Source organism: Streptomyces anulatus, assembly GCF_000721175.1.
Classification (GTDB): Bacteria; Actinomycetota; Actinomycetes; order Streptomycetales; family Streptomycetaceae; genus Streptomyces; species Streptomyces anulatus_C.
This window is the reverse complement of record NZ_JOEZ01000046.1, coordinates 1-56,929: the sequence shown is the minus strand read 5'-3', so window position 1 is coordinate 56,929 and position 56,929 is coordinate 1. Positions and strand designations below refer to the sequence as shown.

General features: G+C 71.9%; 47 protein-coding genes, 8 tRNA genes and 1 riboswitch (1 of these 56 cut by a window edge). Of the genes, 30 read left to right on the top strand and 25 right to left on the bottom strand.

Annotated elements, in window-relative coordinates; translation table 11 throughout:
- From IG90_RS0135415 to IG90_RS0135395, 5 genes are all read right to left on the bottom strand, one after another.
- On the bottom strand, positions 1-260 hold the 5' portion of the coding sequence (locus IG90_RS0135415) for an ABC transporter permease (protein ID WP_030594175.1). Its footprint begins 562 nt before the window's first position; the window shows 260 of its 822 coding nt (coding positions 1-260); it begins with the start codon at positions 258-260; its stop codon lies beyond the left edge, outside the window.
- Entirely contained in the window at positions 257-1,264 is a 1,008-nt protein-coding gene (locus IG90_RS0135410) for an ABC transporter ATP-binding protein (RefSeq protein ID WP_030594173.1), read from the bottom strand. Before IG90_RS0135410 ends, IG90_RS0135415 begins: the two co-directional genes overlap by 4 nt.
- A 142-nt stretch (positions 1,265-1,406) precedes the next feature.
- Positions 1,407-1,479 (bottom strand) — tRNA-Gly (locus IG90_RS0135405).
- A 79-nt stretch (positions 1,480-1,558) separates the two neighbouring features.
- Positions 1,559-1,630 (bottom strand) — tRNA-Gly (locus IG90_RS0135400).
- A 230-nt stretch (positions 1,631-1,860) separates the two neighbouring features.
- Complete coding sequence (locus tag IG90_RS0135395) at positions 1,861-2,196, bottom strand: histone-like nucleoid-structuring protein Lsr2 (protein ID WP_030594170.1); 336 nt, start codon at positions 2,194-2,196, stop codon at positions 1,861-1,863.
- A gap of 420 nt (positions 2,197-2,616) precedes the next feature.
- Here IG90_RS0135395 and purS point away from each other — a divergent pair, with 420 nt between their 5' ends.
- The 9 genes from purS to purM all read left to right on the top strand — a co-directional run bounded on the left by purS (position 2,617) and on the right by purM (position 12,094).
- Entirely contained in the window at positions 2,617-2,868 is a 252-nt protein-coding gene (purS, locus tag IG90_RS0135390) for a phosphoribosylformylglycinamidine synthase subunit PurS (protein ID WP_003968034.1), read from the top strand.
- Positions 2,865-3,545, top strand: coding sequence for a phosphoribosylformylglycinamidine synthase subunit PurQ (gene purQ / locus IG90_RS0135385; protein ID WP_030594169.1), 681 nt, complete (start codon positions 2,865-2,867; stop codon positions 3,543-3,545). Before purS ends, purQ begins: the two co-directional genes overlap by 4 nt.
- Positions 3,542-5,791 carry a phosphoribosylformylglycinamidine synthase subunit PurL gene (gene purL, locus IG90_RS0135380; RefSeq protein WP_030594167.1) on the top strand — a complete coding sequence of 750 codons (2,250 nt, stop codon included), beginning with the start codon at positions 3,542-3,544 and terminating at the stop codon, positions 5,789-5,791. Before purQ ends, purL begins: the two co-directional genes overlap by 4 nt.
- Before the next feature lie 118 nt (positions 5,792-5,909).
- Positions 5,910-6,416: an ArsR/SmtB family transcription factor gene (locus tag IG90_RS0135375; protein ID WP_030594165.1), complete on the top strand. Its 507-nt coding sequence runs from the start codon at positions 5,910-5,912 to the stop codon at positions 6,414-6,416.
- A 64-nt stretch (positions 6,417-6,480) separates the two neighbouring features.
- On the top strand, positions 6,481-7,368 hold the full coding sequence (locus tag IG90_RS0135370) for a M23 family metallopeptidase (protein ID WP_030594163.1): 888 nt from the start codon (positions 6,481-6,483) through the stop codon (positions 7,366-7,368).
- A 9-nt stretch (positions 7,369-7,377) separates the two neighbouring features.
- A complete protein-coding gene (locus IG90_RS0135365; protein WP_030594161.1) occupies positions 7,378-8,181 on the top strand; it encodes a maleylpyruvate isomerase family mycothiol-dependent enzyme in 804 nt (267 codons plus the stop codon).
- A 61-nt stretch (positions 8,182-8,242) separates the two neighbouring features.
- On the top strand, positions 8,243-9,103 hold the full coding sequence (locus tag IG90_RS0135360) for an META domain-containing protein (protein ID WP_030594159.1): 861 nt from the start codon (positions 8,243-8,245) through the stop codon (positions 9,101-9,103).
- A 330-nt stretch (positions 9,104-9,433) separates the two neighbouring features.
- Positions 9,434-10,960 (top strand): amidophosphoribosyltransferase, encoded by a 1,527-nt coding sequence (purF, locus tag IG90_RS0135355; protein WP_030594157.1) that lies wholly within the window; start codon positions 9,434-9,436, stop codon positions 10,958-10,960.
- A 60-nt stretch (positions 10,961-11,020) separates the two neighbouring features.
- Positions 11,021-12,094: a phosphoribosylformylglycinamidine cyclo-ligase gene (gene purM, locus IG90_RS0135350; RefSeq protein WP_030594156.1), complete on the top strand. Its 1,074-nt coding sequence runs from the start codon at positions 11,021-11,023 to the stop codon at positions 12,092-12,094.
- A gap of 124 nt (positions 12,095-12,218) precedes the next feature.
- On the opposite strand, the gene IG90_RS0135345 is transcribed toward purM, so the two are convergent.
- Together IG90_RS0135345 and IG90_RS0135340 are read right to left on the bottom strand one after the other, a co-directional pair.
- Positions 12,219-12,476 carry a DUF3073 domain-containing protein gene (locus IG90_RS0135345; RefSeq protein WP_007447468.1) on the bottom strand — a complete coding sequence of 86 codons (258 nt, stop codon included), beginning with the start codon at positions 12,474-12,476 and terminating at the stop codon, positions 12,219-12,221.
- Positions 12,477-12,776: 300 nt separating this feature from the next.
- Positions 12,777-13,859: a Leu/Phe/Val dehydrogenase gene (locus IG90_RS0135340; RefSeq protein ID WP_030594154.1), complete on the bottom strand. Its 1,083-nt coding sequence runs from the start codon at positions 13,857-13,859 to the stop codon at positions 12,777-12,779.
- A gap of 176 nt (positions 13,860-14,035) precedes the next feature.
- Between IG90_RS0135340 and IG90_RS0135335 the strand changes: the two genes are divergently transcribed.
- Both IG90_RS0135335 and bldC read left to right on the top strand, forming a co-directional pair.
- On the top strand, positions 14,036-14,881 hold the full coding sequence (locus IG90_RS0135335; protein ID WP_030594152.1) for a DUF8083 family protein: 846 nt from the start codon (positions 14,036-14,038) through the stop codon (positions 14,879-14,881).
- A gap of 676 nt (positions 14,882-15,557) precedes the next feature.
- On the top strand, positions 15,558-15,764 hold the full coding sequence (bldC, locus tag IG90_RS0135330; RefSeq protein ID WP_003949541.1) for a developmental transcriptional regulator BldC: 207 nt from the start codon (positions 15,558-15,560) through the stop codon (positions 15,762-15,764).
- Between the two features lie 557 nt (positions 15,765-16,321).
- Here bldC and IG90_RS0135325 read toward each other — a convergent pair.
- From IG90_RS0135325 to hrpA, 3 genes are all read right to left on the bottom strand, one after another.
- Entirely contained in the window at positions 16,322-16,594 is a 273-nt protein-coding gene (locus IG90_RS0135325; RefSeq protein WP_030594150.1) for a DUF6274 family protein, read from the bottom strand.
- A gap of 167 nt (positions 16,595-16,761) precedes the next feature.
- Positions 16,762-16,836: transfer RNA gene (locus tag IG90_RS0135320), tRNA-Asp, on the bottom strand.
- Positions 16,837-16,986: 150 nt separating this feature from the next.
- Positions 16,987-20,928, bottom strand: coding sequence for an ATP-dependent RNA helicase HrpA (hrpA, locus tag IG90_RS0135315; RefSeq protein ID WP_030594148.1), 3,942 nt, complete (start codon positions 20,926-20,928; stop codon positions 16,987-16,989).
- A 131-nt stretch (positions 20,929-21,059) separates the two neighbouring features.
- Here hrpA and IG90_RS0135310 point away from each other — a divergent pair, with 131 nt between their 5' ends.
- From IG90_RS0135310 to IG90_RS0135300, 3 genes are all read left to right on the top strand, one after another.
- Positions 21,060-21,479, top strand: coding sequence for a hypothetical protein (locus IG90_RS0135310; RefSeq protein WP_030594146.1), 420 nt, complete (start codon positions 21,060-21,062; stop codon positions 21,477-21,479).
- Positions 21,480-21,545: 66 nt separating this feature from the next.
- Positions 21,546-22,340 carry a DsbA family protein gene (locus IG90_RS0135305; protein WP_030594144.1) on the top strand — a complete coding sequence of 265 codons (795 nt, stop codon included), beginning with the start codon at positions 21,546-21,548 and terminating at the stop codon, positions 22,338-22,340.
- A complete protein-coding gene (locus IG90_RS0135300; protein WP_030594141.1) occupies positions 22,337-23,200 on the top strand; it encodes a cytochrome c biogenesis CcdA family protein in 864 nt (287 codons plus the stop codon). The genes IG90_RS0135305 and IG90_RS0135300 overlap by 4 nt, the downstream gene beginning before the upstream one ends.
- Before the next feature lie 38 nt (positions 23,201-23,238).
- Here the strand turns inward: IG90_RS0135300 and IG90_RS0135295 are convergent.
- From IG90_RS0135295 to IG90_RS0135280, 4 genes are all read right to left on the bottom strand, one after another.
- Positions 23,239-23,315: transfer RNA gene (locus IG90_RS0135295), tRNA-Phe, on the bottom strand.
- A 21-nt stretch (positions 23,316-23,336) separates the two neighbouring features.
- Positions 23,337-23,411: transfer RNA gene (locus IG90_RS0135290), tRNA-Asp, on the bottom strand.
- A gap of 38 nt (positions 23,412-23,449) precedes the next feature.
- Positions 23,450-23,522, bottom strand: a tRNA-Glu gene (locus IG90_RS0135285).
- An 80-nt stretch (positions 23,523-23,602) separates the two neighbouring features.
- The gene (locus IG90_RS0135280; protein WP_030594139.1) at positions 23,603-25,228 is read right to left on the bottom strand and encodes a metallophosphoesterase family protein; all 1,626 of its coding nucleotides are present in this window, start codon (positions 25,226-25,228) and stop codon (positions 23,603-23,605) included.
- Between the two features lie 112 nt (positions 25,229-25,340).
- Between IG90_RS0135280 and IG90_RS0135275 the strand changes: the two genes are divergently transcribed.
- The 6 genes from IG90_RS0135275 to IG90_RS0135250 all read left to right on the top strand — a co-directional run bounded on the left by IG90_RS0135275 (position 25,341) and on the right by IG90_RS0135250 (position 30,013).
- Positions 25,341-25,691, top strand: a complete 351-nt coding sequence (locus tag IG90_RS0135275; protein WP_032790371.1) for a metallopeptidase family protein — start codon at positions 25,341-25,343, stop codon at positions 25,689-25,691.
- Positions 25,688-26,152, top strand: coding sequence for a fluoride efflux transporter FluC (locus tag IG90_RS0135270; RefSeq protein ID WP_030594135.1), 465 nt, complete (start codon positions 25,688-25,690; stop codon positions 26,150-26,152). Before IG90_RS0135275 ends, IG90_RS0135270 begins: the two co-directional genes overlap by 4 nt.
- The gene (locus tag IG90_RS0135265) at positions 26,149-26,523 is read left to right on the top strand and encodes a fluoride efflux transporter FluC (RefSeq protein WP_030594133.1); all 375 of its coding nucleotides are present in this window, start codon (positions 26,149-26,151) and stop codon (positions 26,521-26,523) included. Before IG90_RS0135270 ends, IG90_RS0135265 begins: the two co-directional genes overlap by 4 nt.
- Before the next feature lie 251 nt (positions 26,524-26,774).
- Positions 26,775-27,347: a hypothetical protein gene (locus tag IG90_RS0135260; protein WP_030594132.1), complete on the top strand. Its 573-nt coding sequence runs from the start codon at positions 26,775-26,777 to the stop codon at positions 27,345-27,347.
- 239 nt (positions 27,348-27,586) lie between these two features.
- On the top strand, positions 27,587-29,722 hold the full coding sequence (locus tag IG90_RS0135255) for a DEAD/DEAH box helicase (protein WP_030594131.1): 2,136 nt from the start codon (positions 27,587-27,589) through the stop codon (positions 29,720-29,722).
- A 217-nt stretch (positions 29,723-29,939) separates the two neighbouring features.
- Positions 29,940-30,013: transfer RNA gene (locus IG90_RS0135250), tRNA-Lys, on the top strand.
- A gap of 215 nt (positions 30,014-30,228) precedes the next feature.
- Here the strand turns inward: IG90_RS0135250 and IG90_RS0135245 are convergent.
- Positions 30,229-30,804: a rhodanese-like domain-containing protein gene (locus IG90_RS0135245; RefSeq protein ID WP_030594129.1), complete on the bottom strand. Its 576-nt coding sequence runs from the start codon at positions 30,802-30,804 to the stop codon at positions 30,229-30,231.
- A gap of 82 nt (positions 30,805-30,886) precedes the next feature.
- Between IG90_RS0135245 and IG90_RS0135240 the strand changes: the two genes are divergently transcribed.
- The gene (locus tag IG90_RS0135240; RefSeq protein WP_030594127.1) at positions 30,887-31,174 is read left to right on the top strand and encodes a metal-sensitive transcriptional regulator; all 288 of its coding nucleotides are present in this window, start codon (positions 30,887-30,889) and stop codon (positions 31,172-31,174) included.
- A 27-nt stretch (positions 31,175-31,201) separates the two neighbouring features.
- Here the strand turns inward: IG90_RS0135240 and IG90_RS0135235 are convergent, their stop codons facing one another.
- Genes IG90_RS0135235 through IG90_RS0135225 form a run of 3 tightly spaced genes read right to left on the bottom strand, consistent with a single transcriptional unit; the run spans position 31,202 to position 33,714 of the window.
- The gene (locus IG90_RS0135235) at positions 31,202-31,945 is read right to left on the bottom strand and encodes a sulfite exporter TauE/SafE family protein (RefSeq protein ID WP_030594125.1); all 744 of its coding nucleotides are present in this window, start codon (positions 31,943-31,945) and stop codon (positions 31,202-31,204) included.
- Positions 31,942-32,307, bottom strand: coding sequence for a rhodanese-like domain-containing protein (locus tag IG90_RS0135230; RefSeq protein WP_030594123.1), 366 nt, complete (start codon positions 32,305-32,307; stop codon positions 31,942-31,944). Before IG90_RS0135230 ends, IG90_RS0135235 begins: the two co-directional genes overlap by 4 nt.
- Positions 32,308-32,349: 42 nt before the next feature.
- Complete coding sequence (locus tag IG90_RS0135225) at positions 32,350-33,714, bottom strand: MBL fold metallo-hydrolase (protein ID WP_030594121.1); 1,365 nt, start codon at positions 33,712-33,714, stop codon at positions 32,350-32,352.
- Between the two features lie 161 nt (positions 33,715-33,875).
- Here IG90_RS0135225 and IG90_RS0135220 point away from each other — a divergent pair, with 161 nt between their 5' ends.
- The 5 genes from IG90_RS0135220 to IG90_RS0135200 all read left to right on the top strand — a co-directional run bounded on the left by IG90_RS0135220 (position 33,876) and on the right by IG90_RS0135200 (position 38,695).
- Positions 33,876-34,295, top strand: a complete 420-nt coding sequence (locus IG90_RS0135220) for a DUF302 domain-containing protein (RefSeq protein ID WP_030594119.1) — start codon at positions 33,876-33,878, stop codon at positions 34,293-34,295.
- 629 nt (positions 34,296-34,924) lie between these two features.
- Positions 34,925-34,998, top strand: a tRNA-Met gene (locus IG90_RS0135215).
- Between the two features lie 115 nt (positions 34,999-35,113).
- Complete coding sequence (locus IG90_RS0135210; RefSeq protein ID WP_030594117.1) at positions 35,114-35,860, top strand: MerR family transcriptional regulator; 747 nt, start codon at positions 35,114-35,116, stop codon at positions 35,858-35,860.
- A 140-nt stretch (positions 35,861-36,000) separates the two neighbouring features.
- Positions 36,001-37,221, top strand: coding sequence for a PP2C family protein-serine/threonine phosphatase (locus IG90_RS0135205; protein WP_030594115.1), 1,221 nt, complete (start codon positions 36,001-36,003; stop codon positions 37,219-37,221).
- 278 nt (positions 37,222-37,499) lie between these two features.
- A riboswitch (cyclic di-AMP (ydaO/yuaA leader) is annotated at positions 37,500-37,652 on the top strand.
- 11 nt (positions 37,653-37,663) lie between these two features.
- Positions 37,664-38,695, top strand: a complete 1,032-nt coding sequence (locus IG90_RS0135200) for a M23 family metallopeptidase (RefSeq protein WP_030594113.1) — start codon at positions 37,664-37,666, stop codon at positions 38,693-38,695.
- Positions 38,696-38,864: 169 nt separating this feature from the next.
- Here the strand turns inward: IG90_RS0135200 and IG90_RS0135195 are convergent, their stop codons facing one another.
- The 4 genes from IG90_RS0135195 to IG90_RS0135180 all read right to left on the bottom strand — a co-directional run bounded on the left by IG90_RS0135195 (position 38,865) and on the right by IG90_RS0135180 (position 44,355).
- Positions 38,865-40,379 (bottom strand): PrsW family intramembrane metalloprotease, encoded by a 1,515-nt coding sequence (locus IG90_RS0135195; protein ID WP_030594112.1) that lies wholly within the window; start codon positions 40,377-40,379, stop codon positions 38,865-38,867.
- Between the two features lie 74 nt (positions 40,380-40,453).
- Positions 40,454-41,416, bottom strand: a complete 963-nt coding sequence (gene trmB, locus IG90_RS0135190; RefSeq protein ID WP_030594111.1) for a tRNA (guanosine(46)-N7)-methyltransferase TrmB — start codon at positions 41,414-41,416, stop codon at positions 40,454-40,456.
- Positions 41,409-42,665 carry an L-2-hydroxyglutarate oxidase gene (gene lhgO / locus IG90_RS0135185; protein WP_030594110.1) on the bottom strand — a complete coding sequence of 419 codons (1,257 nt, stop codon included), beginning with the start codon at positions 42,663-42,665 and terminating at the stop codon, positions 41,409-41,411. The genes trmB and lhgO overlap by 8 nt, the downstream gene beginning before the upstream one ends.
- A 115-nt stretch (positions 42,666-42,780) precedes the next feature.
- Positions 42,781-44,355 carry an NsdA family TPR-like regulatory protein gene (locus IG90_RS0135180; protein ID WP_030594109.1) on the bottom strand — a complete coding sequence of 525 codons (1,575 nt, stop codon included), beginning with the start codon at positions 44,353-44,355 and terminating at the stop codon, positions 42,781-42,783.
- Between the two features lie 885 nt (positions 44,356-45,240).
- On the opposite strand from IG90_RS0135180, the gene IG90_RS0135175 reads away from it, so the two are divergent.
- Entirely contained in the window at positions 45,241-47,352 is a 2,112-nt protein-coding gene (locus IG90_RS0135175) for an asparagine synthase-related protein (RefSeq protein WP_030594108.1), read from the top strand.
- Positions 47,353-47,455: 103 nt separating this feature from the next.
- Here the strand turns inward: IG90_RS0135175 and IG90_RS0135170 are convergent, their stop codons facing one another.
- Positions 47,456-49,462, bottom strand: a complete 2,007-nt coding sequence (locus IG90_RS0135170) for a sigma-70 family RNA polymerase sigma factor (protein WP_030594107.1) — start codon at positions 49,460-49,462, stop codon at positions 47,456-47,458.
- A gap of 374 nt (positions 49,463-49,836) precedes the next feature.
- Complete coding sequence (locus IG90_RS0135165; RefSeq protein WP_030594106.1) at positions 49,837-50,769, bottom strand: TetR/AcrR family transcriptional regulator; 933 nt, start codon at positions 50,767-50,769, stop codon at positions 49,837-49,839.
- 343 nt (positions 50,770-51,112) lie between these two features.
- On the opposite strand from IG90_RS0135165, the gene IG90_RS0135160 reads away from it, so the two are divergent.
- Together IG90_RS0135160 and IG90_RS0135155 are read left to right on the top strand one after the other, a co-directional pair.
- The gene (locus tag IG90_RS0135160; protein WP_078585483.1) at positions 51,113-52,558 is read left to right on the top strand and encodes an NAD(P)/FAD-dependent oxidoreductase; all 1,446 of its coding nucleotides are present in this window, start codon (positions 51,113-51,115) and stop codon (positions 52,556-52,558) included.
- A gap of 288 nt (positions 52,559-52,846) precedes the next feature.
- Complete coding sequence (locus tag IG90_RS0135155) at positions 52,847-54,574, top strand: ATP-binding SpoIIE family protein phosphatase (RefSeq protein ID WP_030594103.1); 1,728 nt, start codon at positions 52,847-52,849, stop codon at positions 54,572-54,574.
- Positions 54,575-54,591: 17 nt separating this feature from the next.
- Here IG90_RS0135155 and IG90_RS0135150 read toward each other — a convergent pair whose 3' ends face one another.
- The gene (locus IG90_RS0135150; protein ID WP_030594101.1) at positions 54,592-55,920 is read right to left on the bottom strand and encodes an MFS transporter; all 1,329 of its coding nucleotides are present in this window, start codon (positions 55,918-55,920) and stop codon (positions 54,592-54,594) included.
- A gap of 131 nt (positions 55,921-56,051) precedes the next feature.
- Here IG90_RS0135150 and IG90_RS0135145 point away from each other — a divergent pair, with 131 nt between their 5' ends.
- Positions 56,052-56,609 carry a MarR family winged helix-turn-helix transcriptional regulator gene (locus tag IG90_RS0135145; protein ID WP_030594099.1) on the top strand — a complete coding sequence of 186 codons (558 nt, stop codon included), beginning with the start codon at positions 56,052-56,054 and terminating at the stop codon, positions 56,607-56,609.
- Positions 56,610-56,929: the final 320 nt, after the last annotated feature.

The window sequence follows — 56,929 nt, the reverse complement described above, 5'->3', positions numbered from 1 at the left end:
ACCATGCCGATGCCGCCGGTCAGAGTGGCGCCCGCGACGGTGAGCCCGGTGCCGCCGAGGTCGATCTGTTCGAGCGAGGACCGCATCGCGAAGATCATCGCGAGCGGCAGCAGCAGGGCCACGACGATCGCGGTCCGGTTGCGTACCAGGAGGATCAGCTCGGCGCGGCCGAGGGCGGTCAGCCGCCGGGCCACGGCCGCCGCGCCCGTGGGGGAGCCGGCGGAAGTCCGGCCGGGGACGGGGGTCGTGGTGGTCGTCATGCCGTCACCTTCTTCGTGCCGCCGGAGCGGGTGGAGCGGTCCGGGACCTGGCGCGGGTCCTGGTCCAGGAGCGCGTGCCGGGTCTTCGCGATGTCGAGGAACGCCTCCTCCAGGGAGGCGGATCGGGCGTCGAGGCCGTGCAGCCGTACGCCGGACTCCCGGGCCCACTCCAGGAGTTCGTGCAGCGACTCCTGGAGGGCGGGGGTGCGGATCTCGACCCGGGACCCCTCGGCCGCGGCCCGCAGCGAGAGCGGCAGACGCGCCGCCGGCACGGCCTCGGGCAGCACGAAACGGATCCTGGCCGGCTGCTGCGCGGTCACCTCGGCGATCGTCCCGGTCGTCACGATCCTCCCCTGATGCATGATCGCCAGGCGGTCCGCGAGCGCCTCGGCCTCCTCCAGGTAGTGCGTGGTCAGCAGCACGGTGGTGCCGTTGCCCCGCAGCGCCCGGACGAGCTCCCAGGTCTCCTGCCGGCCCTGGGCGTCCAGCCCGGTCGTCGGCTCGTCGAGGAAGAGCACCTCGGGCCGGGACGTCAGGGCGAGGGCCAGGTCGAGGCGGCGCTTCTCGCCGCCGGACAGCTGCTTGACCCGCACGTCGGCCCGGCCGGTCAGGCCGACCATCTCCAGGGCCTCGCCGGCGGGGCGTGCGCCGGTGGTGCAGGCCGACCACATGCGTACGGTCTCCATGACCGTGAGGTCACAGGGGAAGCCGCCTTCCTGGAGCATCACCCCGGTACGGGGGCGGACGGCGGCGCGTTCGCGGTACGGGTCGTGGCCGAGGACCCGGACCGTGCCGTCGGTCGGCGGCGCCAGGCCCTCCAGGAGTTCCACGGTGGAGGTCTTGCCCGCGCCGTTCGTCCCGAGCAGGGCGAACAGTTCGCCGCGGGCCACGGAGAAGGAGATCCCGGACACGGCCTCGAAGCCGCCGGCGTATCGGCGTCGGACCCCGTTCGCCTCGATCACGGGACCGTCCACGCGGTCGCTGAGAATGTCGTCGCTGGTCATGCTTCAAGGTTTCCGCCGGAGCCGGCCCGCGAGCAGTGCGCGCTGTCACCACTGCTCATGACAAACGTCATGGCGTGGTTCGGGAAGGAGACCGGGAACACGGCAAAGGCCCTGACCGAGAAGGTCAGGGCCTTTGCTGCTGAGCGGACGACCAGGTTCGAACTGGCGACCTCAACCTTGGCAAGGTTGCGCTCTACCAACTGAGCTACGTCCGCAGTGCAGCCACTCGGCTTTCACCGGTGGAGCGAGCACTACTCTACCTGATCCAATGAAGTGGTCCGAAGAGTCGTGCAGAGCGGGTGACAGGAATTGCACACTGCGCCTTCCCCCTGGAAGGGGGATGTTCTACTACTGAACTACACCCGCACGCTGCGTGGGATTTGGCTTTGCGGCCTCGCCCCTCGGCGTGCTCCAGACTCTAGCCGACCTGCAGGGGTGTCGCGCAAGTCGGCTCCCCGCGGAACCTGCGGACCGGGTCCGGACCGGCACCGGACCGGGCCCGGACCGGAGCCCCGAGGCCCGGTCGACGGTGCGCCCGGGGCCGCCTGACGGAGCGTCCGGCGGGCCGGCCCGGACGCCCACCCGGCCCTGCCGGCTCACTCGGCCGCGTCGAACGCCTCGTAGACCTTCTTCGGGATGCGGCCCCGGGCCGGCACCTCCATCCGGTGCGAGCGGGCCCAGGCGCGGACGGCCGCCGGGTCCGGGGCGAGGGAGGTGTGGTGGTAGGCCGCGGGCGTCCTGCCGTGCTTGCCGGCATTTGTCTGCTTACGGCCGGCGGCCACGTAAGGTGCCAGGGTCTTCCGCAGTTTCTTCGCGTTGGCGGGATTGAGATCGATCTCGTAGGTCTTCCCGTCCAGGGCGAAGGTCACCGTTTCCGCCGCCGCTCCCCCGTCGATGTCGTCGAAGAGCGTCACCACTACGCGCTGAGCCACGGATATCGGTCCTTTCCTACGGCACCGGCGCGTTGTGCGTGCGCGGATGCCGGCCTTCCGGCTGTCAGGCGGGCGGATGCGGATCGACGAGATGTCGACTGTTCCGTTGTCCCCGGGGCAATGTTGCTTTCCCCGGTAATCATTTGTACAGCGGTGGGCACCGCATTGTGAAGCCCAGCCAATTGCATCCGCGTGTCCGTGTGCAATCCGTGTGCAATCCGGGCGGGTTTTTTCCAGACCTTTTCCGTGCGGTGTCGTGTCCGATATCTCGGTGTGATCCGCGCGGCGTGCTCGCCGTGTCCGTGTCGCCCGATATCTACCCGCGTAGAAATTTTGGCCAGGTACGCTGAGTGGACCCGCGGGGGTCTGGGGAGCCCCCCGGAGAGACAGCCGCATCACACCACCACACCGGGAGTGCCAGTGGCACGCGTCGTAGTCGACGTCATGCTCAAGCCCGAGATCCTCGACCCGCAGGGACAGGCGGTGCAGCGTGCACTGCCCCGTCTCGGCTTCGAGGGAATCGCGGACGTTCGTCAGGGAAAGCGTTTCGAGCTGGAGGTCGAGGGGCCGGTCGACGACGCCGCCCTCGCCCGCATTAACGAGCTGGCCGAGACGTTCCTCGCCAACACCGTCATCGAGGACTTCGTCGTGAAGGTGGAGGAGGAGAAGTGACCACCCGTATCGGCGTCGTCACTTTTCCCGGCACCCTCGACGATCAGGACGCCCTGCGCGCCGTCCGGATCGCGGGCGCCGAGCCCGTATCCCTGTGGCACCGCGACAAGGACCTGCACCAGGTCGACGCGGTCGTCCTGGCCGGCGGTTTCTCCTACGGGGACTACCTCCGCGCCGGAGCCATCTCCCGCTTCTCGCCGGTGATGGAAACGCTCATCGAGCAGGCGAAGGCCGGTATGCCGGTCCTCGGCATCTGCAACGGCTTCCAGATCCTGACCGAGGCGCACCTGCTGCCCGGCGCGATGCTGCGCAACAACCACCTGCACTTCATCTGCCGCGACCAGAAGCTGCGGGTGGAGAACGCGGAGACCGCCTGGACCTCGGACTACAGCGCCGGCCAGGAGATCAGCGTCCCGCTCAAGAACGTGGACGGCCGGTACACCGCCGACGAGCGCACGCTCGACGAGCTGGAGGCCGAGGGCCGCGTCGCCTTCCGTTACCTGGACGGCAACCCCAACGGCTCGCTCCGCGACATCGCGGGCATCACCAACGCCGCGGGCAACATCGTCGGCCTGATGCCGCACCCGGAGCACGCCGTGGAGCCGCTCATCGGCACCGGCCGCACCGACGGCCTCGGTTTCTTCACCTCGATCATCAAGAAGCTGGTCAACGCATGAGCCTGGATACGGTCAAGCACGCGGCCGAGACCCCGGACGCCGCGCAGCCCTGGAAGGAGCTCGGCCTCAAGGAGGACGAGTACGCCCGGATCCGCGAGATCCTGGGCCGCCGTCCCACCGGCGCCGAGCTCGCCATGTACTCCGTGATGTGGTCGGAGCACTGCTCGTACAAGAGCAGCAAGGTCCACCTCAAGCAGTTCGGCGAGAAGGTCCCCGCCAACGACGCGATGCTCGTCGGCATCGGTGAGAACGCCGGCGTCGTCGACGTCGGCCAGGGGTACGCGGTCACCTTCAAGGTCGAGTCGCACAACCACCCGTCGTACATCGAGCCCTACCAGGGCGCGGCCACCGGCATCGGCGGCATCGTCCGCGACATCCTCGCGATGGGCGCCCGCCCGATCGCGGTCGTCGACCCGCTGCGCTTCGGCGCGGCCGACCACCCCGACACCAAGCGCGTCCTCCCGGGCGTCGTCGCGGGCATCGGCGGCTACGGCAACTGCCTGGGCCTGCCCAACATCGGCGGCGAGGTCGTCTTCGACTCCTGCTACCAGGGCAACCCGCTGGTCAACGCCGGCTGCATCGGCGTGATGAAGCACGAGGACATCCACCTCGCGCAGGCGTCGGGCCCCGGCAACAAGGTCATCCTGTACGGCGCCCGCACCGGCGGCGACGGCATCGGCGGCGTCTCCGTGCTGGCGAGCGAGACCTTCGAGTCCACCGGGCCCGCCAAGCGCCCCGCGGTCCAGGTCGGTGACCCGTTCCAGGAGAAGCTCCTCATCGAGTGCACCCTGGAGATCTTCAGGGAGAAGCTCGTCGCGGGCATCCAGGACCTCGGCGGCGCCGGGCTCTCCTGCGCCACCAGCGAGCTGGCCTCGGCCGGTTCCGGCGGGATGCGCGTCGAGCTGGACACCGTGCCGCTGCGGGACTCCTCCCTCTCGCCGGAGGAGATCCTCATGAGCGAGTCGCAGGAGCGCATGTGCGCGATCGTCGAGCCGCAGCACGTGGACCGCTTCCTGGAGATCTGCGAGAAGTGGGACGTCATCGCCACCGTCATCGGTGAGGTGACCGAGGGCTCCCAGCTGGAGATCTTCTGGCACGGTGAGCAGATCGTCGACGTGCCGCCGCGCTCGGTCGCCCACGACGGCCCGGTCTACCACCGCCCGTTCGCCCGCCCGTCCTGGCAGGACGCGCTCCAGGCGGACGACGCCGGCAAGCTCGCCCGCCCTTCGAGCGCCGCCGAGCTGCGCGAGCAGGTCCTGAAGCTGGTCGCATCGCCGAACCAGGCCTCCAAGTCCTGGATCACCGACCAGTACGACCGCTTCGTGCAGGGCAACACCGTGCTCGCGATGCCCGAGGACGCGGGCATGGTCCGCATCGACGCCGAGTCGAACCTGGGCGTGGCCATGGCGACCGACGGCAACGGCCGGTACGCCAAGCTCGACCCGTACACCGGCGCGCAGCTCGCGCTGGCGGAGTCGTACCGCAACGTCGCCGCCTCCGGCGCCAAGCCGCTGGCCATCTCGGACTGCCTGAACTTCGGTTCGCCCGAGGACCCGGACGTCATGTGGCAGTTCGCCGAGGCCACCCGCGGTCTCGCGGACGGCTGCCTGGAGCTGGGCACCCCGGTCACCGGCGGCAACGTCTCGCTGTACAACCAGACCGGTGAGACGGCGATCCACCCGACGCCGGTCGTGGCCGTGCTCGGCGTGATCGACGACGTCAACCGGCGTACGCCGATCGCCTTCGCGGAAGAGGGCCAGCTCCTCTACCTGCTGGGCGACACGACCGAGGAGTTCGGCGGGTCGGCCTGGTCCGAGGTCGTCCACAACCACCTCGGTGGCCTGCCGCCCAAGGTGGACCTCGGCCGCGAGAAGCTGCTCGCCGAGATCCTCATCTCGGCCTCCCGCGACGGCATGATCGACGCCGCGCACGACCTGAGCGACGGCGGCCTGATCCAGGCCGTCACCGAGTCCTGCCTGCGCGGCGGGAAGGGCGCCCGGCTGGTCGTGCCGGACGGCCTGGACGCGTTCACGTTCCTCTTCTCCGAGTCGGCGGGACGCGCGGTCGTCTCGATCCCGCGCAGCGAGGAGCTCCGCTTCAACGACATGTGCGGCGCGCGCGGTCTGCCCGCCACCCGCATCGGTGTCGTGGACGGCGAGGAGATCGAGATCCAGGGCGAGTTCAGCATCCCGCTGAGCGAGCTCCGTACGGCGCACGAGGCGACGATCCCCGCGCTGCTCGCCTGAGCAGAGCGCCGACCGGCACCTCTGAAGCCCCCGCCCGGATCGTCCGGGCGGGGGCTTCGGCCTTCCCCCCTCCCACACTCCCTTGATAGGAATTACGTAATTACGTAAGGTTGGTTCCATGGAGCTGGAGCAGCGGGTCGCCGAGCTGGAGAGGCGGCTCACGGCGCTGGAGCGGCAGGACTCCGAGTCCCCCCGCCTGGGCGACGGCGCCCTCTGGGCGTTGGGCGGGCTGAAACAGCAGCTGGCCGACGCCGGAGAGGCCGCGGCCGACGGGGGAGTGCTCTACACGGGTTCGGTGCGGATGCCCACCGGCGAGAGTTACGAGTGGCAGTACGGCGCCCTCACCGAGGCCCTGGTCGACGGGGACTGGGCGGACGCCGCCGAGTCGTTCGCCGCGCTGGGCCACCCGGTCCGGCTGCGCCTGCTCCGCGAGATCTTCGGCGGCCTGAGGACGGCCGCCGAACTGGCCGCGCTCGACGGGGCCGGCACCACCGGCCAGATCTACCACCACCTGCGCCAGCTGACCGGCGCGGGATGGCTGCACGCGGCCGGGCGAGGCAGGTACGAGGTGCCGCCCGCCCGGGTCGTGCCGCTGCTGGTGGTGCTGACGGCGGCGCGCCCGTAGGGCCAATGCCGTTCGGTTAGGGGCCTGGGACGTGTCCGTACGCAGACAACAGGGGGAAGTGATCATGTCCGTCCGCAAAGCCATGATGGTGCTCTACCGCGCGTGCTGGCTCGTCTTCGTGGCGTTGGTGCTCATCGGGGTCTTCACCGAACCGCTGCTGCCCTTCGGCCTGACCTTCGTGCCCGCGGGCATGGCTGTGATCATCGGCCTCGCCCTGAGCCGCACCGGCTCCAGGACGACGCCGACGAGCCGTCCCGCCGTCGAGCTCGACCCGCCGGTGACCGGCCGTTGGTCCGCCCTGAACAGCCCGGCGGACAAGGTGCCGAGCCACGGCACGCACGCGTACGGGCAGACGTACGCGATCGACATCGTGGCGGAGCCCGGGACGGGGGAGGAGGGCGAACCCTCGGCCCGGCCGCCGTTCCGCCTCTTCTGGCCGGTCGTCCGCCGCAACCGTGACTTCCCGGCGTTCGGCGCCCCGCTGTTCGCGGTGGCCGACGCCACGGTCGTCCGGGCGCGCGACGGGCAGCGCGATCACCTGAGCCGCAACTCACTGCCGGGGCTGTTCTACTTGATGCTGATCGAGGGCGGCGTACGGGACATGCTCGGGGCGAGCCGGATCATCGGCAACCACGTGATCCTCGACCTCGGTGACAGCACGTACGCCGTCTACGCCCACGTCCAGCGCGGCTCGCTCCAGGTGAAGGCCGGGGACACGGTCCGCGCCGGACAGCGGCTCGGGCGGGTGGGGAACTCCGGCAACACCACCGAACCGCACCTCCACTTCCATCTGATGGACGGCCCGGACCCGGACGACGCCCGGGGCATCCCGTTCACCTGGCGGGGCGTCGGCGTTCCCGCGAACGGCGAGACGTTCACGGTCGAGGAGATCGAGGAGATCGAGGAACAGGTCGCACAGGCCTGGCCGGGCGATGTCGGCGGGGCCGGTTAGTCTCGGCCCATGCCCACGGCCAAGAAGCGCCCGCGCGCCTACGACCACCTCAGGACCCGGACGGCGGTCCTCGCCCAGTTCGCCCATGTGCGCGACGCCGTCGCTGTGTTGACGCCCGGCCAGCTCGCCCGGCCGACCCGGCTCGGCGACTGGACGGTGCGTGAGCTCGCCGCGCATGTCGCGATGGTCCTGAGCAGCGTCTCCCGGTCCCTGTCCCTGCCGGAGCCGTCCGGCCCCAAGCCCGAGGTCGCCCTGCTGGAGTGGCCGTCGGCCACCGCCGGGCACGCCGCCCGGATCGCCGAGGACGTCGTGGAGCTGGCGGCCGGCCACTTCGACCTGGACGCGTTGTTCGCGGCGGCGGAGGCGGGGTTCACCGAAGCGGTCCCGGCGTCCGGCACGGGGGAGCGGCTGCTTCCCACCCGGGTCGGGTCCATGCGGCTGGCCGACTTCCTGGTCACCCGGACCGTCGAGCTGATCGTCCACACGGACGACCTGAACGAGGCGCTCGGCTCGGAGATCCCGTACGACCGGCAGGCGCTGGCCGCCTGCACCCGGCTGCTGGCGGACGCCCTCGCCGACCGTGCCCCCGGCGGCTCGGTCGAGGTGCGCGTGCCGCCGTTCGCGGTGGTCCAGTGCATCGGCGGGCCCAAGCACACCCGGGGCACCCCGCCCAACGTCGTGGAGACCGGCCCGCTGACCTGGATCCGGCTCGCCACCGGGCGTACGGAGTGGGCGCGGGCCCTGGAGGACGCCGAGGTCAGCGCCGGCGGGGAGCGGGCCGATCTGGCGGAGCTGCTGCCGCTGATGGGCTGAGCCGTCGGCCCCGAAGCGGAGCGGACGGAACCGGATCGGGGCCCCGACCCGTCACATCGCCATGCGCACACAACGTATGACCCTCAGCGTCAGTGTCCTGGCCCTCCTCGCCCTCGCCGCCTGCGGCACGGAGCCGGGTTCCGGCCCCGGCTCCGGCAAGGGATCCGGCGACGGCGGCGACACCGTGCGGAGCGATGTCCCCGTCACCGGGGTGGCGTGGAGCGTCGACTCCGTGACCGTCGGCGGGAAGAGGACCGAGGCCCCGGAGGGGGCCCGGCTGGAGATCGACCCGGAGGGCCGGGCCAAGGCCCACTTCGGCTGCAACCACATCAGCGTGGACGCCCGGGTGGAGGGCGACCGGATCACCCTGGGCAAGCCCGTCACCACGCAGATGGCCTGCGAGGAGAACATCGAGAAGTTCGAGAAGGCCGCCATCGACGCGATGGGCGGCGAGCACACCGCGAAGCTCTCCGGCGACCGGCTGACCCTCACCACCGAAAGCGGCGACACGATGGAACTCAGCGAGGAGAAGCCCGCCGACCTGGTCGGCACCCGGTGGACGGTGACCACGCTGCTCAGCGGCGAGACGGCCACGACCGTGCCGGCGGATCTGCCCAAGGAGAAGGCGCCCCGTCTGACCTTCTCGGAGGACGGCACCGTGCAGGGCCACTCCGGCTGCAACTCCTTCCGCGGGCCGGCGACGGTCAAGGACGGCACGATCACGTTCGGCCCGGTGACCGGCACCCGGAAGATGTGTGCGGAGGCGGAGATGGAGGTGGAGCGCGCCGTGCTCGCCGCCATCGAGGGCCCGACGACGTACACGATTCTGGGCAGCACGCTCACCGTCACCGCGGACGGCGGCGAGGGGATCGGCGCCACGGCCGCGTCTCCCGGGGCCGAGAACAGCTCCCAGCACGGCTGAACCCGGCTCCCCGGTGTGAGGCTCACCACGAAACGAGCGTTCGGCCGGAGCCGGGGCGGTGATCGGGGCGCTTCACCGAGCGCCACGGCCGGCCGTTCGCCGCAGCCGGCCCCTACCGGTGGGTAACCACCCTCTCGGCCCGGAAGGAAGCCCCGCGGCCACCCCGTGGAGATCGCACCATCGACGCGGCCGTCACACAGCGTCACCGTCCGAAGTCCCGCGAATCGCCCGCCCAGGGCGGTCGGCGGTCGTGTTCCCCGTGCTCCACCGCGCGTTTGCCCACCGGTCCCCAATTCGGACCAGTGGTCGATCTCGCCTACACTCGGTGTCGTGCCCCGTGGTGATGGACGACTCAACCACGACCTGCTCCCCGGAGAGAAAGGCCCCCAGGACGCTTGTGGCGTCTTCGGTGTCTGGGCTCCGGGTGAAGAGGTCGCCAAGCTCACCTATTTCGGACTGTATGCCCTGCAGCACCGCGGACAGGAATCCGCGGGCATCGCAGTGAGCAACGGGTCCCAGATCCTGGTCTTCAAGGACATGGGACTGGTCTCGCAGGTCTTCGACGAAACGTCTCTGGGTTCCCTCCAGGGCCATATCGCGGTCGGTCATGCCCGCTACTCCACCACCGGCGCCTCGGTGTGGGAGAACGCGCAGCCGACGTTCCGTGCCACCGCGCACGGCTCGATCGCCCTCGGCCACAACGGGAACCTGGTCAACACCGCCCAGCTCGCGGAGATGGTCGCCGACCTCCCGCGCAAGGACGGCCGCGCCACCCAGGTCGCCGCGACCAACGACACCGACCTGGTGACCGCGCTGCTCGCCGGGCAGCGCGACGAGAACGACAAGCCGCTCACCATCGAGGAAGCCGCCGCCAAGGTGCTCCCCGACGTCAAGGGCGCGTTCTCCCTCGTCTTCATGGACGAGCACACCCTCTACGCCGCCCGCGACCCGCAGGGCATCCGCCCGCTGGTGCTCGGCCGGCTGGAGCGCGGCTGGGTGGTCGCATCGGAGTCCGCCGCGCTCGACATCTGCGGCGCCAGCTACGTACGCGAGATCGAGCCGGGCGAGCTCGTCGCCATCGACGAGAACGGTCTGCGCACCTCCCGATTCGCAGAAGCGAAGCCCAAGGGCTGTGTCTTCGAGTACGTCTACCTGGCCCGTCCCGACACCGACATCGCCGGGCGCAACGTCTACCTCTCCCGGGTGGAGATGGGCCGCCGGCTGGCCGCCGAGGCCCCCGTCGAGGCGGATCTGGTCATAGCGACCCCGGAATCCGGCACCCCCGCCGCGATCGGGTACGCGGAGGCCAGCGGCATCCCGTTCGGCGCCGGACTGGTGAAGAACGCCTACGTCGGCCGGACCTTCATCCAGCCCTCGCAGACCATCCGCCAGCTCGGCATCCGGCTCAAGCTGAATCCGCTGAAGGAAGTCATCAAGGGCAAGCGGCTGGTGGTCGTCGACGACTCGATCGTCCGCGGCAACACCCAGCGCGCCCTGGTCCGGATGCTCCGGGAGGCCGGTGCCGCCGAGATCCACATCCGGATCTCCTCGCCGCCGGTGAAGTGGCCCTGCTTCTTCGGGATCGACTTCGCGACCCGCGCCGAGCTGATCGCCAACGGCATGACCGTCGACGAGATCCGCACCTCCATGGGTGCCGACTCCCTCTCGTACATCTCGATCGACGCGATGATCGAGGCGACGACGATCGACAAGCCGAACCTCTGCCGCGCCTGCTTCGACGGTGTGTACCCGATGGAGCTCCCCGACCCGGAACTGCTCGGCAAGCAGCTGCTGGAGACCGAGCTGGCGGCGGGCCCGGCGGCGACCGCCGCGGCCGACGCGCTGCGCCGTCCGTGACGCGGACGCGCCGCAGCCTCCCCCACCAGCCCCGTATCTCCACACGAAAGATCCCAGGCCATGTCTGAGACAACAGGTGCTTCCTACGCGGCGGCCGGCGTCGACATCGAAGCCGGTGACCGTGCCGTCGAGCTGATGAAGGAGTGGGTGAAGAAGACCCAGCGCCCCGAGGTCGCGGGCCTCGGCGGCCTCGGCGGCTTCGCCGGCCTCTTCGACGCCTCGGCGTTCCTGCGCTACGAGCGTCCGCTCCTGGCCTCCGCCACCGACGGCGTCGGCACCAAGGTGGACCTGGCGCGTCGGATGGGCGTGTACGACACCATCGGCCACGACCTCGTCGGCATGGTCGTGGACGACCTCGTCGTCTGCGGCGCCGAGCCGCTGTTCATGACCGACTACATCTGCGTCGGCAAGGTGCACCCCGAGCGTGTCGCGGCCATCGTGAAGGGCATCGCCGAAGGCTGTGTCCTGGCCGGCTGCGCCCTGGTCGGCGGCGAGACCGCCGAGCACCCGGGCCTCCTCGGCCCGGACGACTTCGACGTCGCCGGAGCCGGTACGGGCGTGGTCGAGGCCGACCGCCTGCTGGGCCCGGACCGTATCCGCAAGGGTGACGCGGTCATCGCCATGGCGTCCTCCGGTCTTCACTCCAACGGGTACTCGCTCGTCCGCCACGTGGTCTTCGACCGGGCCGGCTGGTCCCTGGACCGCGAGGTCGAGGAGTTCGGCCGGACGCTCGGCGAGGAGCTCCTGGAGCCCACCCGGATCTACTCCCTGGACTGCCTGGCCCTCACCCGGACGACCGAGGTGCACGGCTTCAGCCACGTCACCGGCGGCGGCCTGGCGAACAACCTGGCCCGGGTGATCCCGGACGGCCTGCACGCCACCGTGGACCGCTCCACGTGGACGCCCGGCGCGGTCTTCGACCTCGTCGGCAAGGCCGGTCAGGTCGAGCGGCTGGAGCTGGAGAAGACGCTCAACATGGGCGTCGGCATGATCGCGATCGTCCCCGCCGACTCGGTGGACGCCGCGCTGACGACGCTGGCCGACCGCGGGGTCGACTCCTGGGTCGCCGGTGAGATCACCGACCGCGGCGACCACACCACGGGCGCCGAGCTGACCGGCGACTACGCACGCTAAAGGGGCCGTCGTGCGCCGGGCGGCCCGCCCGGCGCACGACGAACAGCACCATGGGGAGCCGGACCAGGACACACAGAACCCGGCCCGGGGCATGCCCGGACCGGGTTGATGTGTCAGCGCGAGGTCAAGCGCCGCGGCGCTGTGACGACGGACCGGACTGATCGTCCTGATCCTCGTCATCGTCCTGGTTGTAGCGATCCGCGTACTGTGCGTACGGGTCATCTTCCTCGTCGTCGTCCTCGAACGGCTCTGCGTTCGGTGGCTGACTCGAAGGCGATGCGCCCAGCTCATTGGCCAGACGCGACAGGTCCGTCCCGCCGCTGCTGTACTTCAGCTGGCGGGCGACCTTGGTCTGCTTGGCCTTTGCCCGGCCGCGCCCCATGGCTCGACCCCCTCGGTGACGGGGCTCGACGGCCCCAGAGTCTTGACACGCGTTCATGTTTCAGGACGGACTCTCGGCAGAGAGACCGTGCCTGTAGAGCTTTAACGGTACCTGCTTCCGTGGCCATACGGTACGCCGCCCGCATTCCGGTCCCGGCACAGGGTCGGCCAGAAGCCCCGTCCTCCCTGGTCAACTGCGATTTTAACCTCTTGTGGAGGTACGACCCGCCGACCGGCGTGAGTCTTGTCTCGCCGGCCGGCGGGCCGCATGGCGCTCATGGCGCTCCGTGCCGCCCCCCGGTCAGTGGGCGCGCGCCTCCGCCATCCGCTGTTCGGCGAGCCGGTCGGCCGCCGCGGCCGGCGGAATCCCATCTGCCTTCGCACGTGCGAATATTTCCAGCGTGGTGTCGAAGATCTTCGTCGCCTTCGCCTTGCACCGGTCGAAGTCGAACCCGTGCAGCTCGTCGGCCACCTGGATCACGCCACCGGCGTTGACCACGTAGTCGGGCGCGTAGAGAACCGACCGGTCGGCCAGGTCCTTCTCCACGCCCGGGTGCGCGAGCTGGTTGTTGGCCGCGCCGCACACCACCTTCGCGGTGAGCACCGGGACGGTGTCGTCGTTCAGCGCGCCGCCGAGCGCGCACGGCGCGTAGACGTCCAGGCCCTCGGTACGGATCAGCGCCTCGGTGTCCGCCACCACGGTGACCTCGGGGTGCAGACCGGTGATCCGGCGCAGCGACTCCTCACGGACGTCGGTGATCACGACCTCGGCACCGTCGGAGAGCAGGTGCTCGACGAGGTGGTGGCCCACCTTGCCGACGCCGGCGACGCCGACCTTGCGGCCGCGCAGCGTCGGGTCGCCCCACAGGTGCTGGGCCGAGGCCCGCATGCCCTGGAAGACGCCGAACGCGGTGAGCACCGAGGAGTCGCCCGCGCCGCCGTTCTCGGGGGAGCGGCCGGTGGTCCAGCGGCACTCCCGGGCGACGACGTCCATGTCGGCGACATAGGTGCCGACGTCGCAGGCGGTGACGTAGCGGCCGCCGAGCGAGGCGACGAACCGGCCGTAGGCGAGGAGGAGTTCCTCGCTCTTGATCCTGTCCGGGTCGCCGATGATGACGGCCTTGCCGCCACCGTGGTCGAGGCCGGCGAGGGCGTTCTTGTACGACATCCCGCGCGACAGGTTCAGTGCGTCGGCGACGGCGTCCGCCTCGGAGGCGTACGGGTAGAAGCGGGTACCGCCGAGGGCCGGGCCCAGGGCGGTGGAGTGGAGGGCGATGACGGCCTTGAGGCCACTGGCACGGTCCTGGCAGAGCACGACTTGCTCGTGGCCCCCCTGATCCGAGTGGAACAGGGTGTGCAGGACGCCGTTAGTCACATCGGTCACTGTGGTGACTCCCAAACAACGAAGCGGCGGAGGGCCCTCCTGGGGGTGGGGAGGGCCCCGGACCGACCGGCACGGCCGGTCCGATGGGCAAGAGCGTAAGTCCTCCGGCGGCGCGGATCTGCCCCCGCGCGAAGGATCACCCCCTGAGGGTGCGCCGCCGTGACACGATGCGCTGCATGTCGGTGGTGTCTTCGGTGCTCGTCCCTTACACGTCCTACCTCCGGGTCTACGAGCCGCTCGCCGCATTCGCCGAGCCCGAGCGGAGTCACTGGGCGCGCTACGCGCAACGCGAGCACCTCCCCACGGCCCAGGACGAACTGCGCCGCTCGCTGGCCGGCCTGGCGTCGACGCCGCCGGTCGGGGTGCCCGTGCACGAGAGCGGCGACGCGTTCGTGGCGGAGCTGGACGGGGTGCTGTGCGTCTGCCCGTGGCGGACCAGGCTGCGGGGCTGGCTGGCTCTGGAGGAACTGGGGGGCATGTTTCCGGCCAACGTGCTGGACGTCCTGCTGCCCGCGGTGGTGCGCGGCCAGGCGGCGGCCGACCACGAGCGCTGGCAGCGGCGCCACCCGGACGCGAGGCCGTGGATCCGCACCACGGTGTGGCAGGTCCCGGTGCGCTGGTTCGTCCTCTTCCACGACGAGGAGCGGGAGTACACGGCGGCGGACGAGGGCGGGTCCGCGCCGGTCCTGCGCTACCGCACGCCGATGGTCGAGGCCCGGCGCCGGCTGGCGCGGGCACTGCGGACCCTGCGCGGACACGTCCCCGAGGGCCCGCTGACCGAGGGCCTGGTGGGCGTGGGGCGCTGGCTGGAGGAGTTCCATCCGCGCTCCCTGGTCGAGCTGGACTACGGGGGGCTCGTGCACGCTCTGCCGGCGGAGCGCCTCGCCGGGGACCGGTCGGCGGCGGACGTGGCGGAGGGCCTCACCGCACTGCGGGACGGCGACAGCGAGGGTGCGGGGGAGGCGTACGCGCGGCTGGCGGAGCGCTGGCGGGCGGTCCGGGACCTCCGGTTCACCAATTGACGTGAAAAGGCCCACAGCGGCATCAAGGTGACGGAACCGGGGCATCCTTCATCCAGGACGGCCGAGAGGCCGGCGGACGGGCCGCGAGGCCGGACCGCACGGAAGGAGGAGGGAGCCGGGCTGCCTCGACGGAGGGCGGCGAAGGGGGCTCGACAAACAGTTGACGGGCCGTGAACCTGTGTCCTGTGCGACGCGTGTGATGTGAGAGGCGGAAGAGTACGTCGCTGGGCCCGGGACCTACGTCCTGAACCGGGCCTTTGCCTCAAGCGTGATGGACAGCACTAACGGGGCCCTTGCGCCTATCCCTACCCCTCATGCCAAAATAGGACAAGGAGTCCGGGGAGGGCTCCTTCTGTCCAAGTAAGGGCGGAATGCTCGACATTGCACTCTATGGGGGGTCTGACGGCTCCTGATCGCTCTGTGACTGATCGTCACTGGGGCGTGACTGTCCGCTATGGCATGGTCCATCGGCTTCCGTCGCTGATGAACACCTGGGAGGGCAATTCCATCGGTTTGGCCGACGTGGCTGGGCGGATGGTGTAGTTGTAGTGCCGAGGACAAGCCGTTCGTCCTATAACCGACTCGGCCCGCGTCCGCCATTTCGGGCAACGCGGGTCAAGGTGCAGAATTTAGAGGAAAGAACCGAGAATGTTCGGTTCTCCCGAGGAGGCCGCTCATGACCGCTCGCACCCCTGATGCCGAGCCGCTGCTGACCCCGGCTGAGGTTGCCACGATGTTCCGCGTGGACCCGAAGACGGTCACCCGTTGGGCCAAGGCTGGCAAGCTCACGTCCATCCGCACGCTCGGTGGACATCGCCGGTACCGCGAGGCAGAGGTCCGCGCACTGCTTGCGGGTATTCCGCAGCAGCGCAGCGAGGCCTGACACACCCCTGCCGCGCAGCAATACAGCAGCACAGCATCACAATCCGGGCAGCTGCCAGGTCCCCCAACCCCAGCCGCCCACCCATAGCTCCACTCGACGGACGCCTGCCCCAACGGGCGTCATACCTGTGTTCCGCGGGTGTCGTCGTATCGATCGCGCTGGACTCCGCCGGGTCCAGCGCGATCTTTTTATGCCCCGGGCGGGTCTTCTCGGGCCGCCCGGGCCCCCTGGGATGGCCGCTCCAGAACCGGGCGGTCGGTCGGCTTCAGGGGGTCGGCGGGGGTCTTCGTGGGGCTGTGAGCGGGTCTGTGCGGGAGTGTGGGTGAGCGTCCCGGACGGGGTGGGGGCGCGGTCGGGACGCGGTGGGACAGCCCCGGACGGAACGGTCCTCGTGAGCCTGCCACCCCCGTGCAATTGCACATATTAAATTCACCAGTTGTAGGGGAGGCGTAAGATCCCCCGGTCTGAAAACTCTTTCGGTGACTACCGTCACACCGCCCGATGCTTGCCAACGTCGAGCCTGCCACTGGCCGGACGCGGAGTCATCCGGCCGATGGTCATGTCGCGGAGGGTCTTTCGGCCCCGTCCTCTGCCGCGCTCTCGTGCTCGTCCGGCCGTCCGGCGGGGTCCCGGCGTCCGGTGGCGGCCTGCGGGGCGTCAAAGGGGCCGGTGGGCGCTCCCCGCTCTCCGTCCTCCCCGGGCTCCATGGCGAGGCGCAGGAGGCGATGGCAGACCGCACAGTGCCGGGTGAGGTGGCGATAGGCGGAAGCGGCCGCCAGGTGGGCGCGCAGCAGTGCGCGGGTCTCGTGTCGTGCTGTGGACGCGGACATACGAGCCACCTCCCGGTGGGCCCGGCCGTCCCCCGCCGTGGGGAGCGCCGAGGGAAACAGGGACAGCCTCTGCTTCTACGGGGTACCCGCGGCAGATGCCGCCGTCAAGAAGCGGGGCACGACGCGAGAAAGCCCGGATCGAAGACGATCCGGGCTTTCCTCTACTGCGGTCCTGACGGGATTTGAACCCGCGGCCTCCACCTTGACAGGGTGGCGAGCACTCCAAACTGCTCCACAGGACCAGGTTTTCGCCGCTTGCCTTGCGGCTTGCTGCGAAACCAGACTGTACAGGAGGTGGGAGGCCCAGGTCGACTTCACTCCTGGTGGTGACTCCGTCACCGCCTCCCGGGCCTCGCCGGAACCCCCGCGCCAGGGTGCGAGGGGCCTTCGCGTCAGGGCGCGAGGGCGTCGATCGCCTTCACGATCCGCTTGTCCGAGACGGGGAACGCGGTGCCCAGGGCATGCGCGAAGTAACTGACCCGCAGCTCCTCGATCATCCAGCGGACGTCCAGCACCTCCTGCGGCACCGGCCTGCCCTGCGGGAGCTGTTCGAGCAGCCAGGCGTACTCGTCCTGCATCTCGTGGACCTTCGCCATCCGCGTGGTGTCGCGCTGCACGGCCGTCGGCATCTGCTGGAGCCGCCGGTCGGCCGCCACGAGATAGCGCATCAGGTCCGGCAGCCGGCGCAGGCCGGTGGCCGAAACGAAACCGGACGGTACGAGTCTGGCCAGCTGCTCGCGCACGTCAGCGACGTTGGCCACCAGCGTCAGGCTGCTGGTCGACTTCAGACGGCGCTCGCAGGCCTGCCAGGCGGCCAGGACCTGCTGCACCTGGTCGATCGTGCGGACGGTCAGGTCCACCAGATCGGCGCGCACCTTGTCGTACAGCGTCCGGAACGCCTTCTCGTCCCACGCGGGACCGCCGTGCGCGGCGATCAGCCGGTCGGCCGCGGCGGTGGCGCAGTCCTCGAAGAGGGCCTGGACCGAACCGTGCGGATTACGGGACAGGGCCAGCTTCTGCTGGTTGGAGAGCCGGTCCGAGGCGAACTTCGCCGGGTGCACCGGGATGTTCAGCATGATCAGCCGCCGGGTGCCGCGCCACATGGCCTGCTGCTGCTCGGCCTCGGTGTCGAAGAGCCGTACGGCCACGGTCTCGCCCTGGTCGACGAGGGCCGGATACGCCTTCACCGGCTGCCCGGCCCGACGCGTCTCGAAGACCTTGTTCAGCGTCCCGATCGTCCAGTCGGTCAGCCCGGACCGCTCGATGGACTCACCGGACGGCCCGGCGGTCGCCGCGGCGGCCTTGGAGAGCGCCTGGCGGGCCTTCGGCCGCAGCCGGAGCTTCAGGGCCTCCAGGTCCTTGTCCTCGGCGACCTTGCGCCGCCGCTCGTCGACGATCCGGAACGTGATCTTCAGGTGGTCCGGAACGCGGGAGAGGTCGAAGTCGTCGGCCGTGACCGGCACCCCGACCATCCGCTGGAGCTCCCGGGCCAGGGTCTGCGGCAGCGGCTCCTGGAGCGGGACCGCCCGGTCGAGGAACTTGTCCGCGTAGTTCGGAGCCGGGACGTAATGCCGGCGGACCGGCTTCGGCAGCGAGCGGATCAGCTCGGTGACGACCTCCTCGCGCAGCCCCGGGATCTGCCAGTCGAAGCCCTCGGACGTGACCTGGTTGAGCACCTGGAGCGGCACGTGCACGGTCACGCCGTCCGCGTCCGCGCCGGGCTCGAACTGGTACGTCACCTTGAACTTGAGCTTCCCCTGCCGCCAGGAGTCCGGGTAGTCGTCCTTGGTGACGGCCCCGGCCTTCTCGTTGATGAGCATGGAGCGCTCGAAGTCGAGTGCGTCCGGCTCCTCGCGCTTCTTGTTCTTCCACCAGGAGTCGAAGTGCGCCCCGGACACGATGTGCCCGGGAATCCGCTGGTCGTAGAAGTCGAAGAGCGTCTCGTCGTCCACGAGGATGTCGCGGCGCCGCGCCCGGTGCTCCAGCTCCTCGACCTCGCCGAGGAGCTTGCGGTTGTCATGGAAGAACTGGTGGTGGGTGCGCCAGTCGCCCTCGACCAGGGCGTTGCGGATGAACAGATCCCGCGAGGCCTCCTGGTCGATACGTCCGAAATTGACCTTGCGCTGAGCGACGATCGGCACCCCGTACAGGGTGACCCGCTCGTACGCCATCACCGCCGCCTGGTCCTTCTCCCAGTGCGGCTCGCTGTAGGTGCGCTTCAGCAGGTGCTCGGCGAGGGGCTCGATCCACTCGGGCTCGACCCTGGCGTTGACCCGCGCCCACAGCCGGGAGGTCTCCACCAGCTCCGCCGACATCACGAACCGCGGCTGCTTCTTGAACAGCGCCGACCCGGGGAAGATCGCGAACTTGGCGTTGCGCGCGCCCACGTACTCGTTCTTCTCGGTGTCCTTCAGCCCGATGTGCGACAGCAGCCCGGCCAGCAGCGAGGTGTGCACCGCCTGCTCGGGGATGGACGCCTCCGCCTTGGGCTCCTCGACGGTGATGTCCATCTGCTTGGCAACCGTACGCAGTTGCGCGTAGATGTCCTGCCATTCGCGGATGCGCAGGAAGTTCAGGTACTCCTGCTTGCACATCCGGCGGAACGCGGACGAGCCACGCTCCTTCTGCTGCTCGCGGACGTAGGCCCAGAGGTTCAGGTACGCCAGGAAGTCAGACGTCTCGTCCTTGAACCGGGCGTGGTTCTGGTCGGCCTGCGTCTGCTTCTCCGCCGGCCGCTCGCGCGGGTCCTGGATGGAGAGCGCCGCGGCGATGACCATGACCTCGCGGGCGCAGCCGTTCTTGTCGGCCTCGATGACCATGCGGGCCAGGCGCGGGTCGAGGGGCAGCTGGGAGAGCTTGCGGCCCAGCGGCGTCAGGCGCTTCTTCGGATCCTTCTCGCCCGGATCAAGGGCCCCCAGCTCCTGGAGGAGCTGCACGCCGTCGCGGATGTTGCGGTGGTCCGGCGGGTCGATGAAGGGGAACTTCTCGATGTCGCCGAGCCCGGCGGCGGTCATCTGGAGGATGACGGAGGCCAGGTTGGTCCGCAGGATCTCCGGGTCGGTGAACTCCGGCCGGGTGACGAAGTCGTCCTCCGAGTACAGCCGGATGCAGATGCCGTCCGACGTACGGCCGCAGCGGCCCTTGCGCTGGTTGGCGCTGGCCTGGGAGATCCGCTCGATCGGCAGCCGCTGGACCTTGGTGCGGTGGCTGTAGCGGGAGATACGGGCGTTGCCCGGGTCGATCACGTACTTGATGCCGGGGACCGTCAGCGAGGTCTCGGCCACGTTGGTCGCGAGGACGATGCGGCGTCCCGTGTGGCGCTGGAACACCCGGTGCTGCTCGGCGTGCGAGAGGCGCGCGTAGAGGGGGAGCACCTCGGTATGTCTGAGGTTCCGCTTGTTCAGCGCGTCCGCCGTGTCCCGGATCTCGCGCTCACCGGAGAGGAAGACCAGGACGTCGCCGGGGGCCTCGTGGCCCAGCTCGTCCACGGCGTCGCAGATCGCGGTGATCTGGTCGCGGTCGGAGTCCGCCGTGTCCTCGTCGACCCCCTCCAGGAGAGGGCGGTAGCGGACCTCCACGGGATACGTCCGCCCGCTGACCTCCACGATCGGGGCCTCGCCGAAGTGGCGGGCGAACCGCTCGGGGTCGATGGTCGCCGAGGTGATGACGACCTTCAGGTCGGGGCGCTCGGGCAGCAGCCGGGCCAGATAGCCGAGCAGGAAGTCGATGTTGAGGGACCGCTCGTGGGCCTCGTCGATGATGATCGTGTCGTACGCCAGCAGCTGGCGGTCCGTCTGGATCTCGGCGAGCAGGATGCCGTCCGTCATCAGCTTCAGGTACGTCGACTCCGGGTTCACCTGGTCGGTGAAGCGGACCTTCCAGCCGACCGTCTCGCCCAGCGGCGTCCTCAGCTCTTCCGCGACGCGCTCGGCGACCGTACGGGCGGCGATCCGGCGGGGCTGGGTGTGCCCGATCATCCCCCGGACGCCGCGCCCCAGCTCCATACAGATCTTGGGGATCTGCGTGGTCTTCCCGGACCCGGTCTCACCGGCGACGATCACGACCTGGTGGTCGCGTATCGCCTCCAGGATCTCGTCCTTCTTCTGGCTGACCGGCAGCTCTTCCGGGTACGACAGGGCCGGCAGCCGGGCCGCGCGTGCCGCGAGCCGTTCGGCCGCCTTGCCCACCTGGGCCGCGATCTCGTCCAGCACGGACTGGCGGGCCTCGGGCTTGCGGATGCGGCGCGCTCCTTCGAGGCGCCGGCCGAGCCGGTTCGCGTCACGGAGCGAGAGCTGTCCGAGCTGGGACTGGAGATCGGCAAAGGAAGTAGACATACGGATGCCAGGATCTCACCCGGGCCCGCGCAGTGGCGACCTCATTTCGCGCGGCCTGCGTCACGCGGCACGTACCATTCCCGGCAGTCGAACGCTCGTCACCGCCGCGCACGCGAGAAAGGCCCGGTCCCGTGTCCCGTACACAGTGGTGGAGCCTGACGGCGCTGCTCGCGGTCGTCGTGGGGCTGCTGTGCGGACCGGCGGCGACGGCGGTGTCCTCCGGAGCCGCACCCGGGGGTTCTGCGCCTTCCGCCTCCGCCCCGGTCTCCGTCGAGCAGGCCCGGACCCGGGCCCGGGCGCAGGCCCCGGTCGTCGAAGCCGCCGACGCGGACACCCGTGTCCCCGGCTGCGGGAAGCTCCGCGACCACGAGGGCGAGCCCGGCCTCCCCTCCCGTGCCCGGACCGCGTACGACCAGGCACCGGGCCTCGCCCCGTGGGGGCTGCCCGCCGCGACGGGCGCGCTGCCCGCCGAGCCGCCTCCGGGGATACGGGTCAGGGCGCCGGTCCCCGTCACACCGTCCCCGGTCGAGCTCTCCGTGCTGAGGGTGTAGGCGGGCACCGCCCGCCCGCCCCGCACCCTTCCTTTTCTCTCCCGCACCATCAGCACGGAGTGCCGCATGCCCACGCCCAAGAAGTCCACGCCCAAGAAGTCCGCGTCCGGTTCGAAGAAGCCCCTCGCCTACGGCGCCGCGATCGTCGTCGCCGCCGGTCTCCTCGGCTTCGCCTCCTACCAGGCCACCGCCCCCGACGACACCGCCCCGGACACCTCCTCCGCCCCGGCCGCCGAGGTCTCCGCCGACCCGAACGAGGGCGTCTACCCGGAGCTGGCGAAGCTCGCCCGCCGGGACGCGGACGACAAGCTGGCCACCGGCCGCGCCGACGCCCCGGTCGTCCTGATCGAGTACGCCGACTTCAAGTGCGGCTACTGCGGCAAGTTCGCCCGGGACACCGAGCCGGAGCTGATCGAGAAGTACGTGAAGGACGGCACGCTGCGCATCGAGTGGCGCAACTTCCCGATCTTCGGCGAGGAGTCCGAGAACGCCGCGCGCGCCGCCTGGGCCGCCGGGCAGCAGGACCGCTTCTGGGAGTTCCACCGCGCCGCCTACGCCGAAGGGGCGAAGGAGAAGGGCTTCGGCAAGGACCGGGTCAAGGCGCTTGCCGAGGAGGCGGGCGTGAAGGACCTGGACCGGTTCATGAAGGACCTCGACGGCAAGCCCGCCAGGGAGGCCGTCACGAAGGACCAGGAGCAGGCGTACGGGATCGGCGCGACGTCCACCCCGTCGTTCCTGATCAACGGCCGCCCGATCGCGGGAGCGCAGCCGGACGAGACGTTCACGCGGGCCATCGAGGACGCCGCCGAGCAGGCGAAGGCGACGACCGCCGGCAACGGCACCGGGGACTCCGCCAAGTGACGGCGGACATCGGCTACTTCGCGGCCTTCCTCGGCGGGCTGCTCGCCCTGGTCAGCCCGTGCAGCGCGCTGCTGCTGCCGGCCTTCTTCGCGTACTCCATCGACTCCACCTCCCGGCTGCTGGCCCGTACCGGCATCTTCTACGCCGGGCTCGCCACGACCCTCGTCCCGCTCGGCGCGGCCGGCAGCTACGCGGGCCGCCTCTTCTACGGCCACCGCGACGCCCTCGTCACGGGCGCGGGCTGGCTGATCATCGGGCTCGGCGTCGCGCAGATCGTCGGCCTCGGCTTCGCGTCCCGGCGCATCGCGGCGCTCAGCGGCCGGATCCGCCCCACCACCGCGTTCTCCGTGTACGCCCTGGGCGCGGTCTACGGCCTGGCCGGATTCTGCGCGGGCCCGATCCTCGGCAGCGTCCTGACCGTCGCGGCGGTCAGCGGCAGCCCCGTCTACGGCGGGCTGCTGCTGGCGGTCTACGCGCTCGGGATGGCCGTACCGCTCTTCGTGCTCGCCCTGCTCTGGGAACGCTTCGACCTCGGCCGCCGGGCATGGCTGCGCGGCCGGGCCGTCCGGCTCGGCCGGTTCGAGCTGCACACCACGTCGCTGCTGTCGGGGCTGTTCTTCATCGGCCTCGGCGCGCTGTTCCTGGTGTACGACGGGACGACCGCGCTGCCCGGTCTGCTGGGGGTCGACGACTCGTTCGCGGTCGAGCAGTGGGCGCAGCGGCTCGGCGAGCGGGTGTCGGACGTGGTGGCGCTGGTCGCGGTGGCACTGGTGGCGCTGCTGGTCCTGGGCGTACGGGCCTGGCGTCGGCGCCGCACCCCCGAGGGGGCCGAGGAAGTCAGGGAGAACGAGAAGGTGTGACACGGCGAAGGCCCCGTCCGCCGGACGGGGCCTTCGAGTGGTGGCTGGGGCCGGGATCGAACCGGCGACCTATCGCTTTTCAGGCGATCGCTCGTACCAACTGAGCTACCCAGCCACGCAGCCGCTGGGGCTGCAGCGGTCCTGACGGGATTTGAACCCGCGGCCTCCACCTTGACAGGGTGGCGAGCACTCCAAACTGCTCCACAGGACCAAGCAATGTGCGAAACGAGTCTCGCACACGGTGAAACGTGCCCCCAACGGGATTCGAACCCGTGCTACCGCCTTGAAAGGGCGGCGTCCTGGGCCACTAGACGATGAGGGCTATTGGCCCGCCTGTTCGCTTTGCAGCGCGTCGGGGACGAGAGAAGCATATGGGATGGGTGGAGCTATCGCCAAAACGGTTTACGGCGAGGGCGTCGGGCGCGCCGGGGAGCGGGTCGGGGAGGGCGGGGAAGCCGGGGACGGGCCGGGTGGGACGGTGGCGTCCTTCTTCAGGTTCTCCTCCGGAAGATGGCGGCTGACCTCGGCGGTCGTCAGTCCGAGACCGCCCAGCGTGATCTCGTCCCAGGCCTGGAGCCGGCGGGTGGAACGGTCCATGTAGAGCACCGACGCGTGCACCTTCTCCGGCTTCTCGTTCTGCACGGCGCGCAGTCCGCCACCGCCCGTGGAGCCCTCGACCTTCAGCCGCGTGCCGAGCTTCAGCTGTTCGTTGATCCTGCGGTGGAGGTGGCCGGACAGCACCAGCGGGACCGTGCCGTCGGTCTCCCGGGCGGTGTTCGGGTCGTGGGCGACGGCGATGTCGGCCGGGGTGCCGGCCCGCTCCTGGTCGCGCAGCGCGGAGGCCAGGCGCGCGCCCTCCAGCTGGGCGGCCTGCTTGCCGCCCACCGGAGCGGTCCGGTCCGGGGTGAAGGAGACGTCGCCGGTGCCCGCGATCCGCAGTCCGCCGACGTTCACCGCCTTGCCGTCGTCGAGGACGCGAACGTTCGCGAACTTCTCCAGATAGGCCTGGGTGATCGGCGAGTCGTGGTTTCCGCGCACCCACACGTAGGGCGCGCCGAGGTCGCGGATCGGGTCGAGGAAGCCGTTCTCCGGGGCGGAGCCGTGGTCCATCGTGTCGCCGGAGTCGACGATGACGTCGATCTCGTACTGCTCGACGAGCGAGGCGATGATGTGCCAGGCGGCCGGGTTGAGGTGGATGTCGGAGACGTGCAGGACCCGGATGGTGCCGGGGTCGGGCTGGTAGACGGGGAGCGTGGAGGTCGCGTCGTACAGCTTGGTGACGTTGGTGACCAGGCGGGCCAGTTCCTGCTGGTAGATGTCGAACTCGGTGACGATGGAGCGGGCGTCGCCGACCAGGGACGGGGCGCTGGAGAGCAACCCGGAGAACTTCGGCTCCAGGACGGACTTCGGGTTCCAGGTGGCGTACGCGCTGACGCCGGACGCGGCCAGCAGGGCGAGGGCGAGCCCGCCGGCGGCCAGGGCGCGGCGGGGGCGGCGGTAGACGACGAGGCCGAGCGCGGTCGCGCCGGAGACGACGGCGACGCAGGAGCGTACGGCCAGCTCCCGGGTGCCGGCGGCGACGTCCCGGGTGACCTCGGCCTGGAGGCTGGAGAACCGTTCCGGCCGGTCGACCAGGGCCTGGGAGCGTTCGGGGTCGAGGCGGTCCACGTCCACGTCCAGCCGGAGCGGCGCGATGTGCGAGTCCAGCTCCAGGGCCCCGAGCGGGGACACGTTGATCTTGCTGCCGCCGGTGAGGGAGGGGCGCAGCGTCATGTTGGTGTCCATGGGGCCGACCGGCGTGCGGATGCTGCCCACGGCGAGCAGCCCCAGCCAGGCCCCCAGCACGACGACGGCGAGCATGCCGAGGGCGCGGAGGCCGGGGCGGCGGGCGGGGCCCGTCAGGTCGCCGGGGGCCGCGGTGCCGGTGCGGGAGCCGACCGGGGTGCGGGGCCGGGGCTTCGGGCGGACGAGCTGGACGAGGCGGTGCCGGACGCGGTCGGCTGCGGCACGGAACGGGACGCGGACCATTGGGCCCGTATGCCCCGGCAGGGCCTCCGCCATGCCGGACGGCGGCCGCGGTCATGAGTCCGGGACGGTCGCCACCTGCCCGCACCCGGCCCCCGTACGCGACAATGGCCGGGTGCTGGAGATGACGCGGGAACAGTTCGAGGAGCTGGTGAGCCAGGCTCTGGACCGCATTCCGCCTGAGCTGACGCGGCTGATGGACAACGTGGCGGTGTTCGTCGAGGACGAACCGGAGCCCGGCGACCCCGACCTGCTCGGGCTCTACGAGGGCACCCCGCTCACCGACCGCGGTGAGTGGTACGCCGGGGTGCTGCCGGACCGGATCACCATCTACCGGGGGCCGACGCTGCGGATGTGCGAGTCGCAGGAGGACGTCGTCGCGGAGACCGAGATCACCGTGGTCCACGAGATCGCCCACCACTTCGGCATCGACGACGAGCGGCTCCACGCCCTGGGGTACGGGTGAGCGAGCAGGCTCCGGAGGAGCTGCCGGAGCCCGGTCCGCCCGCCGCACCGCAGGGCCGGGCGCTGGCGGCGATCGCGGCCGGCGGCGCGCTGGGAGCGCTGGCACGCTACGGGGCCCTGGTGCTGTGGCCGGGCGCGGACGGCTTCCCGTGGACGGTGTTCGTCGTCGACGTGAGCGGCTGTGCCCTGATCGGCGTGCTGATGGTGCTCACCGTCGAGCGGGGCCGGGTGACGCATCCGCTGGTGCGGCCCTTCCTCGGCGTCGGCGTGCTCGGCGGCTTCACGACCTTCTCGACGTACGCGGCCGGCGTCTCGGACCTGCTGGTGCGTCAGGAGGGCGCGGTGGCGATGGCGTACGCGGTGGCGACGCTGGCGGCCGCGCTCGGCGCGGTGTGGGCGGGGGTCGTGGCGACGCGGACCTGGCTGGACCGGGGTGCCCGGGGTGAGGGGCGGGCCGCGTGAACTGGCTGCTGGTGGCGATCGGCGGGGCGGTCGGCGCGCCCCTGCGCTATCTGACGGACCGTGCGGTGCAGGCGCACCAGGGGCCGGGCATCCCGTACGTCTTCCCGTGGGGCACCTTCACGGCGAACATGGCGGGCAGTCTGCTGCTCGGGCTGCTGACCGGCGCCGCGGTGTCCTCCCCGGCGCACGCCCTGCTGGCGACGGGCCTGTGCGGGGTGCTGACGACGTACTCGACGTTCTCTTACGAGACCCTCCGCCTGGCCGAGACGGGCCGGGGCTTCCTGGCCGCGGCCAACGTACTGGTGTCGCTGCTGGCGGGCCTGGGCGCGGTGTTCCTGGGGGTGGAACTGGCGGGCGGGGCCGGGGGGTAGCGGGGCCGCTCAGGGGGGCGTCGCGCGGGCGCGTTCGGCGGTGCCGGGGCGGGGGTCCCGCGCGGTGCCCGGTGGCTGCTTCGGGGGGCGTCGCGCGGGCGCGTGGCGTTTCGGGCGTGTCTCCGGCGGGGTCGGGGGAGTTGGGCACGGTGCGACGCCGTACCGCTCGCTCCTGACGTCCCGCTCCGCCCGGCGCCGTGCTCCCCGCTCCAGGTCTCCGCTCCCTCGCTCCCGCCCCGGAGGTGCCACTCGTGCGCCAGTTGTCCGCCCCTGTCCGCTGGGCAGCCGTCACCGCGCTGACGATCGCCGCGTCCACCGGCTGTATGAGCGTCGGCGAGGACGGCGCCGGAGGGCCGGGGCCCTCACCGTCCGCCGGCCCGAAGGGGTCCGTCGCCGATCCGGCCGGGGACACGGTGTCCGGCTCCGGGCAGGCCGGCCGGCGCGTCGGGGACGCCCACCCCCACTCGGACCGGGCCGCCCCCGGGGACAGCCCGAGCCCGGACGCGTCCCGTGCCGTGCCGTCGGTCACTCCCAAGGGCTCGCGTCCCGAACCGGGCGCTCCGGTGCCCACCCGGGGCGGCCCGCCGCCCTCGCCGACGCCTTCGACGCCGGGTCCGGGGGAGCCGCCGCCCACCACTCCGGAGCCGCCGGCCCCGCCGACGCCCGATCCGGACCCGGAGCCCGAGCCGGAGCCCACCGATCCGCCGGAACCGTCCCCCTCGGCATCGCCCGCCGCACAGCTGCGGACCCATGCGATGAGCGGACCGGAGGCCGCTGGGCCGTTGCGGACTCCGGAGGCATCACCGCAGGTGGGGCCGGTGTAGGTGGGGGTTCGCCACGGCCGGTTTGCGCAATGTGGGTGAGGGTGCGTATGGTAGTAGATCGTTTGATCCCATTGCCCGGCGCCGACACAGAAGAGCGCCGTGTGGCGCGTACTCTCCCTTGCCGTGGCTGGACCGCATTGAGGCGGTCGAAATTGCGAATCACGGAGTTATGGGCGCGTGCCGAGACTCCGGAAGGTTTCGCATTTCGCATGTCAATTTCCAGTTCTGACCACACCGTCATGCCCGAGAACGTCGACAACGCCGAGCTCATCGAGCTCGTCGAGGCCGCTGTGACCGAGGCCCCCGCCGGCGCCACCGCCCCGGCCGCCGAGAAGACCGTCGCCGAGAAGACCGTCGCCGAGAAGACCGTCGCCGAGAAGGCCGTCGTCGCCGAGAAGTCGGTCGCCGACTTCATCACCGACGTGCGGGCCGACGCTCCCGCCGAGAAGACCGCGGACGCTGCCGACGAGACCGTGGCCTCCGCCGAGCCGATCGCGGACTCCGCCGACGAGGCCGACGCCGAGCCGACCATGACCTTCGGTGACCTGGGGCTGCCCGAGGGCATCGTCCGCAAGCTCGCGCAGAACGGTGTGACCGCCCCCTTCCCGATCCAGGCGGCGACCATCCCGGACGCCCTGGCCGGCAAGGACATCCTCGGCCGCGGCCGTACGGGCTCCGGCAAGACGCTCTCCTTCGGCCTGCCGCTGCTGGCCTCGCTCTCCGGTGGCACCACCGAGAAGAAGAAGCCGCGCGGCATCATCCTCACCCCGACCCGTGAGCTCGCGATGCAGGTCGCGGACGCGCTGCAGCCGTACGGCGACGTGCTCGGCCTCAAGATGAAGGTCGTCTGCGGCGGCACGTCGATGAGCAACCAGATCTACGCGCTGGAGCGCGGTGTCGACGTCCTCGTCGCCACCCCGGGCCGTCTGCGCGACATCATCAACCGCGGCGCCTGCTCCCTGGCGAGCGTCCAGGTCGCCGTCCTCGACGAGGCCGACCAGATGTCCGACCTGGGCTTCCTGCCCGAGGTCACCGAGCTGCTCGACCAGATCCCCGGTGGCGGTCAGCGGATGCTCTTCTCCGCCACCATGGAGAACGAGATCGGCACGCTGGTCAAGCGCTACCTCTCCAACCCGGTGACGCACGAGGTCGACAGCGCGCAGGGCAACGTCACGACCATGTCGCACCACGTCCTCGTCGTGAAGCCGAAGGACAAGGCGCCGGTCACGGCCGCCATCGCCGCCCGCAAGGGCCGCACGATCATCTTCGTCCGCACCCAGCTGGGCGCGGACCGCATCGCCGAGCAGCTCATCGAGTCCGGCGTGAAGGCCGACGCGCTGCACGGCGGCATGACCCAGGGCGCCCGTACGCGGGTCCTGGAGGACTTCAAGAAGGGCTACGTCAACGCGCTCGTCGCGACCGACGTCGCCGCCCGCGGTATCCACGTCGACGGCATCGACCTGGTCCTGAACGTGGACCCGGCCGGTGACCACAAGGACTACCTGCACCGCTCGGGCCGTACCGCCCGTGCCGGCAAGTCCGGCGTCGTCGTCTCGCTGGCTCTCCCGCACCAGCGCCGCCAGATCTTCCGCCTGATGGAGGACGCGGGCGTCGACGCCTCGCGCCACATCGTCCAGGGCGCGGGCGTCTTCGAGCCGGAGGTCGCCGAGATCACCGGCGCCCGTTCCCTCACCGAGGTCCAGGCCGACTCCGCGAACAACGCCGCCAAGCAGGCCGAGCGCGAGGCCGCCGACCTGACGAAGCAGCTGGAGCGCGTCCAGCGCCGCGCCGTCGAGCTGCGCGAGGAGGCCGACCGCCTGGTCGCCCGTGCCGCCCGCGAGCGGGGCGACGACCCCGAGGCCGCGGTGGCCGAGGTGGCCGCCGAGGCCGAGGCCGCCCTCGTGGCAGCCGTCTCCGTACCGGAGCAGCCGGCCGCCCGTGACGAGCAGCGCCGCGACGAGCGGGGCAACTACGAGCGCCGCGACAACCGCGGTGGCGACCGTGGTGGCTACCGCGGCGGCAACGACCGTCGTGACGACCGCCCGTCCGGTGGCTTCCGCTCCGGCGGCGGCGACCGTAGCGGTGACCGTCGGGACGACCGTGGTGGCCGTTCGTTCGAGCGTCGGGACAACGACCGTCCGGCGTTCAACCGTGACCGTCGTGACGAGCGCCCCTCCGGTGGCTTCCGCTCCGGCGGCAGCGACCGCCCGTTCAACCGTGACCGTCGCGACGACCGCCCCGCGGGCGGCTTCCGCTCGGGTGGCACCGACCGCCCGACCGGCCGTCGTGACGACCACCGCGGCGCCAACACCGGCACCAACACCGGTTCCTTCGGCCGCCGCGACGACAAGCCGCGCTGGAAGCGCAACGGCTGACCCCAGCCCGGCCGGCACCCGGCCGAGCAGGTCCGCCTGACAGACCGGCAGGGCCCGTACGCCACCGAACCGACTCGGTGACGTACGGGCCCTGTTGCTGTGTCCGCCCCCCGGGAGGCCGCCTCGGCCCGCCTCCCGGGACCCGTGACGGGCCCGACACCGATACCGGATCGGCTGTCAGGTCCGGGCGGGCTATGCTCGGGGGGTGATCAGTCGAGGGCCGTTAGCTCAATTGGTCAGAGCAGCGGACTTTTAATCCGTTGGTTGTGGGTTCGAGTCCCACACGGCCTACCGACAGCAGGGTGAGAAAACCTCCTCCGACCTGCTACTCAGCGCCTCGACCGGCTTCGGCCGGCGGGGCGCTCCGTCGTACCCGGCGGACACGTGCGGTCGCTCGCCCGCGAGACCGAGCCTGAACCGGTGCGCTCCTGCGGGGAGAAGAGGTCGACGCGCACGCGCCGAAAAGGGCGGGAACCGGAGAACCGGTTCCCGCCCTCTTCATCTGCTCAGCGGTTGCGGAGCTCGGCCAGGGTGTTGTCGAGGTCGGCGGCGCGGGGGCGGTTGTGAGGGAGCTTGGCGAGCATGGCGGCCATGCCGCAGGTGTTGGTGAGGGCGGAGAAGACCAGTCCGGCGGCGATGCCCGCCGAGAGGATCTGGAGCGCCGGGTGGACGAGGAGTCCGAGGAGGAGGCCGAGCAGGACGACGGTTCCGGCGGTGAAGCGGACCTGGCGTTCCATGCCCCAGGTGGCACGGGTGGTGCCCTGGGGGCGGTGCAGGTCGTGGCCGTCGGCTGCCCAGGCGCCGGTGCCGCCGGAGAGGGTGGCGGTGGGGATGTGGCTGTCGGCGAGGATGCGGCAGGCGTTCTCGGACCGTGCGCCGGAGGCGCAGACGACCAGGACGTCCCCGCGCTCGGCGGCGTGGCGGATGTCGGGCAGGGCCCGCTGGATCTGGTCCAGGGGGATGTTGAGGGCGCCGGGCAGGTGACCGCCCGCGTATTCGCCGGGGGTGCGGACGTCGATCACGGTCAGTTCGTGCAGGCGGGTGCGGGCTTCGACGGTGCCGAGGCTGGTGGGCGTGGTCATGGCGGGTGTCATCCTTTGCTGTCGGCGGGGCCCCCACATGGGGGAGTATATTACCCCTGGGGGTATCTGATGAGGAGTGATGATGGAGCTTGATCTGGCGGGTGCGGAGCTGAAAGCGGTCCTGAACCGGCTGCGCCGGGCGCAGGGGCAGATCTCCGGGGTGATCCGGATGATCGAGGAGGGGCGGGACTGCGAGGAGGTCGTGACGCAGTTGGCGGCGGCTTCCCGGGCACTGGACCGGGCCGGGTTCGCGATCATCGCCACCGGGCTTCAGCAGTGCCTGACCGAGATGGAGGACGGCAGCCGCAGCGGTGAGGACCGTGACGCGATGCGCGGCCGTCTGGAGAAGCTGTTCCTGTCCCTGGCCTGATCCGTCGGGCGGCGGGGGCGGCCGGTCTCACACGACTACGTCGACGAGCATCACGGCCGCCACCGCCAGCAGGACGAACGCGAAGACGCGTTGCAGGGTCTGTCCGGTGATCTTCGATGCGAGTCGTTTGCCGTCCCAGGCGCCGAGGATCGCGGCCCCGGTGAACGGGGCGATCACCTCCCAGCGCAGGTCCCCACCCGTCCCTGTCCGCGTGGTGAGGGCGGCCAGCGAGATGACGGTGATGACCAGCAGGCTGGTGCCCACCGCCTGCTTCATCCGCAGACCGAGCACACCCACCAGCGCCGGGACGGCCAGGAACCCGCCGCCCACGCCGAGGAACCCCGTCACAGCCCCGAGTCCGACGCCGGTACCGACCGCCTTGACGGGACGGGCCCGCTCGGGCGGCTCGGATGCGGCCGGGCGGAACATCCTCAGGGCGGCCAGCGCGGCGACGACCGAGAAGGCCCCGGTGAGCGCGGCGGCCGGCATGTGTCCGGCGGCGGCTCCGGCGAGGAAGGCGGGCACGATGCCCGCGAGCGCGAACAGCGCGCCGGTCTTCCAGGCGACGTTGCCGTCCCGGGCGTGGGCGTACAGGGCGGTCGCGGAGGTCGCGGTGACGATGATCAGGCTGGCCGTGGTCGCCGACGCCGGGGAGAAGCCGAGCAGGTAGATCAGGGCGGGGACCGCGAGCACGCTGCCGCCGCCGCCCAGGGCACCGAGGGCGAGACCGATGACGGCCCCGGCGATCAGAGCCAGGACGAGGGTGCTCACGCTATCGAGCCGCTGTTCCCGCGCTCGTCGACGACCGGGTGTCCGCCGGCCGCCCACGCGTTCATGCCGCCCTCCACATCGACCGCGTCCGCACCCCGTTCGACCAGGAGCTTCGCGGCCCGCTGGGAGCGTTGCCCACTGCGACAGATCACGACCAGCGGCCGCCCCTGCGCGGACGCGGGCAGCGCCGCGCCCGCGACCAGTCCCGTCAACGGGGCGTGCACGGCGTGCGGGGCGTGCCCGGCCTTCCACTCGGGCTTCTCCCGCACATCCAGCAGGACAGCTTGGGGCCGCTCACCGCCGGTGCGGGCGCGTGCCTCGTCCACGGAGAGGCGCGGCGCCTTGCGGTTGAAGAGGAACATCGTCGGTCTCACCTTTCTCTCGTACGGGCTTTCAGGGCCGGCTCAGCCGGTGATGACGGTCAGTCCCGCGTCGGTGGCGGCGTCGAACCCGTCGTCCACGGCCACGACCCGGCGTCCGGCGGCGTCCAGCAGGGAGGCGGCGATGCCCGCACGCATCCCGCCCGCGCAGTGCACCCAGACCGTGCCGTCCGGGACCTCGCCGACCCGGCGGTGCACCTCGTGGATCGGGATGTGGACCGAACCCTCGATCCAGCCCTCGGCCCGCTCGGAGTCACGACGCACGTCCAGCACCACGATCCCGTTCGTGTCCTGGGCCGCGAGCTGCGCGAACGTGGCCCGGGGGAACGAAGCCGGACTCACGCCGTCGGACAGCCACGCGGCGGGCCCGCCGGTCGCGGCGGCGGCCGGGCGGTCGATGCCGACCCGGACCAGCTCGCGCTGGGCGGCGGCCAGCTGCTCGGCGCTCTCGGCGAGCAGGGTGACGGGCTTGCCCCACGGGATCAGCCAGGCCAGATACGTCGCGAGCTTGCCGTCCGCCTCGAAGTTGAACGAGCCGGCCACGTGCCCCTCGGCGAAGGCGATCCGGTTACGCAGATCGACCACCCACTCCCCCGCCGCGAGCCGCGCGGCGATCTCCTTCGGGTCGGCGACGGTCGGCGGGGTCAGGTCGACGGGGGCGGGACCCTCCGCGTTGGCAGGGCCCATGTGCGCGTAGTAGGCGGGCACGTCCTCCAGTCCGGCGAGCAGCTCGGCGACGAAGGTGTCCACGTCCACGGTCAGCGCCGTGTTCGCGGCCTTCTCCTTGCCGATCGTCGTCGCGTCGCCGTCCGCCTGGGCGGAGGAGCAGAAGCTGCCGAACCCGTGTGTGGGCAGGACCGCCGTGTCGTCGGGCAGGGCATCGGCCAAGCGGTGCGCCGAGGCGTACTGGGCCCGGGCCAGCTGCTCGGTCAGCCGCGGCTCGACGAGGTCGGGCCGGCCCACCGTACCGATGAGCAGGGAGCCGCCCGTGAACGCGGCGACCGGACGCCCCTGCTCCTGCAGCACGTAGGCGGTGTGATGCGGCGTGTGCCCAGGAGTGGCGACGGCGGCCAGGGTGAGGGCGGCTCCGGTGTCGACGGCGACGGTGTCGCCGTCGGAGACCGGAGTCCTGGCGAAGGAGACGTTGGCGCCGGCCGGCACCAGGTAGGCGGCGCCCGTGATCCTCGCCAGCTCCAGACCGCCCGTGACGTAGTCGTTGTGTATGTGGGTCTCCACCACGTGCGAGATGCGCACTCCGCGTCGCGCGGCTGCGGTCAGCACCTGGTCGACGTCCCGGGGCGGGTCGATCGCCACCGCCGCCGACTCGCCGCCGGCGAGGTAGCTGCGGTTGCCCAGGCCCTCCAGCTCCATCACGTCAACGAAGAACACCTCGGTACTCCTTCTGTGGGAAAAATACCCCGCGGGGTATGCCATCAACTCTAACACTCTTACCCCCGGGGGTATATTCCAGGGAGTGGTAGCTGTCACAGCGCCAGGGCCCGACCGGGTACCCGCACCGCGCGTGACGAGAGATGGAGGAGGCAGCCCTCATGTCCTACGGCCGCACCGTGACCGTCAAGGCACCGTTCGATCAGGTACAGCAGCACGTCCGCAAGGCATTGGCCGACCAGGGTTTCGGCGTCCTGACGGAGATCGATGTGCAGGCGACCCTCAAGGCCAAGCTCGATCACGACATGGAGCCCTATCTGATCCTCGGAGCCTGCAACCCGCCCCTGGCTCACCGGGCCCTGGAAGCCGACCGCTCGATCGGGTTGCTGCTGCCCTGCAACGTCGTCGTCCGGGCCGACGGCGACGAGGTGATCGTGCAGGCCGTCGACCCCGGCACCATGGTCACCCTCACCGGCCTCGACGCCATGGCGCCTGTGGCCGAGGAGGCCACCCACCGCCTCGACGCGGCCCTGGCCGCCATCGAGGCCGCCGGGCGCGAGGACCAGGACCGCCCGGCCTGAACCGGGAGCGCACACCGGCCCCGGGCCGCCGCCGAACCGGCCGATGACCGCTCGTCGGCCGGCGGGCGAGCCTTGACGCCCCGCCGGCCGGCAGGCCATCGGCGCCTGCCCGGGGTCGGACGGCCCACGGGCACCACGACCGGGCTTGCGGTTCCGCACGGTCACCTCGGACAGTCCGGTGGCGGACTCCTTGCGGCAGCCATGGACACGCTTATACCCAGGGGGTATCTGGGAAACACCATGATCAGCCGTCGGTGCGGCCGTGAAACACCCCTGTGCGTATCAGGTGGAGGCGCGGGCACCGGGCTCCGGGAAGAACGGGGTCGTGGCGGCCCCAGGTGACCAGGGTCGGCGGCGTGTACCTCCGCGGCCAGGTCTGCCGGCGCCGGTACTGCTCCACATCGGCGCGGTAGCCGAAGGCCGGAGCGAACTGCGCCTCCTTGCGGCCGGGCAGGTCGAGGAAGTGCTGGCCGAGGGGCCGGCCATCGGGAGTGACCGCTTCGGGATCCGAGGTGCCACCTTCGTGCCGGCCGCGCGCGGCCGACCGGGTCAGGAGGTCCCGTACGCGGTCCTCGGCGCCGGGCGTGGTCGGAGCGGCCGCTCCGATGCCGTAGAGTTGTGTTCACCGACGCGGGGTGGAGCAGCTCGGTAGCTCGCTGGGCTCATAACCCAGAGGTCGCAGGTTCAAATCCTGTCCCCGCTACTGAAGGCTCGGGCCCGGCACGCACAGCGTGCCGGGCCCGAGTCGTTTCCGGATGCCGGAGGCCCGGCCGGGAACGCTTGACCTTGACGCTGCGTGAAGATCTAGCGTTTCCGGCATGGAGTGGTCCATTCAGGAAATCGCCAGAAAAGCCGGCACCACGAGTCGCACGCTGCGGCACTACGGGGACCTCGGTCTCCTCACGCCGAGCCGGATCGGGAGCAACGGCTACCGCTACTACGACCAGGACGCCCTCGTCCGGCTGCAGCGCATCCTGCTGCTGCGGGAGCTCGGGCTGTCGCTGCCCGCCATCAAGGACGTGCTCGCGGGGCAGCGGGACACGGCTGTGGCGCTGCGGGCGCATCTGCGGCTGCTCGAACAGGAGCAGGCGCGCATCGGGCGGCAGATCGCCTCGGTGCGGACCACTCTCCACAAGACCCAGGAGGGGATGGAACTCATGGCCGACGAAGTGTTCGACGGCTTCGACCACACCGCCCACGAGCGGGAGGTCACCGAGCGCTGGGGCCGGGACGCGTACGAGGAGGGCGACCGCTGGTGGCGTTCGCTCGGGGACCGGGAGAAGCGGGCGTTCCAGGACGAGCACGAGGCCGTCGCGCGCGACTGGGGGCGAGCCAGGGCGGCCGGGTACGCCGCCGACGGGGCCGAGGCGCAGGAACTCGCGCGGCGGCACTGCGCGTGGCTGTCGTCGGCCAAGGAGCCCAGCCGTTCGTACGTGATCGGGCTCGGTGAGATGTATGTCGCCGATCCCCGCTTCGGAAAGAACTACGATCGCTACGGGGACGGCACCGCCGCCTTCGTACGGGACGCACTGACGGTCTACGCGGAACACCGGCTCTCCGGCTGACCACCGGAGACCGGGCCTCCGTCCGCTTCCCCCTATTCGGCCGATGAGGAGTCGCCGCTCGGCGCGGCTCCGGGAAGCCTGGGCGGGGCGCGGTACCGTCCGCAGCCGTGGGTGGACCGGGCAGGAGTGCACAGGTGGGGATGGCCGAGAGACGGCGTAGCGGCACGGCGGGGAGCATCGACGCCGTGGGCCGTGCGGTGCTCGGATCTCCGGAGGGCAACGTGAAGCCCGGCAGCCGGGGGTCACGCCGGTTCGTCCGGATGCTGCCCGCACTGCTGATCGTCGGCGGGCTGGTGTTCGATTCACTGTCCCCACCCAACTTCACCGCCGTCCCCCTGTTCGTCGCGGCCCCGCTGATCGCCGCACCGTTCTTCTCGCTGTCCCGGACCGTCCGCACGGGCATCGCCGCGGTCCTCTCCGTCATCGCGATGCGGCTCTCCGACGGGACGTCCACCCGGGTGGTCCCCGTCATCGAGATGATCACCGTGCTCACCGCCTCGGTGCTCGCCCTCGTCATCAACGGGGTCGTGCGGCGCAGCAACGAGCAGCTGGCCTCGGCCCGGGTCATCGCGGAGACCGCCATGCGGGCCGTGCTGCCGACGCCGCCGGACCGGATCGGCGGACTCCAGGTCGCCGCGCGGTACGAGGCGGCGCAGGCGGACGAGTTCGTGGGCGGCGACCTGTTCGCCGTCGCGGACACCCCCTACGGCGTACGCCTGGTCGTCGGCGACGTACGCGGCAAGGGGCTGGACGCCGTCGAGGCGGTGGCGGTGATCATCGGGGCGTTCCGGGAGGCCGCCGAGCAGGAGCTCTCGCTGGAGGGTGTGGCGCAGCGGCTGGAGCGGGCGCTGGCACGGGAGGGGACGCGGCGGTACGGGCTGGACGCCATGGAGGGGTTCATCACCGCCGTGCTGGCCGAGATCCCGCCCGGTTCGGCCTCGCTGCGCCTCGTCAACCGCGGTCACCCCGAGCCGATCCTGCTGCACGCGGACGGTGCCCTGGAGGTGCTGGCGCCGTCGGTGCCCGCGATGCCGCTGGGGATGGACCTGGGGGTGTGGCCGGACCGGGCCGACGAGTGGGCGATGCCCGCAGGGGCGACGCTCCTCGCCTTCACGGACGGCCTGTCGGAGGCCCGGGACGCGGACGGGGTCTTCTACGATCCGGCGGCCCGGCTGCGCGGCCGGATCTTCCCGGGTCCCGAGGAGCTGCTGTCGGCGCTGACCGACGACGTACGGCTGCACACCGGGGGGCGGTCCACGGACGACATGGCGCTGCTCGCGGTCGGCCGGCCGGCGGAGGGGCAGCCTGTGCGCCGGACGACGGTGAAGATCGTGGGCCGGGGCGACGGCGCCGGGCGCTGACGCCGGCCGATGACACCGGGGGCTGACGCGGGGCGCCGAATTTGGGCGATGCCACGGTGCGTAACCGAAGAGCACCGCTCCGCATAACATTTGACATACCGTCAGAAAAAGAGGTGCGGCTGACTTGCGGTCAAGCCGCCCGATTCCGCCCGCTTGTGCCCCGTACATCCCCGTCGCGTCCGTTAATGATCAACAGGAACAGCTTGGAATCGGGCCCGTGTGTCTATTAACGTTCGATAACGCAGCGCGGTCGTCACAGCCGTCGTCAGAGACGGCGCCGCGCGCGAGCGCCGAATTCCGCAAGGGAACCGGGGAACCACCTACATGGGGTGAATCGGACGCCTGCGTCTCGTGAGAGACGGAGGGGCCCGTAGGAGACCTTCCTGCTCCGAACCCGTCAGCTAACCCGGTAGGCGAGAAGGAAGGAAAGGAGTGCGCCCACGTGGCGTCCAACAAGCCTGCCCCTGAGGCCCCGTCACCCTTCAGCGCCGACAGCTTCGGTGAAGCGGAGCGGTCCTGGGAGGAGTGGAATCCCACCGAGGAGTCCATCCGTCCCGTGCGCGGCAGGCACCGCGTAGCCAAGCAGCGTGGTCTGGCCCGTAGCTCCACCGTCCTTGGAGTCGGCGTCATAGCGGCCGTCGGTGCGGGTGGCATGGCCACCGCACAGGACAAGGCCCCCGTCTCCATCTCTCTTCCCGATTCCATCGCGGACAACCTCCCCGACGCCAAGTCCCTTCCCGGCGTCGGGTCCTTCATGTCCGACGACGCGGAGCCCGTCCCGGTGGCCGCGGCCGCCCCGCTCACCAACGCCGGCCTCACCAGCGCCGAGGCCGAGCAGGGCACCGACGCGGGCGAGGCCCTGCGCGCCCGGATCCTCCAGCAGGCCGAGCAGCAGCAGGCCGCCGCCGACGCCGAGGCCAAGGCCGCGGCGGAGAAGGCCGCGGCCGAGAAGGCGGCGGAGGAGGCCAGGAAGCAGCAGGACCAGGCCGAGGCCGAGGCCGCGGCGAAGAAGAAGGCCGCGGAGGAAGCAGCCGCGAAGAAGAAGGAGGCCGAGCGTCTCGCGAAGCTCGCCGCCAGCTTCTCCCTGCCCACCTCCTCGTACACGATCACCTCGACCTACGGTCAGTCCGGCGCCCTGTGGTCCTCGGGCCAGCACACCGGTCTGGACTTCGCCGGGTCGGCCGGCACGCCGATCAAGGCCGTGCACGGCGGCACGATCACGTCGGCCGGCTACTCCGGCTCGTACGGCTACCGCACGGTGCTCCAGCTGGAGGATGGCACGGAGATCTGGTACGCCCACCAGTCCTCGATCGACGTCTCGATCGGCCAGAAGGTCACCACCGGCGAGACCATCGGCCGCATGGGTGCCACCGGCAACGTGACCGGTGTCCACCTCCACATGGAGGTTCGCACGGCGGGCGGTTCGGCGATGGACCCGATGGCCTGGCTGAACAGCAAGGGCCTGAACGTCTGAGCCCCCGGCGCTCCGGACTCCGGCCCCGGCTGACGTTTGCTCCGGCCCCGGCTGACGTTCCTTGTCGCCGTCCCTGAAACCCCGGCAGCCCTGACGCACACCCCCCGACGTCAGGGCTGCCGGTCTGTCCGGGGGCGGTGCGGCCCGCTGGGCGGTGGAATATCGACTGCTACCGCGGCGGGCGTCGGTGGGTGGGCGGTGCGCTGCCGTACGGCCGGGGCGGCGGGTAGGAGGACGGCGGCGGGGACGGCTGCGGGGCCGGGCCGCTGTAGCCGTAGCCGTATCCCTGCCCGTACGTCTGTCCGTGTCCGGGCGCGTGCCCGGGGCCGTACCCGCACCCGTTTTCGTACGGCGTCGGGGGATTGCGGTAGCGGTGGGCGCCCGGGCGGGACGTGAGGCGGGCCGCGTGGGCGAGGGCCGGGGCCGCGACCTCCCGGCGCTGCCAGAGGTGGTGCAGCAACTCCCGCTCCCGTGCGCCGAAGTCCGGGCCCACCGCGCCGTGGCGGGCCCGGCGGCGCAGCCCCGCCAGGGAGGTGGCGAACGACTCGTACTCCGCGACCGCGCGGGCCGCGGCCCGGCCCCGGGTCCGGTCCGGCTGCCAGTGGCGGGCCAGGTCGCGGGCCACGCCCCGGGCCCGCATGGAGGAGAGCGCCGACGGCTCGGCGGGGGTGAGCCAGCCGGCCGCCGCATACGCGGGCAGCTCGGCCGCCAGCGTGCGCAGCTCCCGCCGGCGCGACCAGACCGCCAGCCAGGTCACCAGGCCGAACGCCGGGACCATGACGATCCCGTACACCGCGTAGAAGCCGTACGGGCCGAAGGCCGACGAGCCGTTCCACAGGGCGTGCAGACCCATCGCCAGGAGCAGCCCCAGCACCGGCAGGGCGATCCGGCGGACCCGGTGGCGGTGGGCGCTGACGGCCGCGAAGCCGAAGCCGAGCCCGGTCAGGACCGTGAACAGGGGGTGCGCGAACGGCGACATCACGATCCGCACGAAGAACGTCCCGGCCGTCACCGAGGCGAACCCGGAGCTGCCCAGCTGCTGGTCCTCGCCGAAGGCGTTGCCCAGATAGAGGATGTTCTCGGTGAACGCGAAGCCCGTCGCGGTGAACCCGGCGACGACGATGCCGTCCACCACCCCGCTGAACTCCCGTCTGCGGAACAGGAAGATCAGCAGCACCGCCGCCGCCTTCGCGCTCTCCTCGACCACCGGGGCGATCACCGTCGCCCCCAGGGTGTCGGCGCTCGCCGGGTCGGCCGTCGCGGTGGCTATCCAGCGCGTCGCGAACGAGTTGGCGATGATCGCGACGAGCGCGGCGGCGCACGCGCCCCAGGCGAAGGAGAAGATCAGATTCCGCCAGGGGCCCGGCTCGACCCGGTCCAGCCAGCGGAAGGCGGCCATCAGGAGCGGCACCGGAAGCACCGCCAGGCCGAGGCCGACGAGGAACCCCTCCGGGCCGGTCTGCTCGCGGACGAGGGCCAGGATCACCAGCCCGCACAGCACGAGCCCCACGATCACGGCCCCGGCGCGGAACACCTTGCTGCGCCACACCATGCCGACGCGGCGCGGCCGGTAGCGCCATCGGCCACGCTCCGGCGCGGCGCCCAGGAACGCGTCGAGCCGCTGCTCGTGGAGGACCGGGACGGTGGGCCGCGCCTGTTGATGCTGCACGGAGGGGTCGGACACCTCTCGACCCTAACGAGGAGCACTGACACCCGGCGACGGCGCATCCGGCCAGGACGCGGCCACCAGAGGGTGGGTCAGACGCGGGCGAACAGCAGGTCGTGGACGACGTGGCCCTTGTCCAGGCCCTGCCCCTCGAAGCGGGTGAGTGGCCGGAACGCGGGACGCGGGGCGTATCCGCCGCCGGCCGCGGTGTTCTCGAAGCGGGGGTGCGCGGTGAGCACCTCCAGCATCTGCTCGGCGTACGGCTCCCAGTCGGTCGCGCAGTGGACGCTTCCCCCGGGCTTCAGCACCGGGGCCACGAGGTCCAGGAACTCCGGCTGGATCAGGCGCCGCTTGTGGTGCCGGGCCTTGGGCCACGGGTCGGGGAAATAGACCCGCAGGCCGTCCAGCGACTCGGGGGCCAGCATCTCGCGCAGCAGGATGATCGCGTCACCGTTGGCCACCCGTACGTTGGTCGAGCCCGCCTTGTCCGCGAGGCCCAGCAGATTGCCCTGGCCGGGGGTGTGGACGTCGACCGCGAGGATGCCGGTGCCCGGGTCGTCGGCCGCCATCTGCGCGGTGGCCTCGCCCATGCCGAAGCCGATCTCCAGGACGACGGGCAGTCCGTCGAACATCTCGGCCAGGTCCAGGACGCGCTTTCCGTCGATGTCCAGCCCCCACTTCGGCCACAGCCGCTCAAGGGCGTCCTGCTGGCCGGTCGTGACCCGGCTGCGGCGTGGCTGGAAGCTGCGGATCCGGCGCTCGTGGTGCGAGCCGGCGGGGTCCGCGGCGGGGCCGCCGGGGAAGCGGGGCTCCTGACGCAGCCGGCGCGCGCGCTCGAAGGAGGCGGCTCGCAGCGCGGCGGCTTCGTCGGGCGGGACGTCCGCGAGCGTGTCGGGCGTGACGTCGGCAGTGGCGCCGCGCGGGACGTCGGCACTGGCGTCGGTGAGCGCGTCGGCCGCCGTGGAGCCGGTCGCGGCCGCGTCGGCGTGCGTGTCGACGGCCGCGGCGTCGTCGGGGGCCGTGGCGGGGGTGGGGTTCATGGGCTGCTCAGACACAATGACCGGATTCTACGGCGGGCGGCTTCCACCCCGTCTCCCGAGCCCGGCGCAGCGCGCGCCGCGCCACCTCCCGTCCGATGGGCAGGCACGCCGTCGCTGCGGGCGACGGGGCGTTGAGCACATGCACGGTGTGCGGGGTTTCGCGGATCAGGAAGTCGTCGACCAGCGTGCCGTCCTTCAGTACCGCCTGGGCCCGGACCCCGGCGGGTGACGGGCGCAGATCCTCCTCGGTGACGGCGGGCAGCAGCCGCTGGACGGCCCGGGTGAACGCGGACCGGGACAGCGAGCGGTGCACCTCGCCCGCCCCGTACCGCCAGTGCCGGCGGGCGAGGTGCCAGGTGCCCGGCCAGCTCAGCGTGGACAGCAGTTCGGCGGGGCGGACCTGTGGCCAGGCGTATCCCTCGCGGGCCAGGGCGGGGACCGCGTTCGGCCCGACGTGGACGGAGCCGTCGAAGCCCCGGGTGAGGTGGACGCCGAGGAAGGGGAACGCCGGGTCCGGCACCGGGTAGACCAGACCGCGCACCAGCTCGGGGCGGGCCAGCGCGTAGTACTCGCCCCGGAACGGCACGATCCGCACCCCCGGGTCGTCCCCGGCGAGGCGGGCCACCCGGTCGCAGTGGAGACCCGCGCAGTTGACCAGCGCCCGGGCCCGTACGACCAGGCCGTCCGCCGTGCGCACCGCGACGCCCCAGGGGCGCCGGTCTATCGCGGTGACCTCCGCGCCGTACCGCACGATGCCGCCCGCCGCGGTGACCTCGGTCGCGAAGCGGGTGGCCACGGCGGTGAAGTCGCAGACACCGGTCGTGCCGACCCGGATCGCCGCCAGCCCCCGGACGTCCGGCTCGTACTCCGCGATCTGGGCCGGGCCCAGCTCCCGCACGGGCAGTCCGTGCTCGCGGCCGCGCTGCACCAGGCCGTGCAGCCGGGGCAGCTCCGAGCGCTCGGTGGCGACGATCAGCTTGCCGGTGGTGGCGTGGGCGATGGCGTGCTCGGCGCAGAAGTCCGCCAGCTCGGCGGAGCCGCGCAGCGCGTAGCGGGCCTTGAGGGAGCCGGGGCGGTAGTAGATGCCGCTGTGGATCACGCCGCTGTTGCGGCCGGTCTGGTGACGGGCGGGGCCGCGCTCCTTCTCCAGGACCGTCACCCGGGTGCCCGGGGCGGACCGGGTGATCGCATACGCGGTCGACAGCCCGACGATCCCGCCGCCGATCACCAGCACATCGCAGTCGTACGCCGCGTGCGTCATCATCACGCCACCTCCCACCCCGATAGTGCACTGACCCACTGACAACCGGCTCAAACCCGAGTCGGGCAGGGCGTGGCGCACACTCCGCCCGGCGTACGTCCCGCCGGGCGGCTGGGACCTACGTCACCAGCAGCGGGCGGGCCCGCTCCCGCAGCTCGGCCACCCGGGGCTCGTCCCCGTACGGCTCCAGGCGGTGCAGCAGATCGCGTACGTACTCCGTGGTGCGGGCCGAGGAGATGCGGCCCGCGACCTCCACCGCCCGGGTGCCCGCCGCGCAGGCCGCGTCCAGATTGCCCGACTCCAGCTCGGCGACGGCGGACACGACGAGCCGCAGTCCGTGGCTGCGGACGAACTCCTCGGTCGGCCGGGACAGCGCCAGCTCGGTGAAGCGCCGCACCTGGCGGGGGGCCTTCAGGTCCCGGTAGCACTCGGCGGCGTCGGCGGCGAACCGGTCGTAGCCGTAGAAACCGAGCCAGGGCGGATCGGAGTCGCCCGCCCGGGACCGCTCCAGCCAGCTCTCCGCCCCCTTGAGGGCGGCCCCCGCGGCCGGTGCGTCGCCGGCCTTCGCATGGGCACGGGCCTCCACCAGCCGGAAGAAGCTCATGGTGCGGGCGGTGGCGAGACCGCGGTTGCGCTCGACGGCGGCCTGGGCGAGGTCGACGCCTTCGTCGGCGAAGCCGCGGTAGGTCGCCTGGAGGGACATCGAGGCGAGGACATAGCCGCCGAGCGGAACGTCGGCGGCGGCCCGGGCCAGGCGCAGGGCCTGGATGTAGTAGCGCTGGGCGGCCTCCTGCTGGCCGGTGTCGAAGGCCATCCAGCCGGCCAGCCGGGTCAGCTCGGCCGACGCGCCGAACAGGGCCCGCCCGACCTCGTCGGTGTACGAGCCGAGGAGCAGAGGTGCGGCGTCGACGCGTAAGCACTCGGGGACCATGGAGGAACGCCAGTCTCCGCCGCCGTACTTGGAGTCCCAGCGCCGGGCGTCCTGCGCCGCCTCGCGCAGCTTCGTCACATCGCTGTGGCCGACCCGCAGCGGTGAGGCGTCCGCCGCTGTCTCCGGGCCGGGCTGTACGGGGACGGAGCCGGCCGCGCCGCCGGGAGTGTGGAGGATGTGTGCGCCCCGGGTGCCCGGTGCGCCCTGGGTGCCGCGGGCCGCCGGACCGGACGGCCCGGCCGGTCCGCCGCCGCGGGCCCCGAGGACCGCCGCCCGTGCCGCCGTCGGGTCCCGGGCCACCGACGGATCGGCGGGGGTTATCAGCCAGCGGGAGGCGGGCGTCGCATAGGCGCTCACCGAGAACGATCCCGCCAGGGACTGCCAGATCCCGCCGCCGCCCCGCCGCCCGGCCAGATCCAGCCGGTACAGCTCGGTCGCCGACCGGACCGCCTCGCCCACGTCCCGGGGGAAGGCGAGACCGACCTCCGGGGCCGGGTCCGCGTCGGCGAGCCCTATCTCGTGCAGCGGGACCGGGCGGCCGAGCTTGGCCCCGATCGCCGCCGCGATGAGATGCGGCGCCGCGCCCTGCGGCACCATCCCCTTGGCGACCCACCGGGCCACCGAGGTCTTGTCGTAGCGAAGTGTCAGACCGCGCTGTGCTCCGAGGTCGTTGACCCGCCGGGCGAGCCCGGCGTTACTGATTCCCGCGAGGGCGAGAACCGTGCCGAGCTTCTCGTTCGGCCCGCGTTGCTCCCTGGACATGCGCCACCCCTCGACACACAGACAGCCGCCGCGTCACCGAGGACGGCGCGCGGCATTCGTACCGATGCCTCCCCAGGTTCGAACCCTCGTACTCCGCCTGCACACGCATGTGGCCGAGCCCCGAGGAATATGCCCCCCTGCTGAGAACACCAGTAAACACAGCGTAGTTCTCCCTATCCCTACCGTTAAGGGGCAGACGTCCGGATGGCGGGATTGTTGTCTGTGCGGGCGGTCCGGGCCGCCCGGGCGCCGACGCGCGGGCCGGGGTGCGGTGTGCTCCCGGTGTGTGGCCGTGCGCCCGGCCGTGCGCTCTGGCCCGGCCGTAGCGGGAACGCTTGTCTGGGTACCGCGTGGGTCGGCCCGCTGCACTGGACTCAGTGGGCTGGGGGAAACCGCCGCTCCATTCCCCGCGGGCGGCGGACCGGTCCGGGAGGTGAGGCCCACCTCCCGGACTGTGCGTGGAAGGGCTCGCCAGGGGGGCGCGGCACGGCATGCGCGCGTGGTGGCGCTTCGAGAGAATGGCCGAATAGCGACGGTCCGGTGAGGGTCTGGCCAACGGTCCGACTATGGCCGGATATCGGCGCTGTTTCCGGGCGGCACCGGCCCCTCCCCTTCGCGGGGGCGGGCCGGGGCGGCGCGGAGACCGTACGGCCCCGCCGCCGCAACTCCCGGAACGGGAAGTTCCGTTGCTGTCGTCCTCCTGGAACCCGCAGTTCCGTTGCTGTCGTCGCCGTGAAGGTCACGTCCGGCCTTTGCCAGGGGCGCATGCTCTTCCGGCGTGCGCTGCCCGTACACCCTCTCCTGCGGCATTGTCGTGGCAGCATGTCCCGCAGCGGCGTTTCGCTCATCAGGTGCGCCGTTTGTCCACAGCCTGTGGAGGCGGCGATGCGTTGGTTGGTGGGATGGAGCAGTATCGCCGCGAGCTTCGGCACCGTCGGCGCCGTCGGAAACGGCGGAGAGGGGCGCACGGTTCACCCCGTGGGCTCCCAACTGCTCTGGGGAGACCCGGATCCGCTGTGGGCGGTCGGCGACTGGCGCCCCGACGAGATCCGCGTCATCGGCGTCGCGACCCCCGAAGGCGCGCCCACCGCCCGCCTCGCGGTTCTCGGCTGCTGCGGGGCCACCGACGAGCAGCTGCGCGTCGGACTGCTCGCCGCGCGCGGCGGCGCGATGCGCCATCTCACCGCCTGGCCCGGCAGTTACACCGCCGTCGTGCAGATCGGCCGCCGCATCACCGTCGCCGGCGACCTGGCCGGAGCCCGGCCCGTCTTCCACACCCCCTGGGCCAACGGCACCGCCTACGCCACCGCCGCCCTGCCGCTCGCCGACCTCATCGAGGCCCAGCTCGACATCGGGCACCTCGCCGCCCTGCTCGCCTGCCCGGAGACCCCCGAGGCCCTCGGCGACGGCACGCCCTACGTCGGCGTGAAGCGGGTCCCGCCGGGCCACGCGCTCATCCTGCGGGAGGGCTCGCGGGAGATCACCGGCTACGAAGCCGTCGCCTCGCTCGCCGTCGCCGCGCCCCAGTCCGACCCGGTGCACGCCGTGGAGGGCGTACGGGACGCGCTCGTCGAAGCCGTACGCGCCCGGCTCACGGCGCCGCGCCACGCGCCGGAGAGCACCCCGCCGGACCCGGGGCCCGTGCCCGGCATGGGCCCAGCCGACCGGCGCGCGGCCCGGGGCGGACCCGTGGCGGGCATCGGTGCCGACCTCTCCGGAGGCAGCGCCTCCGCCACCCTCGCACTGCTCGCCTCCGGACTGCCCGGACTGCCCGGCACCCTCCTCGGCCACGGCACCGGCGCCGGCGAGCGGCTGCTCGCCGTCACCTTCAACGACCTCACCACCCGCGGCAACGAGGGCGAATTGGAGCGGGCCCACGCCATCGCCGCCAACCCGCGCCTGCACCACGTGGTCGTCGCGGCGGGCGAAGAGGCCCTGCCGTACGCCGCGTTGGGGACCGGCGCGCTCACCGACGAACCGGCCCCCTCCCTCGTCCTCGCCGAACGCCACCGCCGCCGGCTGTCCGCGGGCAGCGCCGACCACCTCGTCGGACACGGGGCCCGGCAGGTCCTGGACGCACACCCGGCCCGCCTCGCCGACCTCCTGATGGACCGGCGCAGACGCCACCTCCTGCGCCCCGTCGCCGCCCTCACCAAGGCCGAAGGCCCCACGGCACACTCCCTGTTCGTCCCGCTGACGGTCTACCGCGCCGCCCGCCGCCTGGCGCGTACGTCCTACCGCACCGGCCTGGAGTCGGCCGCCGGACTCCTCCCCGACGCCAACCGTCACGCCCCCGACCTCGCCACCCCCGCCGACGCCTCGCTCGCCGCCCTCGCCTGGTCGCGCCCGGGACCCGCGGCGCGCTGGCTGACGGGGGAGGCGCTGGCCGAAGTATCGGTTCGCCTCCAGGAGGCGGCGATCCGGCCCACCTCCGTACAGCGCCCGGGGGAGGCCCGAGCGCGCGCCGCCCTCGCCCGGGGGGCCGCCGACCACCGGATCCTGGAACAGGCCGCGGAGATCCGCAGCCAGCGCCTGCACGCCCCGTTCCTCGACAACCAGGTGGTCAGGGCGGCCCGCGCCCTGCCCGAGTCCCTCCGCGTCCAGCCCGGCGCACGGGCCGCGATCCTGCGCCGGGTGCTCGGCGGGGCGGGCATCCACGATCTGCCGCCCGGCTGGGGCGCGCCCTCCCAGGCCACCTCGACCGCCGTCACCCGGATCGGCCTGCGCATCGCGCTGCCCGACCTGATGGCCCTGTTCGACGCCCCGCTGCTGGCCGACGCGGGCCTGGTCGAGGCCCGCGTCGTCCGCAAGGCCCTGCGCGCCGCCTCCGAGGGCGAGCCGCTGCCCCTGGACGGCCTGGCGGACCTGGCCTCCACCGAACTGTGGCTGCGCCGTCTGCTGGCCCGCCGCGGCACCTGTTGGACGGGTACGGCGGCCCCGCGCCAGCGCGCGGTCGCGGGCGGAGTGATCCCCGCCCGCCGCACGCTCCAGTCCTGACCGGAAGCCGACGTCGGGGAACCCGACCGGGAGCCTTCAGGACCGGAGGCCAAGGGCCCGAGGGGCCGGCGCGCGCAGGAGCGGGAGCCTCAGGAGCGGGGACTCAGGCGCAGCTGATCCGGGACTCCGCCCAGTCGGCCAGGGCCACCCCGCCGAACGGCGTCTCCGGCTCCACCACGAGGCGGATCGAGGACTGGCCGGCGATGTTCACGCTCACCGGGACGGCGGGCTCGCCGCCCCTCATCACCGGGGAGCGCCACAGCCGGGCCCCGTCGCCGTTGAACACGGAGAAGCGCACCGCGCCGAGCCCGGGGGTCAGATCGTCCACCCCGACCATGGCCTCGTAGCGCGTGCACGGCCGGTTCAGCCGGATGGTCACCGAGGAGCGGGCGTGCACGGTCACCCCGTGTGCGTAACGGGTGGAGGCGATCGACACGCTCGAACGCTGCCAGACCCAACTGCTCTGCCCCATCGCCACTTCCGGCTCGGTGTGGTCGCCGAACACGGAGTACGCCAGCTCGCTGACCCGATACACCTCCGGGGCGGGCGGGGGCGGCGTGGGTTTCGGCGGCGGTGTCGGCTTCGGGGACGGCTTCGGGGACGGGGACGGTGGCGGGCTCGGCGCCGGGGGCGTGGGTTCCGGCGGCGGCTCGGGGGAGGGCGTGGAGCTCCGCGTCGGCCTCGGGGCCGGCTCGGACGGGGACGGGGACGGTGCCGGTGGCGCGGGCGGCGCGGGGGCGGCCGGAGGCTCAGGAGCAGGCTTCGGGGACGGTGGCGGATGCTTCGGCGTCGGCACCGCGGGCGCCACTGCCGGAGGCTTCGCGACCGGTCCAGGCTCCGGCTTCGACTGGTCGTCGCCGACGAGCGCCCACACCAGTCCCGCCGCGGCGGCCACGGCCACGGCGGCCGCGAGCCCGGCCTTGGCGGGCGCGCCGAGCCCTTCGGAGGCCGCGGCGCCCCCGGCGGCCCCACCGGTGGAACCGGACCCGGTGGCTGCGGCCGCGGCCCCCGCTCCGGCCGCCCCGGCCGCTCCGCCGGCCACGATGCCCGCGGCCTTGAGCGAATACCCGGCGGCGAACCAGCCGATGACCGCGACGGGCAGCAGCGCCGGAATCCCGGCGTTCACATGGTCCAGCTCGCCCGCGGCCACCCGGCATTTGGCACACTCGTCGAGGTGCTTGCGCAGCCCGCGTTCGGCCCGGGTCCGCAGCCCGCCCCGGGCGTGGGCGCCGAGCCGGTCGGCGTACTGCGCGCAGGCCCCGCCGGTGGTGAGCGCCCGGCTGACGTGGGCTTGGAGGTACGCCTGCTTGAGCCCTTCGCGGGCGCGGCTGGCCAGGACGGCGGTGGCGTTGGCGGTGAGGCCGAACAGCGGGGCGATCTCGCTCGGCGACTCCTCCTCCACCGTGGTGTGCCACAGGACCGCCTGCCAGCGCTCCGGGAGGCTCCGGAACGCCTGCATCGCCATCGTCTGCTCGGCCTCGTGCATCGCCAGGACGTCGGCACCGAGGTCGAGGGTGCCGTCGTCGGAGAGCTCGGAGGAGCGGGAGGCCTGTGCGGCGAACACCGCGAAGTCGTCGACCAGATGCTCACGCTTCGCGCTCTTCGTCCAGGCGGCGGCGACATGGCGGACGGCGGTCATCAGATAGGCCCGGACCGCTTCCGTCGGCCCCTTTCCGCCCCGTACGGCCTGGAGCGTGCGTGCGAACACCTCGGCCGTCAGGTCGTCGGCGGTGTGCGCGTCCCGGCAGCAGTTGCGGGCGTAGCGGAGCACGGCGCCCGAATGCCGCCGGAACATCTCCTCGTAGGCCTGGTCGTCGCCCGCCCGCATGTGCTCGATCAGCCGGGCATCGGAAAGACCGGCCTCGGGAGCCCCGCCGCGGCCCGCGCGCTGCCGCGGAACGGCGTGCGCACCGGCTTCGCCGGAGTCCTCCTCCTCGGCGACGGCGGGCCACGGGCCGGGCAGGACGGTGCCCCGCTCGGCCTCACCGTCCGACGGTCCACGCCCCGCCTGGGCCGGCACGTGCCCGGAGGACATCCCGTCGGCCTTCGTGCCCCCGCCCGCCGCGGCGATCTCGTCGAGCGGCTCTTCCTGCTGCTCGTCACCGCTCATCGCGGAAGCCCCCGTAGACACCTCGGACCCGAATACCGGCCAAGACTGCCACATGGCTCAATCGCGTTGGCCTCTCACTCCTGCCAACCACTCATCCGGGGCGTGTTCTCGAATGCGAGTACTAGGGCGTGTTTCGGGGAATGAGACCCTGCTCATTCGTGTCCCGGCACCCGTTCACCGCCCGCGTGCCGCCCGCGCCTGCCAGTGCCCGCCGGCCACAGACGGCGAGGCGGGCGGGCGGACGCGGACGGATGACCGATACGGCAGGACCGAACCGGGACGAGCGCTACGGCATGATCGATACGCGGTACCCGATACGGGATCGGCACCCGGGTGGGACGAGCGGGGCCCAGCCACGGGACGCGCCCCAGCCGTCACGCAGGCCGCGACCTCAGACCCTCCAGCAGGATGTCCAGCAACCGGGCCGAAGCCGCGGCCTGCTGAGCGGCGTCCGGCAGCGAAGGAGCCGCCGTGGCGATGACCAGCAGCACATCGGCCACCGTCACGTCCCGGCGCAGCTCACCGGATTCCCGTGCTCGGTCCACCAGCCGCCCCACGACCTCCAGCAGTTCGACCGCGCCCGTGTCCTCACCGAGGCCGTCGAGCCCGTCTGCGCCACCGGAGCGCTGGCCCGCGACGCGGTAGTCGTCCTGGCCCACTCCCTGCCGCTGCTGCGGAACACGCGTCTCGTCCACCGCGCCCGGCGCCGGCACCGTCCCGGAAGCCGCCGGTGCACCCGGCTCCTCCCCGTCGACCCCGACCCTCAGCACCTGCGGCGGCAGCAGCCTGCCCGCACCCGAGGCCACGGACGTACGCAGGAAGCGGGAGAGCGCCGACCAGGGGTTCTCCTCCTGCCCCAGCGCCGTGCGCGCCTGCTCGGTCAGCCGGGAGGTCTCCTCCTCGGCTATCCGGCGCACCAGAACGTCCTTGCTCGGGAACCGCCGGTAGACCGTGCCCACGCCGACGCGCGCGCGACGTGCCACGTCCTCCATCGGAGCGCCGTAACCCAGCTCCCCGAACACCTCGCGCGCCGCCCGCAGCACGTGCTCCAGATTGCGCTGCGCGTCGACGCGCAGCGGAGCCGAGCGCGGCGCGCTCGCGGCCCCCGTCGTCGTTCCCGATGCCGTCGCCCCGTTCGGGGCCTGTCCGGCACCGGCCGAACCCATCGCCGCGGCACTCACCGCGGCCGCCGAGCGAACGGCGTCCGCCGAGCTCATGACGCCGAGCGCGCCCACGGAGCCGAGGCGTCCGTGGTCCTCGGACGCCCGCGAGAGCGCAGCCTGGCCATGCGTATCCTGAATGTGCATAACTTCCCCCGGTTATGACGTCTCCCCCCGGAGACTTCCCGCCGTTTCAGTCGAGGAGCGGAGCACAACGAAATCCGCACCCGACACCCCGACGGGTTACGAACATAGTTGAGCCCGCGTCAATTCAGAAGGGGGTTGTTCCGCATGGGGCGCCCCCTGATCGGACCAAGATCCGGTCATCGCCGGAACATCGGCCTCCGACCTACCCCGTGCGTGGCACCTGACCTGCGCAGCTGTCGTTTCTCGCCCACCACGGTAGCCGGGCCCCGTTGAGGACCCTCCAGTCACACAATTTGCCGGGCCTGTGGACAAACCACTGACTCCGTTGCGTCATGGGGTGGTGATGGCTCCAGATTCCCGGGGGACGACCCCCGGCACCCGGCCAGGTGTGCGCATTCTCGTCGTCGGCGGCGGCTACGTCGGGATGTACACAGCGCTGCGTCTCCAACGGAAGTTGAAGCAGAGACTGAAGAGCGGCGACGCCGAGATCGTGGTCGTCACGCCCGAGCCGTACATGACGTACCAGCCCTTCCTCCCCGAAGCGGCCGCGGGATCGATCTCGCCGCGCCATGTGGTCGTGCCGCTGCGCCGCGTCCTGAACGACTGCACGATCGTCATCGGCGAGGCCCGGGGCATCGACCACACCAAGCGGACCGCGACCGTCACCACTCTCGCCACCGGCGAGGACGGCACCGGCGCCCTGGAGATCGCGTACGACGAGATCGTCATCGCCCCCGGGTCCGTCTCGCGCACCCTGCCCGTCCCCGGCCTCGCCGAGTTCGGCATCGGCTTCAAGACCGTCGAGGAGGCCATCGGGCTGCGCAACCACGTCATCGAGCAGATGGACATCGCCTCCGCCACCCGCGACCCCGCGATCCGCGACGCCGCTCTCACCTTCGTCTTCGTCGGCGGCGGCTACGCGGGCGTGGAGGCGCTGGCCGAACTGGAGGACATGGCCCGCTACACGGCGCGGTACTACCACAACATCAAGCCGGCGGACCTGAAGTGGATCCTGGTCGAGGCCTCCGGGCGCATCCTCCCCGAGGTCGGCGAGGCCATGGGTACGTACGCCATCGGCGAGCTGCGCGGCCGGAACATCGACGTACGCCTCGACACCCGCCTCGACACCTGCGAGGACCGCGTCGCCGTCCTCAGCGACGGCTCCCGCTTCCCCACCCGCACCCTCGTATGGACCGCTGGCGTCAAACCGGCCCCGCTGCTGGCCGCCACCGGCCTGCCCCTCACCGGACGCGGCCGGCTCCGCTGTACCGCCACCCTCGGAGTCGAGGGCACGCCGCACGCCTGGGCCGCCGGGGACGCCGCGGCCGTACCCGACCTGACCGCCTCCGAACCGGGCCGCGAGACCGCCCCCAACGCCCAGCACGCGGTGCGCCAGGCGAAGCTCCTCGCCGACAACGTCCTCGCCTCGGTCGACGGCCGCCCCCTCAAGGAGTACCGGCACGCTTACGCCGGATCCGTCGCCTCCCTGGGACTGCACAAGGGCGTCGCCCACGTCTACGGTCGCAAGCTCAAGGGCTACCCCGCCTGGCTGATGCACCGTACGTACCACCTCAGCCGGGTGCCGACGTTCAACCGGAAGGCGCGCGTCCTTGCCGAATGGACCCTGTCCGGACTCTTCAGACGCGAGATCGTCTCCCTCGGTTCGCTGGAGCACCCCCGCGCCGAGTTCGAACTCGCGGCGGGCGGCTCCGGCACCCCGGGGATCCCCGGCCCCAGCCGCCCGGAAGGCGCTGGAGAACCGCCGGACGGCCGCCGGACGAACACCTGACGGGACAACGGGCGGAGGGCCCCGGCGAGGGTCGGTCCGGCGGCAGGGCGGCGACTGTCAGTACGGTCGGTCACACTGGACGTGTGACCATAGGTGGGCCCACGCCTGCACAGAGTCACCCGGTCGGCAGTGACCAACAGTGACCAGCAGCGACGCACCAACAGCACGAGAGCAGCACGACGAGGCCCGGCTGCGCCTTCCCGGGGGTAGGGCCCCCGGTGCCCCGAACACGGCAGAAGAAACAGCCCGCCCGAGCGGACCAGACCGACACACGAGGCCAGAAATACCGTGAACTTCACGCGTTGGAGCGCCCGCCTTCCCGGAACGCAGCGCCGAGCCGCCGCGCGGGACGACCGTAGTTCCGTGCCGGCGGCCCGAGCCGAGTGCGCCCGGCCCGACGGCGCGCCCGCCCCGCCGGACGACGCCTCCCCGGCGCCTTCCGGCCCCGCCTCGACGGAGGCCCTCCCCGGGCCCGCCCTCGACGACCTCTCCGCCCGCGAGATCCTCGGCCGGCTCCCCGCCCCCGTCGCCCTGCTGCACGGCCCGGATCACCGCGTCGCGTACGTCAACGACGCCTACGAGGCCGTGTTCGGCCCCCGCCCGTCCGGCGTCCCCGCGGCCGAGGCCATGCCCGAACTCACCGAGCTCAGCGTGCTCCCGCTGCTCGACCAGGTCCTGCGCAGCGGCACCGCCCGTACGGTCAAGTCCCGCCGGACCGCCGAGGGCGGCTCGTACACCGTGACCTGCACCCCGGTCGCCGCCTGGGGCAGCACCGAGGACGGGAGCGAAAAGGAAAAGGGGGACGGCAAGGGCGACGGCGAGCGAGAAGGCGGCGTCCTCGTGTACGCCGCCGACGTCACCGACCAGGCCGAAGCCGCCGAGCGCCTGCGCACCAGCGAGCGCCGCCACCGCGAAACGGCCGTCACCCTCCAGCGCTCCCTGCTCCCGCAGGAGCTGGAGCAGCCCGACGACCTCCGCATCGCCGCCACCTACCAGCCCGGCGGAACCGACGCCGCGGTCGGCGGCGACTGGTACGACGTCATCACCCTCGGCGCGGGCCGCACCGCCCTGGTCATCGGCGATGTGATGGGCCGCGGGGTCCGGGCCGCCGCCGTGATGGGCCAGCTCCGCACCGCCGTCCGCGCCTACGCCCGGCTCGACCTCCCGCCGCACGAGGTGATCCAGCTGCTGGACGGCATCGCCGCCGAGATCGACGCCAGCCAGATCGCGACCTGCGTCTACGCAGTCCATGATCCGAACGAGGGCCGCCTCGTCTACGCTTCCGCCGGCCACCTCCCGATCCTCGTCTGCGACGAGGACGGCACGGTCCACCGCGCCGCCGACCCCACCGGCCCCCCGCTCGGCACCGGCGGCTGGGTCCACACCTCGGGCACGATCGCGCTGCCGCCCGGCTCCACCGCGGTCCTCTATACGGACGGCCTGGTCGAACGGCGCAGCGAGGACATCGACGAGGGAGTCGCCTCCCTGGCCCGCGCCCTCTCGGGCGCCAAGGGATCACCGCAGGTGGTCTGCGACCGGCTGATCCGCTCCCTCGGCGTGACCGCCGAGCACGACGACGACGTGGCGGTCCTGGTGGTCCAGCACCCCGCCCGTACGGGGACGAACGCGGAACTGTTCCACAACGCCGCGCTCGATCTCCTCGGCGGCATCGAGGCCGCCCCGCGCGCCCGCGCCTTCGCCACCGGGGTCCTGACCTCCTGGCGCTTCCCCGTCGAACTCCGCGACCTGGGCGTCCTCGCCACCAGCGAACTGGTCGCGAACTCCCTCCAGCACGGCACTCCCCCGATGCGCCTGGGGCTGCGCCGCACGGACCGCCGGCTGATCATCGAGGTCACCGACGGCGACGACCACCTGCCGCGCCGCCGCCAGGCCGAACCGGCGGACGAGGCGGGACGCGGCATCTCGATCATCGCCTCGATCGCCACCTCGTGGGGCAGTCGGCGCACACCGGGCGGCGGCAAGGCGGTTTGGTGCGAGTTCGCCCTGCCGCAGTGAGCAGGGCGACCCCTCCGTCAGTGACCCGCGGAGGCCGGGGCGGACGGGAGAGAGGGACCGGCCGCCGCGACGTCTCCACCCTCGGGCAATGACACCGCCACCACCCGCGAGGGGACGTTGGCGAGCGACGGCTGGTCCTGTACGGGGGTGAGCCGGCGGCCCAGCCGCAGCGCGAGCACCGTGATGCCCAGCGAGAACAGCACGAACGTCACGATGTACGGGCCGTGCAGCGACGCCCCCATCGGCCCGCCGACGGCCGGACCGACCGCGAGCGCGAGCTGCTTGCACAGGGCGAACGCCGAGTTGTACTGCCCGACCATCGACTCCGGCGCCAGATCGGCGACCAGCGGGGCGACGGTCGGCGACAGCATCGCCTCACCCAGCCCGAACAGCGCGTACGTCGAGATGAACGCGGCCGTCGCCATGGTCTGGCTGCCGTGGCCCAGCCCCGCATAGCCCGCCACGATCCAGGCGAACGCCCAGATCAGACCGACCGCGGCGATGACCCGGCTGCGCCGCCGCCGCTCCACGAGCCGCAGCACGACGAACTGCGCCACGACGATGACCGCGGTGTTGGCGGCCAGCGCGAAGCCGAGGGTGGACGGCTCGATCCCGGCGGCCTCCGTGCCGTACGCGGCCAGACCGGATTCGAACTGCCCGTAGCAGGCGAAGAACAGCACGAACCCGAGCACGCACAGCTGCACCATGGCCCGGTGCGAGAGCAGCGCCCGCAGCCCGCCGCCCTTCGCGGCGGACCCGTCCACGGGCCGGGCGCCGCCGAGCGAAGCGGTACGCGGCATGCGCACGGTGGCCACGGTGACACCGAGCACCACGAACATCGCGGCCTCGATCAGGAAGAGCATCGTGAAGCTCGCCGGACGGTCCACGTCCACCAGCTGTCCGCCGACGAGCCCGCCGAGGCCGAGCCCCAGGTTCTGCAGGAAGAACTGCATGGCGAAGGCACGCGTACGGGTCGCGGTGCTGGAGCACCACACGAGCATCGTGGCGAGGGCCGGCTGCATGACGGCGGTGCCCGCCCCCAGGACCGCTGCGGACAGCACGGCGGCCGGAACAGTGCTCGCGAACCCCAGGGCGACGGCGCCCACGGAGGCCAGGGCGGAGGCCACCACCAGCACGGGCAACGGGCCCCGCCGGTCGATGGCCCGCCCGGTGAACGGCAGAACGGCCAGCGCCGCCATCGCGAAGGCCGCAAGAACGACCCCTGCCGTCCCGGCGCCCAGATCCCGTACCTGCGCCACGTAGACGTACAGATACGGAACGGTGAACCCGAGCCCGAACGCGCTCAGCGCACTGCCCAGCTGGATCCGCCGCAGCGCTGCGCCCATCTCCCTGGTCACACTCACCTACCTCAAGGTTCGAAGAAATCAGACTCGAAGACTTTAACACTAAACTTAGAAGGTGAAAACTACAGGTTGAAGGACTTCAAGGGCGGTGGGGGCGTGCCATACTGCCCGCCATGTCTGAGAGCACCGAGGAGCCCGGCCCCAGCGAGCCGAGCCTCGACGAGCAGATCGCCGCCTACCAGCGTGAGTTCCGCGACCTCGACCCGCAGGTCGAACAGGTCGTCTCCGCGCTGGGCCGCCTGAACCGCCGGATGAACGTCGCGTACGGGAGACAGGTCGCCGCGCTCGGCATCAGCAACGCCGAGTGGGAGGTCCTCAAGACCCTGGTCCTGGCAGGCGCCCCCTACCGTCTGGGCCCCGGTGAACTGGCGAAGCGCCTCGGTCTCACCCCGGCCGCCATGACCCACCGCATCGACCGGATGGCCGGCGAGGGCCTGGTCACCCGGGACCGCGACGAGAACAACCGGGTCCGCGTCATCGTCGAGCTGACCGACGAGGGCCGTACGAAGTGGCTCGAGGCGATGCGCATGGCGACCGACTTCGAGGAGGACCTCCTCCAGGACCTGTCCGGCGACGAACGCGGCGTCCTCGGCGAGCTGCTGGTCCGTCTCCTGCGCCGCGTGGAGCACGCCCAGCCGGACGCCGGCGGCCGCCTCACCGACCTGGACTGACGACCCCCGGCGGAGGCCCGGGGGAGGGTTGACACACCCCTGGTGGATCCGTAAAGTTCTCCGAGTTGTCACGGAGCCGGACGGTTCCGAGGCAGCCGATCCCGCCGCGGACGCGGCAACCAAACTTCAGCACGATCTCCCACTCGGGATGATTTCGGCATGCCGGAATTCATTGCGAAGGCCCGATTATGAGCCGCCGGAAGAATCCGCTAGAGTTTGGGCGTCGGAACGGCCCAACAGCCGGGAAGACAAGCCCCGCTGACTGGGAATCGGGTCCGAAAGGATCTGATAGAGTCGGACTCGCCGGAAAGGGAAAACGC

What these genes read in the sequence shown, in the direction of transcription:
- IG90_RS0135410 (WP_030594173.1), bottom strand. Translation starts at nt 1,264, where the DNA reads ATGACCAGCGACGACATTCTCAGCGACCGCGTGGACGGTCCCGTGATC.
- purL (WP_030594167.1), top strand. Translation starts at nt 3,542, where the DNA reads ATGAGCCTGGATACGGTCAAGCACGCGGCCGAGACCCCGGACGCCGCG.
- IG90_RS0135375 (WP_030594165.1), top strand. Translation starts at nt 5,910, where the DNA reads ATGGAGCTGGAGCAGCGGGTCGCCGAGCTGGAGAGGCGGCTCACGGCG.
- IG90_RS0135370 (WP_030594163.1), top strand. Translation starts at nt 6,481, where the DNA reads ATGTCCGTCCGCAAAGCCATGATGGTGCTCTACCGCGCGTGCTGGCTC.
- IG90_RS0135365 (WP_030594161.1), top strand. Translation starts at nt 7,378, where the DNA reads ATGCCCACGGCCAAGAAGCGCCCGCGCGCCTACGACCACCTCAGGACC.
- IG90_RS0135360 (WP_030594159.1), top strand. Translation starts at nt 8,243, where the DNA reads ATGCGCACACAACGTATGACCCTCAGCGTCAGTGTCCTGGCCCTCCTC.
- purM (WP_030594156.1), top strand. Translation starts at nt 11,021, where the DNA reads ATGTCTGAGACAACAGGTGCTTCCTACGCGGCGGCCGGCGTCGACATC.
- IG90_RS0135345 (WP_007447468.1), bottom strand. Translation starts at nt 12,476, where the DNA reads ATGGGGCGCGGCCGGGCAAAGGCCAAGCAGACCAAGGTCGCCCGCCAG.
- IG90_RS0135335 (WP_030594152.1), top strand. Translation starts at nt 14,036, where the DNA reads ATGTCGGTGGTGTCTTCGGTGCTCGTCCCTTACACGTCCTACCTCCGG.
- bldC (WP_003949541.1), top strand. Translation starts at nt 15,558, where the DNA reads ATGACCGCTCGCACCCCTGATGCCGAGCCGCTGCTGACCCCGGCTGAG.
- IG90_RS0135325 (WP_030594150.1), bottom strand. Translation starts at nt 16,594, where the DNA reads ATGTCCGCGTCCACAGCACGACACGAGACCCGCGCACTGCTGCGCGCC.
- hrpA (WP_030594148.1), bottom strand. Translation starts at nt 20,928, where the DNA reads ATGTCTACTTCCTTTGCCGATCTCCAGTCCCAGCTCGGACAGCTCTCG.
- IG90_RS0135305 (WP_030594144.1), top strand. Translation starts at nt 21,546, where the DNA reads ATGCCCACGCCCAAGAAGTCCACGCCCAAGAAGTCCGCGTCCGGTTCG.
- IG90_RS0135280 (WP_030594139.1), bottom strand. Translation starts at nt 25,228, where the DNA reads ATGGTCCGCGTCCCGTTCCGTGCCGCAGCCGACCGCGTCCGGCACCGC.
- IG90_RS0135255 (WP_030594131.1), top strand. Translation starts at nt 27,587, where the DNA reads ATGCCCGAGAACGTCGACAACGCCGAGCTCATCGAGCTCGTCGAGGCC.
- IG90_RS0135245 (WP_030594129.1), bottom strand. Translation starts at nt 30,804, where the DNA reads ATGACCACGCCCACCAGCCTCGGCACCGTCGAAGCCCGCACCCGCCTG.
- IG90_RS0135240 (WP_030594127.1), top strand. Translation starts at nt 30,887, where the DNA reads ATGGAGCTTGATCTGGCGGGTGCGGAGCTGAAAGCGGTCCTGAACCGG.
- IG90_RS0135230 (WP_030594123.1), bottom strand. Translation starts at nt 32,307, where the DNA reads ATGTTCCTCTTCAACCGCAAGGCGCCGCGCCTCTCCGTGGACGAGGCA.
- IG90_RS0135220 (WP_030594119.1), top strand. Translation starts at nt 33,876, where the DNA reads ATGTCCTACGGCCGCACCGTGACCGTCAAGGCACCGTTCGATCAGGTA.
- IG90_RS0135210 (WP_030594117.1), top strand. Translation starts at nt 35,114, where the DNA reads ATGGAGTGGTCCATTCAGGAAATCGCCAGAAAAGCCGGCACCACGAGT.
- IG90_RS0135205 (WP_030594115.1), top strand. Translation starts at nt 36,001, where the DNA reads ATGGCCGAGAGACGGCGTAGCGGCACGGCGGGGAGCATCGACGCCGTG.
- lhgO (WP_030594110.1), bottom strand. Translation starts at nt 42,665, where the DNA reads ATGATGACGCACGCGGCGTACGACTGCGATGTGCTGGTGATCGGCGGC.
- IG90_RS0135180 (WP_030594109.1), bottom strand. Translation starts at nt 44,355, where the DNA reads ATGTCCAGGGAGCAACGCGGGCCGAACGAGAAGCTCGGCACGGTTCTC.
- IG90_RS0135175 (WP_030594108.1), top strand. Translation starts at nt 45,241, where the DNA reads ATGCGTTGGTTGGTGGGATGGAGCAGTATCGCCGCGAGCTTCGGCACC.
- IG90_RS0135170 (WP_030594107.1), bottom strand. Translation starts at nt 49,462, where the DNA reads ATGAGCGGTGACGAGCAGCAGGAAGAGCCGCTCGACGAGATCGCCGCG.
- IG90_RS0135165 (WP_030594106.1), bottom strand. Translation starts at nt 50,769, where the DNA reads ATGCACATTCAGGATACGCATGGCCAGGCTGCGCTCTCGCGGGCGTCC.
- IG90_RS0135160 (WP_078585483.1), top strand. Translation starts at nt 51,113, where the DNA reads ATGGCTCCAGATTCCCGGGGGACGACCCCCGGCACCCGGCCAGGTGTG.
- IG90_RS0135150 (WP_030594101.1), bottom strand. Translation starts at nt 55,920, where the DNA reads ATGGGCGCAGCGCTGCGGCGGATCCAGCTGGGCAGTGCGCTGAGCGCG.
- IG90_RS0135145 (WP_030594099.1), top strand. Translation starts at nt 56,052, where the DNA reads ATGTCTGAGAGCACCGAGGAGCCCGGCCCCAGCGAGCCGAGCCTCGAC.